Source organism: Blastococcus sp. SYSU D00820, from assembly GCF_054050695.1.
This window is the reverse complement of record NZ_JBJGZW010000019.1, coordinates 1-57671: the sequence shown is the minus strand read 5'-3', so window position 1 is coordinate 57671 and position 57671 is coordinate 1. Positions and strand designations below refer to the sequence as shown.

The following is a 57671-nucleotide window of genomic DNA, read 5'->3' as shown; positions in this document are numbered from 1 at the left end:
ACTCCGGCACCACCGCGATCTTCATCAACCAGCTGCGCGAGAAGGTCGGCGTCGTCTACGGCTCGCCGGAGGTCACCACCGGTGGCCGGGCCCTGAAGTTCTACTCGTCGGTGCGCCTCGACGTCCGGCGGATCGAGACCCTCAAGCAGGGCACCGACGCGGTCGGCAGCCGGGTGCGGGTCAAGGTCGTCAAGAACAAGGTGGCCGCGCCCTTCAAGCAGGCCGAGCTCGACCTCATCTGGGGCATCGGCTTCAGCCGCGAGGGCGGGCTGATCGACATCGGTGTCGAGCAGGGCATCGTGCGCAAGTCCGGTGCCTGGTACACGTACGAGGGCGACCAGCTCGGCCAGGGCAAGGAGAACGTCCGCAGCTTCCTGCGCGACAACCCCGACCTCGCCGACGAGATCGAGAAGAAGATCAAGGAGAAGCTGGGCATCGGCCCGCAGGTCGACGTGCCTGCCGCGGTCGACGCTCCTGACTTCTGAGCGGCCCGGTGAGCGACGGCCTCGCCGCCGAGCGAGCCGGTACCCGGCGCAGGCGCGCCGGCGCGGACCCCGACGGGGACGCGCCGGCCGCCGGCCGGCGGCGTCGGCGCACCGATCGGCTCGCCGTCACCGACGGTTCCGGTCCCGAGGTGCCGCCGGGCGACCCCGCCGACGATCCCGGTGATCCCGAGGCGGTGGCCCGCGCGATCTGCCTGCGTGCCCTCACCGGCGCGCCGAAGACCCGCCAGCAGCTCGCCGACCTGCTGGCCAAGAAGGGCGTTCCGCACGACGCCGCGGAGGCGGTCCTCGACCGGTTCGGCGAGGTCGGCCTCATCGACGACGCGGCGTTCGCCCGGGCCTGGGTGACCTCCCGGCAGTCCGGCCGCGGCCTGGCCCGCCGGGCGCTCAAGGCCGAGCTCCGCGCCAAGGGCGTCGACGGCGAGGTCGCCGAGGAGGCGGTCGCGCTCGTCGACGACCAGGACGAGTGGGACGCCGCCCGCCGGCTCGTGGCCCGCCGGGTGGGCGGGCTCCGGCGGGTCGACCGGGCCACCGCCCAGCGCCGGCTGGTCGGCATGCTCGCCCGCAAGGGCTACGGCGGTGGCCTGGCCGCCATCGTCGTGCGCGAGGCGCTGGACGCCGAATGGTCCGACGAGGCCGAGTTCCCGGTCCTGGACGACGACGGCGACGGCGGCGACGACGTGGCGCCCGAGCCGCCGGCCGGCGGTGGCATCGCGCGCCGCAGCAGCCTGGGCCGCGGCGGCGCGGCGGCCGGTCCGCACCCCGACCAGGGCCTGGACGCGTTCCTGCCCTGACCCGGCGACGACGACGAGGGCCCCGCAGCCGGGTGGCTGCGGGGCCCTCGATGTCGGGGTGGCGGCGGGTCAGACCGCCGCAGTGCGCGCGATCGCCGACCAGGCGGTCACATCGACGGCCAGGCCGTCGGGGGACTCCTCGTCCTTCACCAGCCAGGTGTCCTGACCGCTGCGGTCGCTGGCCAGCCAGCCCTGGATCTGCAGGTCGAAGGCGCGCTCGGGAGTCGCGCCGGCCCGGCTCACCGGGCCGATGAAGGTCAGGTCGACCTCCTCGGTCGACGGATAGCGCAGCACGATCCGGCAGCGGGCGCGCCGGTGCCGGGCCGGGGGCACGACCTCGCGCACGACCGCGGTGTCGGCGCCGGCCGCCGCGGCGAACGCCGGGCCGGCCGCCCGCAGTCGGCTCACGAACTCCTGCTCGACGTCGGTCTGCCCCTCGGGCAGACGCACCACCGCGGGCAGCGGTGGCACGGCAGGGCGCAGTGCGGTGTCCACGTTGCCTCTCTCGGCACCTGGGGCGCCGGACCTGACCGGATCGCGCCCCATCCGTCGCGCACGTCACCGCATCCCCAGGGGGACGGAGCGCGAGCGGGTCGCGTCCGGCCGGGGTGCACCGGCGGCGCCGTACCCTCGCTGTCGACATGGACAGCGCAGCGCAGAGCCCCGCGCGCACCTACCGGGTGCGCACCTACGGGTGCCAGATGAACGTGCACGACTCCGAGCGGCTGTCCGGGCTGCTCGAGGCCGCCGGCTACGCCCCGGCCGCGGAGGGGGACGACGCCGACGTCGTCGTCCTGAACACCTGCGCGGTCCGGGAGAACGCCGACAACCGGCTCTACGGCAACCTCGGTCACCTCCGGCCGGTGAAGGACGCCCATCCGGGCATGCAGATCGCCGTCGGCGGATGCCTGGCGCAGAAGGACCGGGGCGAGATCGTCCGGCGCGCCCCGTGGGTGGACGTCGTCTTCGGCACCCACAACGTCGGGTCGCTGCCGGCGCTGCTCGAGCGCGCCCGGCACAACGCCGAGGCGCAGGTGGAGATCGTCGAGGCGCTCGAGGTCTTCCCGTCGACGCTGCCGGCCAAGCGGGACTCCGCCTACTCCGGGTGGGTGTCGATCAGCGTCGGCTGCAACAACACCTGCACGTTCTGCATCGTCCCCGCGCTGCGCGGCAAGGAGAAGGACCGCCGGCCCGGCGAGATCCTCGCCGAGGTGCAGGCACTGGTCGACCAGGGCGTGCTCGAGGTGACCCTGCTGGGGCAGAACGTCAACGCCTACGGCGTCGAGTTCCGCGACCGCGGCGCCTTCGCCGACCTGCTGCGTGCGGCCGGCCGGATCGAGGGTCTGGAGCGGATCCGGTTCACCAGCCCGCACCCGCGCGAGTTCACCGACGACGTCATCGCCGCCATGGCCGAGACCCCCGCCGTCTGCCACCAGCTGCACATGCCCCTGCAGTCGGGCTCGGACGAGGTGCTGCGCCGGATGCGGCGCGGCTACCGGCAGGACCGCTACCTCGGGATCCTCGACCGGGTCCGCGCCGCGATGCCCGACGCGGCGATCACCACCGACATCATCGTCGGCTTCCCCGGCGAGACCGAGGAGGACTTCGAGCAGACCCTCGAGGTCGTCCGGCAGGCCCGGTTCGCCAGCGCGTTCACCTTCCAGTACTCCAAGCGGCCCGGGACGCCCGCCGCCGAGATGGAGGGGCAGCTGCCCAAGGAGGTCGTGCAGGAGCGCTACCTGCGGCTGACCGCCCTGCAGGACGAGATCAGCTGGGCGGAGAACCGCGCGCTGGTCGGCCGGCCGGTCGAGCTGCTGGTGGCCGCGGGGGAGGGCAGCAAGGACGCCGTCCGCGGCCGGATGACCGGTCGCGCGCGGGACGGCCGGCTGGTCCACTTCACCGCGACCGAGGGGGTGCGCCCCGGCGACGTCGTCGAGACCGTGCTCACCCAGGCCGCGCCGCACCACCTGGTCGCCGACGGGCCGCTGCGCTCGCACCGCCGGACCCGCGCCGGCGACGCCGCGGAGGCCGGCACCCGGCCCACCACCCCCGGCGTGCTGCTCGGCATGCCGGCGGTCGGCGCCCCGCCGCCGCTGGCTGCCACCCCCGCCGGCTGCTCATGACGAACGCCCCCGCCCCGGGATCCCGGGGCGGGGGCGTTCGTCATGTGGGGTTCAGCGGCGGCCGCTGCTGGACTTCTCCGCCTCGGCGAGCCACTCCCGGCGGGTGGCCAGGTTCGCCCGGGCCTCCTCGATCCGCTTGGGGTTCCCCGCGGCCTCGGCCTTGGCCAGCTGCTCCTCGGCCTTGGTGACCGCCTGGCGCATCGAGGTCAGCAGCGGGTTCTCCGGCGCGACCCGCGGGCGCGAGGCGTCGGCGGCACCGCGGATCCGCTGCTCGACGGCCTGCATGCGGTCCTCCAGGCTGCGCATGGCGCCGCGCGGCACGTGGCCGATGGCGTCGTACTTCTCCTGGATCTTGCGCAGCGCGTTCTGCGCGCCCCGCAGGTCGCCGGACGGGTCGAGCTTCTCCGCCTGGGCCAGCAGCTCCTCCTTGGCCTGCTGGTTGGCCAGCTGCTCGCTGTTGCGCGCCTTGTCCGACTCCGCGCGGGCGGCGAAGAAGACGTCCTGGGCGGCGCGGAACTGCTTCCACAGGTCGTCGTCGCCGTCGCGGCCGGTGCGGGGCACCGCCTTCCAGCGGTCCATGAGCGAGCGCATCGCCGCGCTCGTCGGGCCCCAGTCGGTCGAGGCTGACAGCCGCTGCGCCTCGGCGATGAGCTCCTGCTTGGCCGCGCGGGCCTCGTTGCGCTGGGCGTCCAGCGCGGCGAAGTGCGCGCCCCGCCGGCGACCGAAGGCGTCGCGGGCCGCGGCGAAGCGGGTCCACAGGGCCTCGTCGGTCTTGCGGTCGATGCCGCGGATGGTCTTCCACTCCTCGACGATGGCCTTGAGCCGGTCGCCGGCGGCCTTCCACGAGGTCGACTCCGCGGCGATCTGCTCGGCCTCGGCGGCCAGGGCCTCCTTGCGGGCGATCTGCGCCTGCCGTGCCGCGGCCTTCTCCGCGCGCGACTCGGCGGCCGCGGAATCCGCGGTCTCCACCATGGCGCGGGCGCGGGCGGCCAGCCCGTCGAGGTCGCCGACGGCGGTGGCGGTGGGGATGGAGTCGGCCAGCGCCTGCGCCTTGGCCTTGATCTCGCCGGGGTTGCCGGTGTGCGCCCGCAGCCGGGCCTCCAGCAGCGAGACCTCGGTGGCGAGGTCGTCGTACCGGCGGCCGAAGTGGGCCAGCCCGGCAGCCGGGTCGCCGGCCTGCCACGAGCCGACGGCCCGCTCGCCGTCGGCGGTGCGGACGTAGACGGTGCCCTCCTCGTCGACCCGGCCCCACTGGGTGGGGTCGGAGGCGGGGACGGCTTCGGCGGGGGTGTGGTGCGCGGGGACGTCGGCCGGCGCCGGGGTGGGCGCGGGCTCGGGGTCGACGGCGTCCGGGGCGGTGGCCTCGGCCGCCGGCGCGTCGACCGGGGCCGCGTCCGCGGGGGCCGCTTCGACCGGGATCACCTCCGCACCAGCGGCCGGCTCGGGGGCGGGTGCGTCCGGCTCCGCACCGGCGGCGGACGCCGTCGGATCGGCCAGGGCGGCATCCGCCGGGGACTCGGCGACCGGCGTGCCGGCCTCCGGGGTGACCGCCTCGGACCGCGCCTCGTCGGACGAGGGGACCTGCTGCGACCCGTTCAGGGGGGACTCCGTGCTCGACACGCACCGCAGTGTCCCACGTCGCATCGGCGACACTGCTGCGGTGACGACCGAAGGGGTCCCCGCGTGGCCCGAACCTCCGGCGCCCGGCGCCGGGCTGCCCCTGTCGGTGGCCTTCGTCCCCGGGCCGCCGCTGCTGTTCCCGGTGGTGGAGGGGAGGCCCGACGAGGCGACCGCGGCGCTGCGGGCGGCCTGCCGGGAGGCGGTGGAGGCGATGCTCGCCGCCCGTCCGGAGGTGGTCGTCGTCGTCGGTGCCGGCGCCGAGGGGCGCTACGGCCAGGGGGACGGCGGTGACCTGCGGGGCTTCGGGGTGGATGCCGTGGTGCCCTTCGACGGGTACGTCCGTCCGGGGGGACGGCGCACCCCCCTCGCGCTGACCGTCGGGGGCTGGCTGCTGGGCCAGGCCGGCTTCTCGGGGACGCGGCTGGGCGTGGGGCCCGCCGATCTCGCCGACGCGCTCGCCGGCCTGCCCGGTCCGGTGGGGGTGCTGGCCGTCGGCGACGGCTCGGCCCGCCGCAGCGTGAAGGCCCCGGGCTACCTCGACCCGGACGCGGAGCCGTTCGACGCCGCGGTGTCCGCCGCGCTCGCCGCCGGGGACGCCGCCGCGCTGGCCGCGCTCGACCCGGCGGAGGGGGAGCGGCTGCTGGCCGCGGGCGTGCCCGTGTGGCGTGCCGTCGGCGCGACGCTGGCCGGCAGCGCGGTCACCGGCGTCCGGTACGCCGACACCGCCCCGTTCGGCGTCGGCTACCTGGTGGCGTCCTGGACGGTCCGGTGAGCGCGCCGCCGGTCGTGGCCGTCGTCGGTCCGACCGCCACCGGCAAGACGGCGCTGGCCGTGGCCCTCGCCCGGCGCCTGGGCGGAGAGGTGGTCAACGCCGACTCCATGCAGCTCTACCGCGGCATGGACATCGGCACCGCCAAGCCCGACCTGGCCGAGCGGCAGGGCGTGCCGCACCACCTGCTCGACCTGTGGCACGTCCGCGAGCCGGCGTCGGTGGCCGAGTACCGGCTGCGCGCCCGCGCGGAGGTGGACCGGCTGCGGGCCGCCGGCACGGTGCCGTTCCTGGTCGGCGGGTCCGGGCTGTACGTGCGCGCCGTCCTCGACGAGCTGGACTTCCCCGGCACCGACCCGGCGGTGCGCGCCCGGCTGGAGGGCGAGCTCGCCGCCGTCGGACCGGCGCAGCTGCACGCCCGGCTGGCCGGGCTCGACCCGGCGGCCGCGGCCGCCGTCCTGCCCAGCAACGGACGGCGGATCGTGCGGGCCCTGGAGGTCATCGAGCTCACCGGCGGGCCGTTCCGGGCCTCGCTGCCCGCGCCCCGCCCGCACTACCCGGCGGTCGTCGTGGGCCTGGACCGCGAGCCGGCCGAGCTCGACGAGCGGATCGCCGCGCGCGTACACCGGATGTGGGCCGCCGGGCTCGTCGACGAGGTCGCCGCCCTGGCCGCCGACGGCCTGCGCGAGGGCCCGACCGCCTCCCGGGCGCTGGGCTACGCCCAGGTGCTGGCCCAGCTCGACGGCACGCTGACCCCGGCCGAGGCCCGGGAGCGCACCGTGACCACCACCCGCCGGTTCGTGCGCCGGCAGCGCTCCTGGTTCCGCCGCGACGCCGCCACCACCTGGTTCGACGCCGCCCGCCCCGACCTGGTCGACGCGGTCGGGGCCCTGCTCGACGCCCGTACCATCGAGGGGTGACCGAGGCCGGAGGCGACCGCGTGCTCGTGGGGCACGGCACCGAGAACGACTTCGTCGTGCTGCCCGACCCCGACGGCGCCGTGTGGCCGGAGGACCGGCTGGACGCCGCGATGGTCCGGCGGCTGTGCGAGCGCCGCGCCGGCCTCGGTGGGGACGGCGTGCTGCGCGTCGTCCGCAGCGTGCACGTGCCCGACGCCCCCGCCGTCCTCGGCGACCGGCTGGCCGACTGCGAGTGGTTCATGGACCACCGCAACGCCGACGGCTCGCACGCCGAGATGTGCGGCAACGGCATCCGGCTGTTCCTGCACGTGCTGGTCACCGAGGGGCTGCTGGACCGCGCCGCCTGCGAGGCCGGCGTGCTGGTCGGCACCCGCGGCGGGCCGCGCCGGGTGGGTGCCTCGCCCGACGGCACCTACTGGGTCGACATGGGCCCGGCCCGGCCGTTCGGCCGCGGCGAGGCGGTGCTGTCCGGGCGGGCGTTCCCCGGGCTCGCGGTCTCCATGGGCAATCCGCACCTGGCCTGCCTCACCGACGTCGACGTCGACACCCTCGACCTGACCGCGGAGCCGGTCTTCGACCGCGAGCTGTTCCCCGAGGGCGTGAACGTCGAGCTCGTCAACCGGGTGCGCGGTGCGACCGAGGGCGCCGACGCGCACGTGCGGCTGCGGGTGCACGAGCGCGGCGTGGGGGAGACCCGCTCGTGCGGCACCGGGGCCTGCGCCGTCGCCTTCGCCGCGCTGGACGACGCCGGCGCGGCCGCCGGGACCGTCGTGGTCGACGTCCCCGGTGGCCGGCTCACCGTCGACGTCACCGCGGAGACGACGGTGCTGCGCGGGCCGGCCGTGGTCGTGGCCGCCGGCGAGCTCTCCGGGGAGTGGCTCGCCGGCTGACCTCGCTCAGGGGTTGTCGGGGGTGTCCGCCCGGGTCTCCGGCACGTCGGTGGGGGATTCCGGCTTGTCGGCCGGCCCGGTGTTGCCGGTGCCTCGCGGCTCGCCGCGGCCGGTGTCCTGGTCGGCGCCGCCGAACAGGTTGCGCGGCGGGTTCAGGCCCTTCGGATCGCGGCCGGGGTCGTCGGTTCCGGCGCTGCTGCTCGTGCTCACGGGGGACCTCCTCGTCGGGGACGGACGCCGTCGCCGTCGGCCCTACCCCCCGCGCCGGTCGGGATGCATCTGCCCCGTCCGGGTGTTGTACGCGGCGATGACGACAACTCAGGTGCTCCCGAACGCGGGGCATGCCACGCTGGAGACGATGACGACCGCTCCCCTGGATTCCACGGCGCCGCTCGACACGCCCGCGATCGACGACGCCCCCCTCGACCCCCGTCCCGCCCCGGCCGGGCAGTGGGACGAGGACGACGACACCACCGGCTCCTACGCCCTCGAGGCCCGTGGCGCGCTGCGCCGCGTCGCCGGGCTCTCCACCGAGCTCACCGACGTCACCGAGGTCGAGTACCGGCAGCTGCGCCTCGAGCGCGTCGTGCTGGTCGGCGTCTGGACCGAGGGCACGCAGGCCGACGCGGACCGGTCGCTGGCCGAGCTGGCCGCGCTGGCCGAGACCGCGGGCTCCCAGGTGCTCGAGGCGGTCAGCCAGCGGCGGGACAAGCCCGACGCCGGCACCTACGTGGGCTCGGGCAAGGCCGCCGAGATCCGGGACATCGTCGCCGCCAGCGGCGCCGACACCGTGATCTGCGACGGCGAGCTGACCCCCGGCCAGCTCAACCAGCTGGAGAAGATTCTCAAGGTCAAGGTGGTCGATCGGACCGCGCTGATCCTCGACATCTTCGCCCAGCACGCCAGCAGCCGGGAGGGCAAGGCCCAGGTCGAGCTGGCCCAGATGCAGTACATGCTGCCGCGGCTGCGCGGCTGGGGTGAGTCGATGTCCCGGCAGGCCGGTGGTCGCGTGGCCGGCGGTGGCGGCATCGGTACCCGTGGCCCGGGTGAGACCAAGATCGAGACCGACCGGCGGCGGATCCGCGCGCGGGTCAGCAAGCTGCGCCGGGAGATCGCCGGCATGGCGACCGCCCGGGCGACCCAGCGGTCCAGCCGCAACCGCAACGCCGTCCCCAGCGTGGCGATCGCCGGCTACACCAACGCCGGCAAGTCCAGCCTGCTCAACCAGCTGACCGGCGCCGGTGTGCTGGTGCAGGACGCGCTGTTCGCCACCCTCGACCCGACCGTGCGCCGCGCGGAGGGCCCCGACGGCCGCGAGTACACGCTGACCGACACCGTCGGCTTCGTCCGGCACCTGCCGCACCAGCTGGTCGACGCCTTCCGCTCGACGCTCGAGGAGGTGGCCGCCGCCGACCTGCTGCTGCACGTCGTCGACGGCTCCGACCCCGATCCGCTCGGCCAGATCGACGCGGTGCGCGTGGTGCTCCGCGAGATCGACGCCGCGGCGGTGCCCGAGCTCATCGTCGTCAACAAGGTCGACGCGATGAGCGAGGAGGACGTCCTCACGCTGCGCCAGGCGCTGCCCGGTGCGATGTGGGTGTCGGCCCGCACCGGCGAGGGGATCGAGCGGCTGCGCGAGGTCGTCGCCGCCCGGCTGCCGCACCCCGACCAGGACGTCGACGTGCTCGTGCCCTACGACCGCGGCGACCTCGTGGCCCGCGTGCACCGGGACGGCGAGGTGCTCAGCGAGACGCACGAGGCCGGCGGCACCCGGCTGACCGCCCGGGTGGACGCGTCGCTGGCCTCGGCGCTCGAGGACTTCGCCGCGCCGGTCGGCTGATCGCCACGCCGCCCGGCTCCGGAGATCACGAACCGGTCACGGACCGGTACCGTGAGCCGGTGACGAGCGGCGTGGTGCGGCGCGATCCCGGCACCCCGCCGGGAGGCGGGGAGGCTCCGGCCGTCGACCAGGTGACCTCGGTCGGCCGGCCCCCGTGGTGGCTGCTGGGCCTGGCCCTGCTGGTCACCGTCGGGGTCACCGTCGACCTGCTCCGCGGCGGCGTCCTCGAGACGCTGGACGAGCGCGTCTCCGACGTGGTCGGCGGCTGGGGGCTGCGGACCTCCGACGGCTACTGGCCGGTCTGGGCGGTCACCCAGATTGGCGGACGCGGCACGATCCTCATCGTCCTGGCCGGCCTGGTGACCTGGCTGGCGGTGCGCCGCCGGTCGCTGCTGCCGCTGGTCCGCGTGGTCGTCGGGCTGGCGCTGCTGACGGTCGTGGTCTACGGCTTCAAGTGGGGGATCGGGCGGACGGCGCCGGGCTACGCCGGCCACTTCTTCCACCACCCGGACGGCGCCTCGTTCCCCTCCGGGCACGTGGCCAACGCCGTCCTCATGTGGGGCATCGCGCGCTGGCAGGTGGTGCAGTTCCGGCTGCCGCCGCGGGTGCAGCGGCTCTTCTGGCTGCTGAGCGTGGTGGGCCCGGTGCTCACCGGGATCGCGATGGTCTCGCTGGACTTCCACTGGGTCACCGACGCGGTGGTCGGCGCCAGCGTGGGCCTGCTGCTGTTGGGCGTGGTTCACGCACTCGACGCAGCCGTGCTGTCACGCTGGGTCGGTGCCCGGACAGGCCGTCCCACCGCGTAGCGGCGCCCGGGGGCGGCGTCTGGCGGCGGGCTCGGCCCTGACCGCCGTGCTCGCCCTCGGCTTTCCGCTGCCCGCGGCCGCCGAGGACCCCACCGGCGCCGCCGCGCCGCAGACGCAGTGCCAGATCACCGACCCCCGGCTGGGGGAGATCTCCGGGCTGGTCGCCGGCACCGGCGGCGCGGTCCTGGTGATGAACGACGGCGGCGGCCAGGTCGAGGTCTACGCCCTCGACGCCGGCTGCCAGGTCGTCGACGTGCACACCGCTGCCGTGGACCCCTACGACCCGGAGGACCTGGCCGTCGCCGCGGACGGGACCGTCTGGATCGCCGACACCGGCGACAACCGCGGCAACCGGTCGACCGTCGCCCTGATCGCGCTCCGCCCGGACGGCTCCGCCGGAGTGCACCGGCTGACCTATCCCGACGGGCCGCACGACGCCGAGGCGCTGCTGCTCGCCCCCGACGGGACCCCGTACGTGGTCACCAAGGAGTTCCTGGGCGCCAGCGGCGTCTACCGCCCGGTCTCCTCCCTCGTCGAGAACGGTGTCGTCGGCCTCGAGCGGGTCGGCACCGTCGAGCTGATGCTCACCGGGACGGCCGGCGGGCCGGTGGGGCGCGCCGGCCAGCTCATGGTGACCGGCGGTGCGGTCTCCGCGGACGGGCGCTGGGTGGCGCTGCGGACCTACACCGACGCCTACGTCTGGCCGCTGTCCGGCTCCGACGTCGCCGCGGCCCTGGCGACCGATCCGGTGCGGGTCGCGCTGCCGCCCTCCCCGCAGGGCGAGGCGATCTCCGTGGCCCCCGACGGCCGGCTGGTCGTGGCCAGCGAGGGGCTGCCCAGCGACCTGGTGCTCGTCCCGGTTCCCGCGGCCGACAGCCCTGCCGCGGCACCGGGGGACGACTCCCTGGCCGACGCCCTCGCCGGCAGCGAGTCCGGCGTGAACCCGCTGCCGGCCGCGCTCACGGCTGCCGCCGTGGCGGGCCTGCTCGTCTGGCTGGGCGGCAAGCTGCGCCGGCGCAAGGTGGAGTAGCCCCACCCGCCCACGACAGGGCCCCCGTCGCCGACGGCGGACGGGGGCCCTGGGCGATGCCGAGGCGGGTCAGACGCGGCGCAGCACCGTGACCACGCGACCCAGGATGGTGGCCTCGTCGCCGGGGATCGGCTCGTAGGCGGGGTTGTGCGGCAGCAGCCACACGTGCCCGTCCCGGCGCTTGTAGGTCTTCACCGTGGCCTCGCCGTCGAGCATGGCGGCGACGATCTCGCCGTTCTCGGCGGTCGGCTGCTGGCGGACGACCACCCAGTCGCCGTCGCAGATCGCGGCCTCGACCATCGAGTCGCCGGCGACCTTGAGCATGAAGAGCGTGCCCTCGCCGACCAGCTCGCGCGGCAGTGGGAAGACGTCCTCCACGGCCTGCTCGGCGAGCACCGGGCCACCGGCGGCGATCCGGCCCACCAGCGGCACGTACGTGGGTGCGGAACCGGTCTCCTCCCCGGCGGGCGCCGGTGCGGCGGCCGGGGCCGACTCGGCGGCGGCCAGCTCGCCCGGCAGCCGGACGTCGAGGGCGCGCGGGCGGTTGGGATCGCGCCGCAGCCAGCCCTTCTTCTGCAGCACCGTGAGCTGGTGGGCGACCGAGGACGCCGACGAGAGGCCGACCGCCTCGCCGATCTCGCGGACCGACGGCGGGTAGCCGCGGCGCTCGATCGAGTCACGGATGACCTCCAGCACGCGGCGCTGACGCTGCGTCAGCCCGTCGCCGGCCTCGCCCCGGTCGGGGAAGGTGCGGACCTGGGCGGACGGCGCCGCCTCGGCCACCGGCGCGCTCCCGCGGCCGCTCCGGCCGGAGCCGTCACCGCCCGCTGAACTGCTCGTGCCCGCCACGTCTCCTCCTCGCCGGCCGCACCCCGCGGCCCGTCGTCGACGCCGGCGGCTGCGCCGGCGCGGGTCCCGGTCGGACGGTAGCGCCTCGCGGCGCCGGTTTCAAACACACGTTCGAAGTCCGGCCGTGTCGGGTCGTTTCTGTCGGCGGCATGCGGTAGGACTTCGTACGGACGTTCGATCGAACGCGCGTTCGATCGAGGGAGTGCCCGGGGTGCCGGGCGGAGCGAGGAGAAGCCGTGGCGGCGAGCGTGCGTCAGCAGGTCCCCCTGGTGCCGGTGGAGGTCCCGGTGCCGGCGGCTCCCGGCCGCCCCCCGCTCCGGCTCCTGCCGCCTCCGCCGGTCGTGCGGGCGGTGCCCGCCCGGCCGGCCGGGCGGGAGGTCGACGCGGGGGCGGCCCGCCCCGCCGCCCGGCCGGGTGGCCGCCCGGTGCGCCTGGCCGGCGCGCCGCGGCCGGTGCGCGGCGGGTGCGCCGCACCCGCGGGCCCGGCACCGCTGCGGCTGACCCGGCGCGGGCGCCGCCTGGTGGCCGCGCTGGGCATCGTCGCGGGCGTGGGAGCGGCGGTCCTGGTCTCCGAGGTGGTCGGCGGCGGAGCGGGGGCCGGTCTGGAGCTCGCCGGCGGGGAGAGCGTCGTCGTCCAGCCGGGCGACACGGTGTGGTCCATCGCGACCGAGGTGTCCGGCGGTGAGGCCGACGTGCGGGCCGTCGTCGACGCGATCGAGGAGCTCAACGACCTCGAGGGCGCGGTGCTCGTGCCCGGCCAGGTCCTCCAGCTGCCGTGACCGGCCGTCGGCGGGCGTCCCGGGGTGTGGACGACCACACACCCACAATCCTCGTCGCTGATCTTCGTCAACCCTCCGCGCCCCGTCCTGCGCCGGGTCCTGGGGGTCGGCGACCTAGCGTCCTCGACGTGCGGAACACCCAGGACGGCCGAGCAGCGGCCTTCGCCCGATCGTCGTTCGACGTCGAGATCGAGGAGGCCGGCACCTGGCGGCCGGGCTCCATGCTCGGCTGGCGGCACGAGGGCGGCGTCGCCCAGGCGCAGGTGCGGTCGGTCGTCGACGGGGTGGAACGCACGTCCTGGATCGACCTGACCGCCGTCCGGCTGCCGCAGCCGCCCGCGGCCGAGACCTCGGCGACCGATGCCCGCCGGGTCGAGGCCCCGCAGGTCGAGGTCGCGCAGGTGGATGTCCCGGTGGTCGTCGCCGCGCCCGTGACCCCGTCGGCCGCTGTCCGGGCCGAGGAGCTGCACCCGGCGACCGTGGTCATGAGCCGCGCCGCCCTCCGGGAGCTGCTGGCCGCCGACGGCCGCCCGGCCGGCCGCCGGTCCGCCCCGGCGGGGTCGGAGCCCGCGCCACGCGCCGAGCGGCGGCGCCGGCACGGTGCCGACCTGACCGCGGAGTTCCCCGCCGTCCGCTGCGGCGACGACGCGGCCGGCCGTCACCGCGCCCCGGCCCACGGTGGCCGGCACCGCGCTGCCGACACCGGGGTCCTCCCCGCCGTCGCCGCGGAGCCGGCGTCGGTCGACATGCTCACCCGCCCGATCCGTCTCGGGGACACCGCTCCGTGGGGTCGTGACGAGGCCGCCGGGGTGGCCGTCGCCGGCTGACGGGTCGATCGGGGCCCCGCCCGCGACCGGCGTCCACCGGCTGCCGCGGCGGGCGCCGGAGGCTGCCCGGGGCCCGGGGGAGCGACACGCCATACGCCCGCCCGGGCCGGTTCTCCAGCGCGAGCGGGCCGGTCGCGGCGTGTCGCTGTGACGGCTGGGGTGTCGGTCACCGGTTGCGTACCGACGCGCCGGGAGGAACAGATTGCCGCGTGTCTGCGCTTGCACATCTAGTGGGGTCCGGCCTACGGTTCCCCTACATCTAGTAGTTGCACCGATGTAAGCCATCCACAGGCCATCCCCAGTCCCTCCCCCGGACGTCCACCGGTCGTCCCCAGGGAGGTCCACAGGGGGGAGCTCCCGGAGGCGCCGGCGTCCGCCGGCATCGGGTGTCCGGGGAGAGGGGGAGGACCGCCGTGCGGTGTCCCTTCTGCCACAACCCCGACAGCCGGGTCATCGACTCGCGCGAGGCCGACGAAGGGGCGACCACCCGTCGCCGCCGGTCGTGTCCCGCGTGCGGGCGCCGCTTCACCACGGTGGAGGAGGCGGTGCTCGCGGTCGTCAAGCGCAGCGGTGTCAGCGAGCCGTTCAACCGGTCCAAGGTGGTGGCCGGCGTCCGCCGGGCCTGCCAGGGCCGGCCGGTCGACGAGGACCAGCTCCAGCAGCTCGCCGCCCAGGTCGAGGACGCGATCCGCGCCACCGGGGCGGCCGAGGTGCCCAGCCACGAGGTCGGGCTGGCCATCCTGCGGCCGCTGCGGGAGCTCGACGAGGTCGCCTACCTGCGCTTCGCCAGCGTCTACCGGGCCTTCGACTCGATCGAGGACTTCGAGAAGGAGATCACCGAGCTCCGCGCCCGGCACCTCACCGGCGGCACCCCGCCGCTGCCGGGCATGACCGACGCCCTGCCGGCCGCCCGCCGGCGGGGAGGGGGCCGCAGCGCGGCGTCCCCCGACGGCAGCTGACCGACGACGACCACCTGGTCGGTCCCCGGCCACCCCAGAACTGTCAGCACCACCCCGTAGAACACACAGCAGGACCGGAACGCGGCTCTTCCCCAGCCGCCGGACCACACATCGAGGGAGAGCTCCGTGACCGAGACAGAGGACCGCTTGTCAGGCCGTACGCGTCGGGCCGCCAAGGCACCGACCCGGGGGAAGGGCCTGAAGGTCAAGCGGGTCTTCACCACCGCCGGGGTGCACCCGTACGACGAGGTGACCTGGGAGCGTCGTGACGTCGTCATGACCAACTGGCGGGACGGCTCGATCAACTTCGAGCAGCGTGGCGTCGAGTTCCCCGCCGAGTGGAGCATCAACGCCACCAACATCGTCACGACGAAGTACTTCCGTGGCGCCGTGGGCACGCCCCAGCGGGAGAGCAGCCTGCGTCAGCTCATCGACCGGGTGGTGCTCACCTACGGCGCCGCCGGCCGGGAGTACGGCTACTTCGCCACCGAGGGCGACGCCGAGGTCTTCGAGCACGAGCTGACCTGGATGCTGCTGCACCAGTACTTCAGCTTCAACAGCCCCGTGTGGTTCAACGTCGGCACCAGCGCGCCGCAGCAGGTCAGCGCCTGCTTCATCCTCGCCGTCGACGACACGATGGACTCGATCCTCAACTGGTACCGCGAGGAGGGGCTGATCTTCAAGGGCGGCTCCGGCGCCGGCCTGAACCTCTCGCGCATCCGCTCCTCCAAGGAGCTGCTGTCCTCCGGCGGCACCGCCTCGGGCCCGGTCAGCTTCATGCGCGGCGCCGACGCCTCGGCCGGCACCATCAAGTCCGGTGGGGCCACCCGGCGTGCGGCCAAGATGGTCGTCCTCGACATCGACCACCCCGACATCGAGGAGTTCATCGAGACCAAGGCGCGCGAGGAGGACAAGATCCGCGCGCTGCGCGACGCCGGGTACGACATGGACCTCGGCGGCAAGGACATCACCAGCGTCCAGTACCAGAACGCCAACAACTCCGTGCGCGTCTCCGACGAGTTCATGCGCGCGGTGGAGGACGGCACGGACTTCGGCCTGCGCGCCCGCCTCGACGGCACCGTGATCGAGACCGTCGACGCCCGTGACCTGTTCCGCAAGGTCACCCAGGCCGCCTGGGAGTGCGCCGACCCCGGCATCCAGTACGACGACACGATCAACGACTGGCACACCAACCCCGAGACAGGCCGGATCAACGCGTCCAACCCCTGCTCGGAGTACATGAGCCTGGACAACAGCTCGTGCAACCTGGCGTCGCTGAACCTCATGAAGTTCCTGAAGGACGACGGCACCTTCGACACCAAGAACTTCGTGAAGGCCGTCGAGCTGGTCATCACGGCGATGGACATCTCCATCTGCTTCGCCGACTTCCCGACCGACCCGATCGGTGAGACCACCCGCGCCTACCGCCAGCTGGGCATCGGCTACGCCAACCTGGGCGCGCTGCTCATGGCCACCGGCCACGCCTACGACTCGCGCGGCGGTCAGACCCTCGCCGCGGCGATCACCTCGCTGATGACCGGCACCGCCTACCGCCGGTCGGCCGAGCTCGCCGGCATCGTCGGCGCCTACGAGGGCTACGCCCGCAACGCCGACGCCCACGCCCGCGTCATGCGCAAGCACGCCGCCGCCAACGACGCGATCCGCCCGGTCGGTGCCGACGACGCCGACGTGCTCAAGGCCGCCACCGCCCAGTGGCAGGAGTGCCTGGAGATCGGCGCCGACAACGGCTGGCGCAACGCCCAGGCCTCGGTGCTGGCCCCCACCGGGACCATCGGCTTCATGATGGACTGCGACACGACCGGCATCGAGCCGGACTTCTCGCTGGTCAAGTACAAGAAGCTGGTCGGCGGCGGCTCGATGCAGATCGTCAACCAGACCGTTCCGCGCGCCCTGAAGAGCCTCGGCTACCAGGACGAGCAGATCGAGGCGATCGTCGAGTACATCTCCGAGCACGGCCACGTCGTCGACGCGCCGAGCCTGCGCCCGGAGCACTACGAGGTCTTCGACTGCGCCATGGGCGAGCGGGCCATCTCCCCGATGGGCCACGTGCGCATGATGGCCGCGGTGCAGCCGTTCATCTCCGGCGCGATCAGCAAGACGGTCAACATGCCGGAGACGGCGACGGTCGAGGACGTCGAGAACATCTACTTCCAGGGCTGGAAGCTCGGCCTCAAGGCGCTGGCGATCTACCGCGACAACTGCAAGGTCGGCCAGCCGCTGTCCGACGCCCACTCGTCCAAGAACGGGGCGAAGAAGGCCGAGGCCAAGACCGAGGCGGTCGCCCCGGTCGCCACGATGTCGCACCCGGTGCGCAAGCGGCTGCCGAAGAAGCGGACCAGCATGACGACGTCGTTCAGCGTCGCCGGTGCCGAGGGCTACATGACCGCCGGCATGTACGAGGACGGCAGCCTCGGCGAGGTCTTCCTCAAGCTGGGCAAGCAGGGCTCGACCCTGGCCGGTGTCATGGACGCCTTCTCGATCGGCATCTCGATCGCGCTGCAGCACGGTGTGCCGCTGGAGACCTACATCCAGAAGTTCACCAACATGCGCTTCGAGCCGGCCGGCATGACCGACGACCCGGACATCCGCATCGCCCAGTCGGTGATGGACTACATCTTCCGTCGCCTGGCGCTGGACCACCTGCCGGTGGACAAGCGGGCCAACCTCGGCATCTTCAGCGCCGAGGAGCGGGCGGCGCAGGTGTCGGGCTACGACACCCCGGCCTCCACCGCGGCCGTCACCGAGGAGGAGGAGGTCGACGTCGAGGCGCTGCGCGGCTCGGTGCCGACCGAGGCCCCGGCCAAGCCCGAGGCCCAGGAGAAGAAGTCGGTCAAGGAGGCGCACTCCTCGGCCGAGCTGCTCGAGCTGGTCACCGGTACCGCCACCGACGCGCCGCTGTGCATGACCTGCGGCACGAAGATGCGCCCGGCCGGCAGCTGCTACGTCTGCGAGGGCTGCGGCTCGACCAGCGGCTGCAGCTGATCGGAGCAGCTCCGGTCAGCAGCGCGAGCTGACCGCTGAGGTCGCCACCGGCCCGGTCCCTTCGGGGCCGGGCCGGTGGCGTCCGGCGGTCGGGGCGGGGCCAACAGCAGCACGCGTGCCGCGGGGCCGGGGCCGGCGTCACCCGCCTCGTGCGTGGGTGAGCGGGCCGGGCTACTGGCTCGGCTGCGGCACCTCGGGGCAGTCGACCTGTGGGTTGACACCGAGGTAGTTCAACGGCCCGGCCACGATCGTCACGACGGTGGTGCTGACCGCCGCGCAATTGGTGTCGGCGCTGCTGAAGTAGCCGCGCTGGTACGCCGCGAAGGCGCCGATGATCAGCCAGATGACGAGCAGGGTGCCCACGATGCTGCCGCCCCGGCGTCGGGTTCCGTCGCGCATGCCGGGGCGGTACCCGCGTCGTCGCCGGTGACGCGGCGGAGCGGTGCGTCGTCATCCGATCGTGTCCGCGCGGGGCGAGTGCCGGGCCGTCCAGGCAGTGTCCGGGCCGGAGCCGTGGCAGCACCGCGGTGCATGATCACCGCATGACCTCGGAACAGCGCCGGGTGACGCTCGCGACCTGGCCCACGCCGCTGGAACCCGCGCCGCGGCTGGCCCGCGCGGTCGGGCTGGCCGAGGGCGACCTGTGGCTCAAGCGCGACGACCTGGTGGGCCTCGGGGGCGGGGGCAACAAGGTCCGCAAGCTGGAGTGGCTCGTCGGCGCGGCTCTGGACGACGGCGCCGACGTCCTGATCACGACCGGTGCGGCGCAGAGCAACCACGCCCGCCTGAGCGCGGCCGCCGGCGCGCGGCTCGGGCTGGACGTCGTCCTCGTGCTCCGGGGTCAGGCCGGGGCGGCCTCGTCGGGCAACCTGGCGCTCGACGGGTTGCTCGGCGTCCGCGTCGTCTGGGCGGGGGAGGTCGACCCCGCCGGGCTGTCCGCCGCCGCCGAGGAGGTCGCCGCCGACCTCGTCCGCGCCGGCCGCACGCCCGCCGTCATCCCCTTCGGCGGGTCGAGCGCCGTCGGCGCCCGCGGCTACCGGGAGTGCGCGGCAGAACTGCTGGCGCAGGCGCCGGACCTGCGCACGGTGGTCACCGCGCTGGGCTCGGGCGGCACGATGGCCGGTCTGGTCGCCGGTCTGGGGACCGACCGGGTGCTGGGCGTGCACGTCGGCGCGGTCGCCGACCCCGCGCGGACCGTCGCGGACCTGGTGGGGGACCTGACCGGTGTCCCGTGCGATCCCGGCGACCTCCGGGTGCGGCTGGACCAGGTCGGGGAGGGCTACGGAACGCTGCCGGAGCCCGTCGTCGCCGCGCTGGCCACCGCCGCCCGGTGCGAGGGGGTCGTGCTCGACCCGGTCTACACCGGACGCGCCCTGGCCGGACTGGTCGACGCCGTCGCCGCCGGGGACGTACAGCCCGGCGAGCGCACGGTGTTCCTGCACTCGGGTGGCCTGCCCGGTCTCTTCGGCTCGGCGGCAGCGATCGGTCGCGCGGAGGCCATGCTCGGCTGATGCGGCGCCGCGGCGCTCGGCGGTGTCCCGGAGCCGCGTGAGGGGAGGGCCCTCCGACCCTCACCGGACGCGGAGCGCCTCCCTATCGTCGGCGCAGGGAACACCGGTCGGCCTCACCGGCCGGGGGAACCGCCGTGCTCCATCTGCCCGATGGCGCCACGACGACCGTCCCGGACGGTCCGGCTCGCGGGAGGAGGTGATCGGGATGGTGCACACGCACGCGCGCTCTGCTCGCAGGGGCCACAAGTGGGCATGACGGGTACCCCGGACCGCCGCAGGATGCCCCCGCGGTACTGCTCGGCGACGGCGGTGCTCGTCGTCGTGGGGGCCGTGTCCCCGGCCGGGTGAGCGGATCGGCCGCATAGCCTCCTCCCGATGCGACAGCTCCTGCGGTTCGGGTGGATCGAGGCGCAGTGCTGCCTGTTCGCCGTCCTGTTCTTCGCCGGCCTGGCGCTGGTGCGGGTCGTGCCGCTGCCGGTCGATCCCGCCGACGCGCTCCTGCTCTGGTGCCTGGGCGTCACGCTGGTGCTGTGGCTGCTCCGCTGGGAGACCGGCCGCGAGGTCGCCGTCGTCTTCGGCTTCCACCTCGTGGGGCTGGTGCTCGAGCTGTTCAAGGTGGCCCAGGGCTCGTGGTCCTACCCCGACACCGGCACGTTCGCCGTCGGCGGGGTGCCGCTCTACAGCGGCTTCATGTACGCCGCCGTCGGCAGCTACGTGTGCCAGGCCTGGCGGCGGCTCGACCTGCGGATCACCGGCTACCGGCCCTGGGCGACGGCGGGCGTGGCGGCGCTGGTGTACCTCAACTTCTTCACCTCCCACGTCGTGGCCGACGTCCGGCTGGTGCTCGCCGCGGCGCTGCTGGTGGTCACCCGGCGCGCCTGGGTGCACTACACCGTCGGCGCCCGCCGGTACGCGATGCCGCTGGCGCTGTCCTTCGTCCTCATCGGCTTCTTCCTCTGGGTCGCCGAGAACGCCGCCACCTTCCTGCGGGCCTGGCAGTACCCGTCGCAGGAGTCGGTCTGGACCCTCGTGCACGCCGCGAAGCTCGGCTCCTGGTCGCTGCTCGTGGTGGTGAGCATCGTGCTGGTCGCCGCGGTCAAGGCCACCGAGGGCCGGCTGTACGGCAGCTCCGCCCACCGCACCGTGCTGCGCGGGTACGACCCGGCGTCAGAGACCGCCGGGCGCCCGCACCAGGTCGCGCCGCCGGCGGCGGAACTCCTCGACCGGCCAGCAGGTCACCCCGCCCCACCGCAGTGACCTGACCCGCCCGTCGCCGTCCCGCTCGAGCTCCACCGGCTCACCGGCCGGGCCGAAGCCCGGCTGCGGGGCGGGGCGCAGCGTCGTCGCGTCCACCACCTGCAGCTCCTCGACCGTGGGCAGCGGCTCGGGCGCCGTGGGCCGCAGCATGACCAGCCGGCCGCCCAGCTCGGCGACGTCCAGCACGCCCCAGAGGCTGGCGAACCGGCCGGTGAAGGTCGACAGCGGCGGGGCGTCCACCGGTGGCGGCGGCACCTCGGCCCGCGGCGCCAGCACGACGTCGACCAGCTGCACCAGCCCCACCGCCAGCTGCTCGGCCGGCCCGTCGATCGCGTTGGTCAGCACGCTGACCACCAGCCGGCCGGCGGGGTCGACCACGGTGAGCGTGCTGTGCCCGGGGAACCCGCCGCTGTGCCCGACGAGGTGCCGGTCGCCCACCGTCCACAGCCCCATGCCGACCCCGTACCGGCCCACCTCGCGGCCGTAGGGCGCCACCACCGACTCCAGCCGCTGCATGATGCGCTTGCTGTCGTCGCTCAGCAGCCGCTCGTCGCCCAGCTGGTGCGCCGCACCGAAGACGGCGAGGTCCTCCGCGGTCGAGGAGAAGCCGGTCGCCGCGGCCAGCGCTCCGGTGGGCACCGGGGCGATCGGCTCCCGCCGGTCCTCGCCGAGCAGCAGCCCGGTGGAGCCGGTGGCGTGCTCGCGGGCGGGGTCGAGGTCGGGATCGGTCCGCGCCAGCCCGAGCGGCTCGAGCACCGCCGCGCGCAGGTGCTCGGCGTAGGTGGTGCCGGTGACCGCCTCGATCGCCATCCCGACCAGGGCGTAGCCGAGGTTGGAGTAGCCGAAGCGCTCGTTGCGCCGCGACACCGGGCCGGCCGCCAGCACCTCGGCCAGCACGGCGGCGCGGTCGGGGAAGGGCGCGGCCAGCTGCCAGTGGTCGGCGCGGCTGCCGTCGCGCGAGACCCCGCCCTGGTGGCCGAGCAGCTCGCGGATCGTGACGGGGGCGACCGGGCTGCCGGCCAGCTCGGGCACGTGCCGGCCGATCGGGTCGTCCAGCCGCAGCCGGCCGGCCTCCACCAGCTGCAGGACGGCGGTCGCGGTGAACGTCTTGGCGTGCGAGGCGACGCGGAACAGGTGGGTGGTCGTCAGCGGGGCGCCGGTGCCGACGTCGGCGACGCCGATGGCCGCCGAGAGCACCAGCTCGTCCCCGTACCGGAGCGCCACCTGCACCCCCGGCACGCGGAAGTGCGCGGCCTGCGCCTCGAGCCACGACCGCAGGTAGCCGGTGGCGGCGCGGAGGGTCTGGGTGGCGGTCACGGAGGCTCCCCGGGACGGCGGGCGCGGACCGGGGGAGCGTAGGCGCGGAGCACCCGGCGGCCGTCGGGCAGGATCGGCTGGTCCGCGCGGGAGGAGCACACATGGGGGAGCGCATCGGCGTCGTCGGCGCCGGCATCGTCGGGCTGGCCGTGGCCCGGCGGCTGGCGCAGCTGCGGCCCGACGCCCGCGTGGTCGTCGTCGACAAGGAGGACGACGTCGCCGTCCACCAGACCGGGCACAACAGCGGCGTCGTGCACGCCGGGCTCTACTACCCGCCCGGCTCGCTCAAGGCGCGGCTGTGCACCCGCGGCCGGGTGCTGCTCCAGGAGTTCTGCGCCGAGCACGGCCTGCCCTACGAGGAGTGCGGCAAGGTGGTCGTGGCCCGGCGGGACGACGAGCTGCCGGCGCTGGCCGGTATCGAGCGCCGCGCCACCGGCAACCGGGTGCCCGGGCTGCGCCGGCTGACCGCCGCCGAGCTCCGCGAGGTCGAGCCGGAGGCGGCGGGGGTGGCGGCGCTGCACTCCCCGCACACCGCGATCGTCGACTTCCGCGGCGTCGCCCGCGCGATGGCCGGGGACCTGCGCCGGCAGGGGCACGAGGTGCGGCTGGGCTTCGAGGTCACCGCCGTCCTGCGGCAGGCCGGCGGGGGAGTGGTGGTCACCGACGGGGTGGAGGCCCTGCCGTTCGACCGCCTCGTGGTCTGCGCCGGGCTGCACAGCGACCGGGTGTCCCGGCTGGCCGGCGACGAGGCGGGCCCCGCGATCGTGCCGTTCCGCGGCGAGTACCTGCGGCTGGTGCCCGGGCGGGAGTCGCTGGTCCGCGGGCTGATCTACCCGGTGCCCGATCCGCGGTACCCGTTCCTCGGCGTGCACTTCACCCGCCGGGTGGGCGGCGGGGTCGACGTCGGCCCCAACGCGGTGCTCGCCTTCGCGCGGGAGGGCTACCGGCGGCGCGACGTCCGCGTCGCCGACCTGCTGGAGATCCTGCGCTGGCCGGGCATGCGGCCGCTGGCGCGGCAGCACTGGCGGATGGGCGTGGCCGAGTTCCGCGGCTCGCTGTCCCGCCGGGTCTTCCTCGCCGCCGCCCGCGAGTTCGTGCCCGCGCTCTCCGACGACGACGTCGAGCCGGCGCCGGCCGGTGTGCGCGCGCAGGCCGTGGACCGCGACGGCTCGCTGGTCGACGACTTCCGCATCCACCGGCTCGGCCCGGTGGTGACGGTGCGGAACGCGCCGTCACCGGCGGCGACGTCGTCCCTGGCGATCGGGGAGCACGTGGCCGAGCAGGTGCTCGCGTGAGCGTTCGTGCTCACCCGGAGGTGAGCACGAACCCCCGGTAGCCGTCGGCGCCGACCTCGTCGCAGATCCGCCGGTAGGTGCCGAAGCCGCCGATGTAGGGCATGAACACCCGCTTCTTGCCCTCGATGTTGGCGCCCAGGTACCAGGAGCGGGCCTGCACGAACAGGGTCTGGTGCGCGGCGTCGTCCACGTGCCGGGTCCAGGTCTCCGCGGCGTCGCGCCGGGCCTCGACCTGGTCGATCCCGTGCGCGCGGCAGTACGTGACGAGGTCCAGCAGCCAGTCCACCTGCTGCTCCGCGGCCAGGATCATGTTGGCCAGCACCGAGGGGCTGCCCGGCCCGGTGACGGGGAACAGGTTCGGGAAGCCGGGCACGCCGACGCCGAGGTAGGTGAGCGGGCCGTCGGCCCACGTGTCGGCGATCCGGTCGCCGCGCGGCCCGACCACGTCGATGCGGGTGACCGCGCCGGTCATGGCGTCGAACCCGGTCGCGTAGACCAGCACGTCGAGGTCGTAGGTGGCCGCCGTCGTCCGCACGCCGGTGGGGGTGATCTCCACGAACGGCTCGCGGCGCAGGTTCACCAGCCGGACGTCGTCCCGGTTGAACGTCTCGAAGTAGCCGGTGTCGGTGCAGATGCGCTTGGTCCCGATGGGGTGGTCGTCCGGGATCAGGTCGTCGGCGACCCGGGGGTCGTGCACGACCGCCCGGATCCGCGCCTCGACGAACTCCCGCGCCATGTCGTTGACCACCGGGTCGACGGACTGGTCGGGGAAGGTCTTGGCGAACTGCACCCCGCCCAGCCGCCACCGCGCCTCGAAGGCGGCGGCCCGCTCGTCCTCGTCGATCTCCGTCGCCCGCTTCGGATACGGCTCGTACGGGCTGCCCGAGGAACTGGTCCTGGTGAAGGCGCGGCGCTGCGGGTACTCGGCCTGGATCCGGGCGTGGTCCTCGTCGGTCAGCGGCCGGTTCGGCGCCGGGATGCTGTAGTTGGCCGAGCGCTGGAAGACCGTGAGGCTGCGGGCGGACTCGGCGAGGATCGGGATCGACTGGATGCCCGAGGAGCCGGTGCCGATGACGCCGACCCGCTTGCCCTCGACCGACACCCCCTCCTCGGGCCACTGGGCGGTGAACACCACCTCGCCGGCGAAGGAGTCGGCGCCCGGGATGTCCGGCCGGTTCGGCGCCGAGAGGCTCCCGGTGGCCAGCAGGACGAACGGTGCGCGGTAGCGGGTGCCGCTGTCGGTCGACAGCGTCCAGGTCGAGGTGGCGTCGTCGAAGACCGCGGCGGTCACCCGCTGGCCCAGCCGCAGGTGCGGGCGCAGGCCGAAGCGGTCGGCGACGTGCCGGGCGTAGGCGTGGATCTCCGGCTGGGCGGCGTAGCGCTCGGTCCACCGCCACTCCCGCTGCAGGTCCTCGTCGAAGGAGTAGGAGTAGTCGACGCTCTCCACGTCGCACCGCGCGCCGGGGTAGCGGTTCCAGTACCAGGTGCCGCCGACGTCGTCCCCGGCCTCGACCGCGACCGCCGTCAGCCCGGCCTGCCGCGACCGGTGCAGGGCGTAGAGGCCGGCGAACCCGGCGCCGACGACGAGGACGTCGACGGTCTCGGGCGCCGGCTCAGCCATCGGCGGTGTCGGTCGACGGCGCGTGGTCCAGCGCGCTCTGCCCCAGGTAGCTGTCGATGAGGTTCTCCCGGTTGCCCATCTCCGCCGCCGTCCCCGACAGCACGACCTCGCCCTTCACCAGCACCGACGCCTGCTGGCAGACCGACAGGGCGGCCACCGAGTTCTGCTCGACCAGCAGCACCGGGGTGCGCCGGATGACCTCCTCGAGCGCGCCGAAGACGGCCTTGACGACGATCGGGGCGAGCCCGAGGGAGGGCTCGTCGAGGAGGAGCAGCCGGGGGGCGGCCACCAACCCGCGACCGAGCGCGACCATCTGCTGCTCGCCTCCGGACAGCGCCCAGCCGGCCCGCTTGCGCAGCGGCACCAGCGCCGGCAGCAGGTCGTAGACGTCGTCGAGGGAGTAGCCGCCGTCCCGTCCGCCCCGGGCGGTCATCCCGACCAGCAGGTTCTCGTGCACGGTGAGGGGCGCGAACACCCGCCGTCCCTCGGGCACGTGGACCAGCCCGGCCCGGGCGATCTTCTCGACGGTCAGCTTCGCCAGGTCGACGCCGTCGAAGCGGATCCGGCCCCGGTAGGGCACCAGGCCGGAGATCGCCTTCAGCGTCGAGGTCTTGCCGGCGCCGTTGGGCCCGAGCAGGGCGACGGCCGCTCCGGCGTCGACGGTCATGCCGACGTCGCGCACCGCCTGCGTGCCCTCGTAGGTGACGACCAGCGACTCGATCTCGAGCACCTCACACCCCCAGGTAGGCGTCGACGACGGCCGGGTCGGTGAAGACCTCGTCGGGAGCGCCCTCGGCGATCACCCGGCCGAGCTGCAGGACCGACATCCGGTCGCACAGCTCACGGAGGAAGTCGATCTTGTGGTCGACGATGAGGATGGTGATGCCGCGCGCGGCGAAGGACCGGATGAGCCGGGCCAGCGCGGCGGTCTCCACCTGGTTCAGGCCGGCGGAGGGCTCGTCCATGGCCAGGATCGAGGGCCGGTTCGCGATCGCCCGGGCGATCTCCAGGTGCCGGCTCTGCCCGTAGGCCAGCCCCTCGGCCGAGCGGGCCGCCAGGTGGGCCAGCCCCACCTCCTCGAGCGCGGCGTGCGCGTCCTCGATGCGGGTGCGCTCCTGCCGCCACATGAGCGGACGCCCGAGCACCGCCGCGCCCAGCCCGCTCCACGACTGCGGCGCGCTGAGCATGACGTTCTCGATGCAGGAGAGCTCGGTGAACACCTGCGGCGTCTGGAACGTCCGCAGCAGGCCCTCCCGCCGGACCCGCCGGGGGCTGCCCAGCCGGATCCTCCGGTCGCCGATGGTCAGCTGCCCCGTCGCGGGGGTCAGCCCGCTGAGCGCGTTGAGCAGCGTGCTCTTGCCCGAGCCGTTCGGGCCGACGATGCCGAGCACCTCGTTGCGGCGGACCTGCAGCGAGACGCCGTCGACGGCGACCACGCCGCCGTAGCGGACCGTGATGTCAGTGGCCTCGAGCACGCCGCACCGCCTTCCGGGTGAGGTCGCCGAGCGTGCCGACGATGCCCTGGGGCAGCACGACGATGGTGGCCAGCAGGAGCAGCGAGAAGATCACCGTCTGGTACTCCTGCACCGGACGGAGCAGCTCGGGCAGCCAGATCACGAAGAACGCCCCGACCACCGCGCCCCACATGGAGCGCAGCCCGCCGAGCAGGATCATCAGGTAGAGGTTGATCGCGACGCCGACGGTGAACGCGTCCGGCGTGATGGAGCCGATGGTGTGCGCGGTCAGGCTGCCGGCCACCCCGGCCAGCGCCGACCCGAATCCGAACAGCACGATCGCCACGCCGTAGATCGGCACGCCGTTGGACTCGGCCACCGCGGGGATCTGCTTGGTCGCCAGCGCGTTGCGGCGGGCGGGGGACCGCTCGACGAGCGCGCAGACGAGCAGGACCACGACCGTGACGGTCAGCGTGAACCAGAAGACCTCCTGGCCCGTGAAGAACTCGACGCCGGCCACGGAGGGCACCTCGAGGCCGTAGAGGGCGCCGGACTCGACCTCCCCGGACAGCGGCGTCCAGTTCCGGAAGAGCAGCACCATGATCTCGGCGAAGGCCATCGCCCCGACGGCGAAGTACAGGTGCCGGGCCTTGCGCAGCACCACGCCCAGGAGCAGCGCGACGACGAAGGAGACGACGACCGCGGAGACGAACCCCACGACGAAGCCGGCCTCGGCGGCCACCTGGGCGCTGACGTAGGCGCCGATCCCCATGAACGCGCCCTGCGAGAAGGCGAACAGCCCGCCGAGCGAGTAGGCGAAGTACAGCCCGACGGCGGCGACCGCGGAGATCAGCGCGGCGGTCAGCACGCCGAGCCGGTAGACGTCCTCGCTCCACATGCCGCCGAGCGCGACCAGCACCAGGGTGAAGACGACGACCTGGCTGAAGTACCGGCGCCGGTAGACCGGCGGGCCGTAGGCGGGCAGCCGGCCGGCCAGGAACCGCGCCAGCTGCCGGGGCGGCGTGCCCGCCGGGCGGGCGGCGGAGACGGGCGGGGGCGCGGTCCCGGAGGGCACCTCCGCGGTCGGCACCTCAGAGGCGGACACGGGACTCCTCCTTGAACAGGCCTTCCGGACGCAGGGCGATGATCAGCAGGATCGCGATGAACGGGAACGCCTCGCGCATGTTGTTGGAGATGTAGCCGCCGCCCAGCTGGCCGAAGAGGCCGAGCACCAGCGAGCCGGCGACGACGCCGCCGAGCCGGCCGAAGCCGCCGATGATCGCCGCCCCGAAGGCGAACAGCATCGGCGTGAAGCCCATGTTCGGGGTGAGGCTGGTGAACGGGCCGAGCATCAGGCCGGCCAGCCCGGCCATGGCGCTGGCGAGGGCGAAGGTGATCAGCGACAGCCGGTTCACGGCGATGCCCTGCAGCCGGGCGGTGTCGCGGTCGGAGGCCAGGGCGCGGACCTGCCGGCCGAACTGGGTCCGGTTGAACAGCAGCGCCAGGAGCAGCACCGCCAGGAGCGTGGTGCCGATGACGAACAGCGAGTGGTTCGGGATCGGCGCGCCGAGGATGCGCGTCGTCCCGAAGCCGAACGGGCTGGGCAGGCTGCGCGGCTCGGCGCCCTGCCACAGCACCACCAGCCCGACGAGGGCGAAGCCGCCGGCCAGCGTGGAGAGCAGGACGGTGTCCGGTGGCCGGCTGCGCAGCGGTGCGTAGGCCAGCCGCTCCATGACCAGGCCGACCACGGCCATGCCGGCCAGGGTGATCAGGTAGGCCAGCGGCATGCCGAGGCCCAGCTGGGCGAAGGCCCAGAAGCCGAGGTAGCCGCCGAGGGAGACGAGGCCGAACTGGGCGGCGTTCACCACCCCGGTGGCCTTGAACATGATCAGGATGCCCAGCGCGACCAGCGTGTAGATGGCGCCCAGGGCCAGCCCGCTGAAGGTGAGAGCGACGAATCTGTCCACGGAGATCCCTTCGGTCGGGGCCCGGGGTGGAGGGTTCCTCCACCCCGGACCCCGGAGCGGGTAGGGCAGGCGGGGGCCCGGGCCGGCTAGGGCTGGACCAGCCCGTTGCCCTCGAGGTCCTCGGCCGTGAACCGCCGCACCTGGGTCGGCACGCCGCCGGGGAAGGTCATGACCACGGCCTCGTGGCTGAGCTGCCGGCGGTCGTCGACGCTGTAGGACGTCGCGCACATCGTGTTCTCGTCGAAGGTGATCGACTCGATCGCGTCGGCGATGGCCCGGTGGTCGAGCGAGCCGGCCTCCTCGATCGCCGCCTTGAGCAGGAAGACGGCGTCGTACATCGAGGGCGAGGCGTAGTCGGGGACCTCGTCGTAGGTCTCCTGGTACCGCTGGGCCCACTCGCGGACGTGCTCGCGCTCGTCGGAGTTCGGGTCGCAGGACTGGACGCCGACCAGGTTCTGCTGCTGGTCCGGCGGCACCAGCTCACGGGAGTTCACGATCGACGACGACGGCCCGCCGATGTAGGGGATCCCGGCGAGGTCGTTCTGCACGGCGGTGCGGATGCCGAGCGCCATCTGGTTCGGGTAGCTCCAGTCCAGGATGGCGTCGGCGCCCCGCGCCGAGAGGATCTCGTTGGTGAGGTCCCGGGTGTCGAACGGGTAGAGGTTCTCCGCCACGATCTCGATGCCCGCCTCCTCGAAGAGGTCGCGGAACTGGGGCAGCGCGTTGGCGCCGTAGTCGATGCCCAGGCCCATCATGGCGATGCTCTGGGGCTGGAGCTCGTCGATCACGTACTGGCTGTTGGCGTAGATGAGCTCCGGAGCCGGGGTCATGATCCGGTAGGTCATGTCGCCGGCCAGCGCCTCGTCGGTCGCGATGGGCGTGGAGACCCCGGCGTTGAGGTAGACGATCCCCGCCCGCTGGATGATCGGCGCGGCGGCGTTGTTCTCGATGGTCGACGGCATCCCGATGACCACGTCGGCGCCCTCGGACACCGCCAGCCGGGCGGCGGACACGGACTTCTGCGCGTCCAGCCCGCTGTCGTACTCCTTGAGGATGATCTCGTGGCCGTTGATGCCGCCGTCGGCGTTGATGTCGTCGACGGCCATCCGGACCCCGTTGATGTACTGGGTGAGCACGTTCGAGCCGGTCATCGGCTCGATGGAGGCGAGCACCAGCGACCGGTCGATCCCGTCGCCCCCGCCCCCGGACGTCTCGCCCGACGCGCTGCCACAGGCGGCGACGGTGAGAGAGATGGCGGCCAGGCCCGCAGCGGTCCGGTACGTGGCCCTTCGATGTGGTGCACGTCGCATGACGTCCTCCCGAGTCCCCATTGACTGGCGCGGACCATAGGGCTCCCGGATCGCGCCGGACAAGCACTTGTTCGGGCCGTTTTCCGTCGTCCCGGGCGTGTCGCGGACCTCGCCGACATCGAAACCGCAGGTCAGCGGGCTGTTCGGGTCGTTCTGAACAAAGAATCTATCTTTTAGAAGATGCCGCTGCTAGCTTCCCCCGGCATGGGCCGACGGCCCCCGGCGCCCCGCGGCTGCACCTCGCCGCTGCCGGGGCGCGGCCCACGTCGCCGGTGCCGGCCGCCCCCGCGGGCAGGACGGCCGGCCGCGACGCCCGGTCCCAGCGGTCACCCCTGAGGAGCCCGAGATGACGATGACCAGACACGGCACCGGCACGGCCGGCCGGACGGCGCCGGCGGCGCGACCACGCGCTGCGCGGGGCCGCCGGGTACGCGTGGCCGTGGTGGGCGCCGGGCTGGGGGGCATCGCCGCGGCGGTCAAGCTGCACCAGGCGGGCTTCTCCGACGTCACCGTCTTCGAGCAGTCGGCGGGTCCGGGCGGCACGTGGTGGGACAACACCTATCCGGGCGCCGCCGTCGACGTGCCGTCGAACGTCTACTCGTTCTCCTTCATGCCCTACGACTGGTCGCGCTCCTACGGCCGGCAGCCGGAGCTGCAGCAGTACTGCGAGGACACGATCGACCACTTCGGCCTCCGCGACCGGTTCCGCTTCTCCACCCGCGTGGAGCGGGCGGTCTGGGACGAGGACCGGTCGGTCTACGTGGTGACCGCGGGCGGGGAGGAGCAGGAGTTCGAGCTGCTGGTCAGCTGCGTAGGCCTGCTCAACGTCCCGAACGAGCCGCGCTGGCCGGGGATGGACGAGTTCGAGGGCGTGCTGTTCCACAGCGCCCGGTGGCGGCACGACGTCGACCTGGCCGGCAAGCGGGTGGCCGTCATCGGCACGGGCAGCTCGTCGGCGCAGATCGTGCCGGCCCTGGCCGGGGTCGCCGGGCACCTGTACGTGTTCCAGCGGGAACCGGGCTGGATCGTCCCGAAGCCCGAGGAGGACTACACCGAGGAGCAGCGCCGGCGGAACATGCAGCTGGTCCGGCGCAAGGTCACCCGCTGGCACGGCTTCGTCAAGCACGTGCAGACCCTCGGCGACCGGCAGGTCGGCAGCCGCCGGCACCAGCGGCTGACCCGGATGTGCCTGGACCACATCGAGGCCCAGATCCCCGATTTGGAGCTGCGCCGGCTGGTCACCCCGACCTATCCGGTCGGCTGCAAGCGGCTGGTCCGGGACTCGAACTTCTACCCGGCGCTGACCCGGCCCGACGTCACGCTGGTGCCCCGGGCGGTGACCCGGCTGACGCGCACCGGCATCGTCGACGCCGACGGCGTCGAACGGGAGGTCGACGTCGTCGTGGCGGCGATCGGCTTCCGGGCCGCGGACTACCTCGCGAGCCTGGAGGTCGTCGGACCGGACGGCGTCTCGCTGCGCGAGGCGTGGGCGGGGGACCCGAAGGCCTTCCTCGGCATCACGGTGCCCGGGTTCCCCAACTTCTTCATGCTCTACGGCCCCAACACCAACGGCGGCGGCTCGATCATCGCCCAGCACGAGCGGCAGGCCGAACTCGTGGTGACCGTGGCCCGGCGGCTGCAGCGCGGTGTCACCCGGGTCGACACCCGGCCGGAGGCCATGGAGCGCTTCGTCCGGTGGGTCGACCGCGGCAACGACGCCCGCTTCTCGGCCATCCTCGGCAACTGCCACAACTACTTCCTGGCGCCGAGCGGCCGCAACGTCACCCAGTGGCCGACCGGCCAGATCTCCTACCTGACGCGCAGCAAGCTGATGCCGTGGGTCGCACTGGCCATGCAGCGGGAGTCCGGCGGCCGCCGGGGGAGCGCGTGACCACCGTGGCCGACCGGCTCCCCGGGGTGGTGGACGCCGAGGTGGCCGCCGCGCTGGCGCAGTGGCCGCGGGACCTCAGCGGCCTCAACGAGGCCGACCTGCCCACCGTGCGGGTGGCGGCGCCGGTGCCGCCGGCGGCGCCGGGCGTCGTGCGCAGCCGGCACGTGGTGCCCGGCGACCCGGACGTCGTGCTGCACGTGCACGCGCCGGCGCAGCCGCGCCCGGGCCGCGCCTGCCTCTACTGGATGCACGGCGGCGGGTACGTGATGGGCAACGCGCAGGCCAACGCCGCGGACCTGGACCGCTGGTGCGCGCTCCTCGACTGCGTCGCCGTCTCCGTCGAGTACCGGCTGGCGCCCGAGCACCCCTACCCGGCGCCGCTGGACGACTGCCTCGCCGGGCTGTCGTGGGTGGTCGCGTCCGCCGCCGAGCTCGGCGTCGACCCCGGGCGGATCGGCATCGGCGGGTCCAGCGCGGGCGCCGGCCTGGCCGCCGGCCTGGCGCTGCGGGCGCGGGACCTCGGCGGGCCGGCGATCGCCTTCCAGTACCTCCTGCACCCGATGCTCGACGACCGGCTGTGCACCCCCTCCAGCATGTGGGAGGACGCGCCGGTGTGGCCGCGGTCGGCGAACCGCTTCGGCTGGGGTGCCTACCTCGCGGGCCGGGCCGGGTACCCCGACGTCCAGCCCTACGCCGCCGCCGCGCGCGCCGTCGACCTGCGCGGCCTGCCGCCGGCCCTGGTATTGGTGGGGTCGGTCGACGGGTTCGTCGACGAGTGCGTGGAGTACGCCGGCCGGCTGCTGCACGCCGGGGTGCCGACCGATCTGCACATGTACTCGGGTGCCCCGCACGGCTTCAGCTCCCTCGCCCCGGGGTCGGCGCTGGCCCGCCGCGCCGTCCGGGACTCCGACGAGTGGCTGGCTCCGTTCCTGCGCCGCTCGCCGGGCGAGGGGCAGAGTGGCACGGGATGACCGCGCCGCACGAGCAGTTGAGACAACCGAAGGTGTCGGCCATGGTCGCCGACCTGCTGCGCAAGCGGGTCCTCGACGGCGAGCTGACCGACATGCTGCCCGGTCAGGACGTCCTCCTGGCCGAGCTGGGCGTCAGCCGGCCCGCGCTCCGGGAGGCGCTGGGCATCCTGGAGTCCGAGGGCCTGATCACCGTGCGCCGCGGCAGCCAGGGCGGGGCCTTCATCCACCGGCCGAGCGACCGGCACTCCGGCTACATGATGGCGCTGGTGCTGGAGTCCCGGTCGGTGCAGATCGAGGACGTCGCCGAGGCGCTCCAGCGGCTGGAGAGCATGTGCGCCGGGCTGTGCGCCGACCGGCCCGACCGGCTGGAGACCGTGGTGCCGGCGCTGGAGCACAGCAACGACCTGGCCGCCGCCGTGCTGGACGACCCGATCGCCTACGTGGACCAGACCGCCGACTTCCACCGGCTGCTCGCCGAGCAGTGCGGCAACCAGAGCCTGCAGGTGACCGTCGGCGCGCTGGAGGCCATCTGGCTGGCGCACGTGCAGCAGTGGGCCGAGTCGACCACCCGGGCCGGCACCTTCCCCGACCGCGAGTACCGCGAGCAGGGGCTCGCGGTGCACCGCCGGCTCACTCGGCTGATCGCCGACGGCGCGGCCGACCTCGCCGTCGCCGAGGCGGCGGCGCACTTCGACCCCAGCCAGTTCGCCGACGGGGCCAGCACGAGCGTCCCGGTCCGGGCCAGCCTGCTCCACGCGGCGAACGTCGCCCGCGCCGAGCGCCGCCGCCTCTAGCCCGCCGGCCGCGCGGCCGGTCCCTTCCACCCCCAGGAGACGACGTTGTCCGAGCCCTTCCGTTCCTCGACCGGCCTGGCGGGCCGGGTCGCCCTCGTCACCGGCGGCGCCCGCGGCCAGGGCCGGGCGCACGCGGTCACCCTGGCCGAGCGGGGGGCCGACGTCGTCGTCCTCGACATCGCCGCCCCGGTGACCTCGACGACCTACGAGATGCCCACCCCCGACGACCTGGAGACCACCCGCGAGCTGGTCGAGAAGACCGGGCGCCGGTGCCTGGCCGTGCAGGCCGACGTCCGCAGTACCGCGGAGGTCGAGGACGCGGTGGCCCGCACGCTGGCCGAGCTCGGGCGCCTCGACGTGGTGGTCGCCAACGCCGGCATCTGCAGCTTCGGGGCCTTCGCCGAGCTCACCGACGACGTCTGGGACGAGATGCTCGGCATCAACCTGACCGGCGTCTTCAAGACCCTGCGGGCCACGGTGCCGCACCTGGTGGCGCAGGGCTGGGGACGCTGCATCGCGACGGCGTCGATGTCGGGCCGGGGCGGCGCGGCGCACCTGGCGCACTACTCGGCGGCCAAGGCCGGCGTGGTGAACCTGGTGAAGTCGCTGGCGCTGGAGCTGGGCGGCAGCGGGGTGACCGCCAACGTCGTCTGCCCGACCACGGTCGACACCCCGATGGTGCACAACGAGCCGATGTACCGGCTGTTCGCCCCGGACATCGCCGACCCCACCACCGAGCAGGTCCGGCCGCGCTACGCCTCGCTCAACCCCATGGGCGTCAGCTGGCTGGACCCGCGGGAGGTCGCCGAGGCCGCGGCCTTCCTCGCCTCGGAGGAGGCCGCGCACGTCAACGGGCACGTGCTCGAGGTCTCCGCGGGCATCAGCGCGCGGCACCTGTAGCGGGGTCGCCGCTCACCGCTGCGGCGCGGCTTCCGGGACGATGCCGAGCCCGACGTCCAGCCCGGTGTCCGGCGCGGCGCCCGGTGGTACCGCGGCTGCCCGGCGGGCGAGCCGCGGCCGGGCGAGCACCCACACCAGCACGGCGCCGGTGGTGGTGGCGACGGCGAGCGTGAGCCCCATCGACAGCGCCGTCGCCCCGCCGAGGGAGACCAGTGGCGCGACCAGCGGGCCCACCGCGAAGGTGGCGGTGCCGAACAGCGCGGCCGCGGTGCCGGCGTGCGCGCCGTGGTCGCTGAGCGCCAGCGTCGAGCTGTTGGGGTTGCTGATCCCCGAGGTGAACAGGTAGAGCCCGAGGGCGGCGAGGAAGGCCGCCATCCCCAGGTCGGCGAGCACCGCGCCCAGCAGCGCCAGGGAGGAGACGGCCGCGGCGGTCGTGCCGACGACGTACATCCGCGCGGGCCCGGCCCGCCGCACCACCGCCCGGTTGAGCTGGCTGCCCAGCACCCACAGCACCGAGTTGGCCGCGAAGAAGAGGCTGAACAGCTGGGGGCTGGTGGCGAACTGCTCCTGCAGCACGAAGCTGATCGAGGCCAGGTAGGAGAAGAAGGCGACGCCGCCGAGCGAGGCGACCGCCAGCAGCACGAGGAACAGCCGGTCCCGCAGCACCGCGCCGAAGGCCGCGCGCAGCTCGGCGCGCCCGCCCGCGTGCCGCTGGTCCGGCGGGAGCGTCTCCCGCAGCAGCGTGCCCGCGACCAGCAGCAGGGCCAGCCCGATGCCGGCGAGGACGACGAAGATCCCGCGCCAGGAGGTGACCGCCGCGAGCTGGCCGCCCGCCACCGGCGCGAGGATCGGCGCCACGGCGCTGACCAGGGTCAGCAGCGACAGCAGCCGGGCGAGCTCGGCGCCGGACGCGAGGTCGCGGGCGACGGCGAGGGTGATGACGATCCCCGCCGACCCGGTCACCCCCTGGAGGAAGCGGGCCGCGACCAGCACCTCGATCGACGGCGCGGCGGCGCAGGCGAGGGACAGCACGGTGAACAGCGCGATGCCGACCATCAGCGGGCGGCGCCGGCCCAGCCGGTCGCTGAGCGGCCCGGCCACCAGCTGGCCCAGGGCCAGCCCGAGCATGCAGGCCGACATCGTGGTCTGCGCCAGGCTGTCGCTGGTGCCCAGGTCACGGGCGAGCTCGGGCAGTGCCGGCATGTACAGGTCCATCGAGATCGGCCCGAAGACCTCGAGCAGCCCCAGGACCACGAGCGCGCGCCGTGTGCTCATGGCGCGGCCCGGGGCAGCGGTCACGGGGCGGCCGGCGGGCCGAGCACCCGGCGCAGCCACGACCGGCGGGCCGCGGCCGCGGCCCGGGACACCTCCGCCTGCGGGGAGAACCCGGTGAAGCCGTGGTAGCCGCCGGCCCAGACGTGCAGCTCGGCCGAGCCGCCGGTCGCCCAGATCCGCAGCGCGTAGTCGACGGCCTCGTCGCGGAAGACCTCGGCCGCCCCCACGTCGATGAACGCCGGGGGCAGGCCGGAGAGGTCGTCCGCCCGGGCCGGCGCCGCGTACGGCGACACCCGGTCGGTGCCCCGGTCCGCGCCGAGCAGGGCGGTCCAGCCGGTGTCGTTGGTGGTGCGGTCCCAGGCGCCGAGCCCGTCGTACTGCCGGCTGGAGACGCTGTCGTTGCGGTCGTCGATCATCGGGCACAGCAGCACCTGGCCGGCCAGCGCCGGGCCACCGCGGTCGCGGGCCATCAGCGCGACGGCGGCGGACAGCCCGCCACCGGCACTGGCCCCGGTCACCACGATCCGCGACGGGTCGACCCCCAGCTCCGCGGCGTGGGCGGCGAACCAGACCAGGCCGGCGTAGCAGTCCTCGACCGCCGCGGGAGCCGGGTGCTCGGGTGCCAGCCGGTACTCGACGGTCACCCCGACCGCGCCGTGCTCCAGCACGTCCTCGACCAGCCCGTCGAGGCCGAAGAACCGGTTGCCCAGCACCATCCCGCCGCCGTGCACGGCGTACAGGCCGGGCGCCCCGCGAACCGGCCCGCGCGGGCGGACGACGGTCAGCTCGACGTCCGGCGCGCCCGGCGGACCCGGCACCGTCCGGTGCTCGACCTGCACCGGCCGGTCGCCGACGACCTGCTCCACCGGCGGCACGATCGTCGCGAAGTGGGCACGGTTGGCCAGGATCGTGTCCGCGCGCAGCGGGATGCCTTCCACCAGGTCCAGGAAGGCCGCCAGGCCCGGCTCCAGCTCCGGGTCGTAGGGGACCGGCGGGTGCTCCGGCCGGCCGCCGCTCACCGCGCGGCCTGCGTCGCGGGCACCAGCACGCGGCGCAGCCAGGAGTCGCGCGCCGCCAGCGCCGCCCGGGTGACCGCGGAGTCGGGGGCGTACATGTCGAAGCCGTGGAAGGCCCCGCTCCACACGTGCAGCTCGGCCTGGCCGCCGGTGGCCCAGATGCGCGAGGCGTACTCGGTGTCCTCGTCGCGGAAGGGCTCCGCGCTGCCCACCTCGACGAAGGCAGGCGGCAGGCCCGACAGGTCGCTCGCACGGCTGGGGGAGGCGTAGGGGGACGCCGTCCCGGTGCCGGCGACGTCCCCGAGCAGCGACCGCCAGCCGGCGAGGTTGGCCTCCCGGGTCCAGGTGCCCAGGCCGCGGTACTGGTGGCTGGCCACCGTGGTGTTGCTGTCGTCCAGCATCGGGCACAGCAGCAGCTGGCCGGCCAGCGCGGGGCCGCCCCGGTCCCGGGCCAGGAGCGCGACGGCGGCGGCCAGCCCGCCCCCCGCGCTGCCGCCCATGACGACGATCCGCCCGGGGTCGATCGACAGCTCGGCGGCGTGCCCGGCGGTCCACACCAGCCCGGCGTAGCAGTCCTCGACCGGCGCGGGGTGCGGGTGCTCGGGTGCCAGCCGGTACTCGACGTTCACCGCCACCACGCCGTGCTCGAGCACCAGCGCGAGCAGCCGGGGGACGTCCATGTCGCGGCAGCCGACCATCATGCCGCCGCCGTGGATGTTGTAGAGGGCCGGCCGCGGGGTGGACAGCCCGCGCGGCGACAGCACCGTGAGTGCCAGATCCGGCGCCCCCTCGGGGCCGGGGACGGTCAGTTCGGCGACGTCGACCGGCGCGTCCCCGACGGCGACGGCGGCCGGCGGGAACAGCGCGGCCATCTCCGCCCGCATGGCGGGGATGGTCCCGGGCGTGAACGGCGGTGCGTCCGGCCGCACCACCAGGGCCAGCGCGGGCTCGATCTCGGGGTCGAAGGGCACGGGCGGGGGAGTCATTGCCGGGAGCTCCTGCGGGGCGGCGGGACGGGGACGGGGCCGGGCGGCGGTCACGGGCCCTCGGGGTCGACGACGCCGCGGTCGACCCAGAACGGCTCGACCAGCGACCGGAGCTCCGCGGCGCCGATCCGCTCCACCAGGTCGACCGCGCCGACGGCCTGCTCGACCTGCTCCAGGCGGGTGGCGCCGAACAGGGTGGTGGCGGTGGCCGGATGGGTGAGGGTGAAGGCGATCGCCAGCTGGGCGGCGGTGGTGCCGAGGTCGGCGGCTAGCGCGACGACCCCGGGCGCGGTCTGCACGATCGCCTCGCGGATGCCGCCGGGATCGCGGCCGATCTCGCGGGAGAGCTCGGTCCGGCCGGCCAGGATGCCGCCCTCCAGCACGTCGGAGGCCTGCATGCTGAAGCCCTCGGCGAAGAGGGCGGCGAACGGCTCCCCGTCCGGGATGGCCCGGCGGGCCACGCTGTACTTCAGCTGGGCGATCTGCGGACCGTCGACGCCGCGCTCGGCGGCGATCTCACGCAGCCGGTGGACCGCCGAGGCCGACCAGTTGTTCACTCCCCATGCGCGGACCAGCCCGGCGCGCACCAGGCCGGACAGGTCGTCGACGAGCGCCTCCAGCGGGACGTCGTCGCGCCGCAGGTCGCCGAGCACCGCGAGGTCGGCGTGGTCGTACCCGGCGCGGAGGAAGGCGTTCTCCAGCTGCGGCCGGAACCCGCCCTCGCCGAAGCCCTCGATCCAGAGCTTGGCCGAGACCAGGTACCGGTCCCGGGGCAGGCCGGTCGCGCGCATGATCGCGCCCCACAGGACGTCGGTGAAGACCGGCGGGCGCCCGGGCATGCCGTAGACGCCGACGTCGAACAGGTCGATGCCGGCGTCGACGGCGTACCGGACCATGCGGACGGCGTCGGCGAAGTCCATCCGGTCGTAGGTGTGCCACGAGCCGAGGGAGAGCACGCCGGTCTCCAGCTCGGAGGTGCCGATCCGGCGGCGGGGCAGGGGAGTGGACATGCGAGGCCTCCTGGGGGTCGGGGCGGTCAGGGCAGCCGGGGGTCGACGACGGCCTTGATCTCGTCGAGGCGCTGCATGGCCTCGATCCGCTCGCCGGCCGCGGCCAGGCCGACCGGCTCGCCGAACAGGCGGTCCCACGGCATGCGGTCGGCGAAGGCCCGGAAGAAGTCGATGGCGTGCGCGTAGTCGGCGATGTCGCCGTTGAGCGAGCCGAGCACGGTCAGCTCCTTGCCCATGACCGTGCCGAGCGGCAGCTGCTGCAGCTCCGGGCCGGTGCTGCCGACCACGACCACGCGTCCGCGCTGGGCGGCCATCGCGACGGCCTCCCGGCCGACGGTCGGCGCGCCGGCGAAGTCGAGCACCAGGTCGCCGCCGGCGTCGCCGGTCAGCTCGCGGACCCGGGCGACGACCCCCTCGGAGCCGAGCGCGATGTCGACGGTGGCGTCGGCGCCGAACTCGCGGGCCAGCGCCAGCCGGGGCTCCGGCGCGCCCACGGTGACGACCTGGCCGGCGCCGGAGAGCCGGGCCACCGCGGTGGCGAAGACGCCGAGCGCCCCCGAGCCCTGCACCACCACCCGGTCGCCCGGGGTCACCCCGCCGGCCCGGCCGAAGGCGCGCAGCACCGTCTTGGCCGCGCAGCCGGCCATGGCCGCCCAGGTGTCGGGCACCTCGTCGGGCAGCAGCAGCTTCGCCGCCCGCGGGACGACGTAGGCGTACTCGGCCAGGCCCGCGGTCGCGTACGGCGGGACGTCGGAGCGCTGCAGGAAGCCGTAGCCGCGGCGCGAGCAGGCCACCGGCTCGCGCAGCACCGTGCAGCCGTGGCACTCCCCGCAGGTGGACTCCGACCAGCCGATCCGCGCGCCGACGGTCACCTCGCGGCCCAGCGCGTCGCGGGTGGCCGCGCCGACGGCGACGACCTCGCCGACCATCTCGTGGCCCAGCACCATCGGCAGCATCCCGGGGAAGGTCATCTTCCCGGCCCACAGCTCGATGTCGGTGCCGCACAGCGTCGCGCAGGTGATCCGGACCAGGGCGGCGCCCGGTTCCAGCTCGCCGGGCAGCGGCAGGTCGGTGAGCTGCAGCGGTGCGCCGTGCTCGGTGAGGACCGCCGCGCGGGTGGAGGTGGGGACCAAGGTCGGAACTCCTTCGGGAGGACGGGGAAGCGGCACCCAAGGCCGGACGGTGGTTTAGTCTACGGCTGTCGACACAAATGTCGAGAGTCGACGACCACCCGAGCCCGCCGGATCCGCCGAGCTCGACGGACCCCTGGAGACCCCGTGCCGAACCCCCTCCCGGCGACCTCGAGCGCAGCCGACCTCGTGCTCCTCGGCGGCGTCGTGCACACGATGGCCGGTGCGCTGCCCCCGGCCGGGGCGGCGCCGACCGCGCTGGCCGTGCGGGGCGGGCGCGTGGTCGGCGCGGGCACCGACGCCGAGGTGGCCGGGCTGATCGGGGCGGGCACGCAGGTCGTGCACCTGGCGGGGCGGGCCGTGCTGCCGGGCATCAACGACGCGCACCTGCACGCCACCTGGCTGGGCGCGCTGTGGCCCGACACCCTCTTCGGCGCCACCGGCGCGCCGGGTGCCGCGCCCGCGCGGCCGCTGCGCGGCCCGGAGGAGCAGCGCGCGGCGATCCTGCGCGCCGGGGACCTCCTGGCCTCCCTGGGCGTCACCAGCTACACCGAGCCCGGCCTCGGGCCGGGGGAGGACGACGGCGAGACCGGCGCCTTCGGCTCCTCGGTCGCCGAGCAGTACCGCGCGCTGGCGGCCGAGGGCCGGTTGCGGGCGCGGGTGACCGTGCTCTCCCTGTTCGGCGAGCTCGACGGCCCCAGCGACCTGACGGCCTTCCTCGCCGGGCTGGGCGACGCGCAGCACCGCGGAGCCGACCGGGAGCGGCTGCACTTCGCCGGGGTGAAGATCTTCGCCGACGGCATCCCGCCGATGGGCTCGGCCTACACGCACTCCTGCTACGCAGACGGCGGGCACGCCGCGCTGCTGGTGGCCGGCGCCGACGACGTCGACCGCGAGCAGAACCTCATGCGGATGGTGCTGGCCGCGCACCGCGCCGGGCTGCAGGTCGGCGTGCACGCCACCGGCGACCGGTCGATCGAGGTCGTCCTCGACGCGGTCGCCGCCGCGCGCGCCGAGCGCGACGTCGACCTCGGCCACTACGTCATCCACGGCGACCTGGTGCAGGAGGGGCAGCTGGCCCGCATGGGCCGGCTCGGGGTCGGGCTGTCGGTGCAGGCCGGCATCGCCGTCCGCACGTCGGGGCTGGTCGACGCCGCGCTCGGGGCCGGCCGCGGCGCGGCGGCGTGGCCGCTGCAGGCGGCGCTCGACGCCGGCGTCCCGCTCTGCCTGACCACCGACGCACCGGTGCTGTCGCCGGACTGGCGGCAGGAGGTCGCCGCGGCCGACGAGTGGATGGGCCCGGCCGCCGACCGGCGGGAGCGGCTGGCCACGCTGCTGCGCTGCTACACGGTGCACCCCGCGCGGCAGGACGGGGCGGCCGCGTGGAAGGGGACGCTGGCCCCCGGCATGGTGGCCGATCTCTGCGTGCTGGAGGCCGATCCGTTCGAGCTCCCCGTCGCCGACCTGCCCGAGGTCGCCGTCGAGCTGACCGTCCTCGGCGGCGAGGTCGTGCACGAGCGCCGGCTGACCGCCGCGGTCTGACCCGCGCGCGGTCGCCGCCCCCGTGGCGGCGACCGCGCGCCCGGCTCAGGTGAGCAGCTGCCCGCCGTCCACCGGCAGGCTGGTGCCGGTCACGTGCCGGGCGGAGTCGCCGGCCAGGAACAGCACCGCCGCCGCGACGTCCTCGACGGCGGCCAGCCGGCGCAGCGGGATCCGGCTGGTCCACGCCTCGCGGGCCGGCGAGCCCTCCGGCAGGCCGGCGGCGAGCATCTCGGTGAGCACCGGACCGGGCGCGACGGCGTTGACCCGGATGCCGTGCGGCGCCAGCTCGATCGCCGCCCACCGGGTCAGCGCGTCGACGGCGGCCTTGCTGCTCTCGTAGCCGCCCATCCCGGGCGTCGGCTGCCGTCCGCCGATGGACGACAGGTTGACCACCACGCCGCCCTGCCCCCGCGCCACCATGCGCGCGGCCACCTGCTGGGTCATGACGAAGGTGCCCAGGACGTTGGTGCGCAGGATGCGGTCCAGGTCGGCGGCGGGCAGCTCGAGCAGCGCGCCGTGCACGCTGAGCAGGCCGGCGTTGTTGACCAGCACGTCGACGGGCCCGACCCGCTCCTGCACCTCGTCCAGGACGCCGGTCACCGACCCGGGGTCGGTGATGTCGACGACGGTGCCGGGCGCGCCGAGTGCCGCCGCGGCGCCGTGGAGGCGGTCGGGGTCGACGTCGGCGAGGACGACGCGGTCGCCGGCCGCGCGGAAGGCCGCGGCGATGGCCCGGCCGATCCCCCCGGCTCCTCCGGTGACCAGGACGGTGCGGGCTGACGCCATCGGCGTTCCTCTCGTTCGTGACCGGGGTCCGGTCCGGATAGACTACAACTGTAGAAAATAAACCCCGGTCCGAGGAGGACTCATGACCGTGACCCCGTCCGTACCGCGTCGGTTGCTCGGCCCCGGAGGTCCGGAGGTGCCGGCGCTGTCGCTCGGCAGCTGGAACACCTGGGACCGCATGACCCCCGACGAGGCCGTCGCGCTGGTCGCGCGGGCCGTGGAGCTCGGCTGTGCCTTCTTCGACGTCGCGCACTACGACATGGGGCCGCACGCGGAGAACTCGCAGACCGACCGGCTGTTCGCCGCGGCGCTGCGCGAGGCCGGGGTGGCCCGCGAGCAGTGGGTGTACTGCGGCAAGCTCTGGCTCTGGGACTACCCCGCGACGACGTTCACCCGGCAGATGGAGACCTCGCTCGAGCGGGTCGGGGTCGAGCGGGCCGACGTGGTGGTCGTCGGCGACTACCTGGGCGAGCTCGACGTCGAGCGGGTCGTCGACGACGTCGCCGAGCAGATCGAGCTCGGCCGGTTCGCCGCTTGGGGCGTGAACAACTGGCGCCACGCCGACGTGCGGGCGGCCATCGACACCGCCCGGGCGCGCGGCCTGGTGCCGCCGTGCTTCGCGCAGCTGAAGTACGGGCTGGTCCGGCGGTCGATGGCCGAGGGGGCGTACTACGCCCCGCTGTTCGCCGGCGGGGAGCTGGGCCTGCAGGCCTCCGACGTCTTCGAGGGCGGCCTGCTGGTGGGCAACCTCCGGCCGGCCCGGAAGATCGGCGCCGACGTCGGTGGGATCCGGGAGCAGATCGTGGCGGCCTGGCCCCGGGTCCGGGCCCTGGCCGACGACCTGGGGGTCACGCCGGCGCGGCTGGGGATCGCCTTCTGCCTGGCCAACCCGGCGACCACCAACGTGCTGGTCGGCGTCTCCCGCCTGGCCCAGCTCGAGGACGACGTCGCGGCGTTCGGCCTGCTGGAGCGCATCGGGGCCGACCGGCTGAGGGCACTGACCGCCGACCTCTGGCTGGACCGCGAGGTCGCCGCCGACGGCACATGGGCGCCGCGCTGACCCCTTCCGCTTTCTGTCGACAACTGTAGAATAAAGGCACGGACCGGCAGCGGGCCGGCCCCTCCCCACTCCCGAGGAGCACCTCCATGACCGGACCGACGCCGGCGCCCACCCCCGACCGGATCGTCGACCTCGCCATCGGCTACATGGGCGCGAAGCAGCTGTTCGCGGCGTCCCGGATCGGGCTGTTCCGCGCGCTGGCCGACGGCGGCCGGAGCGTGCCCGAGCTGGCGGCGGCCACCGGGGTCAGCGAGCAGATGGTCCGCGTGCTCGCCGATGCCATGAACGCGCTGGGCCTGCTGGACCGCGCCGGCGGGCGGTACGTCCTGGCGCCGGACGCGGCCGAGTACCTCGCCGGGAAGGGCGCGCTGGACCTCGCGCCCTTCCTGACCTTCCTCGCCGAGATCAGCTACGGCCACTGGCTGCAGTTCGACCGCACCGTCGACACCGCCAAGCCCGGCGACCTGCAGATGGACGACGCCCGCTGGGCGACCTTCATGGCAGGGGTCATGCGGTACAACGCCCTGCACGCGGCGATGCTCGCCCGTACCTACGACTTCGGCGCGCACCGCTCGATGCTCGACCTGGGCGGGCTCTCGCCGGAGTTCGCCATCGGCGCCATGCGCGCCAACCCCGACCTGACGGTGCGCTTCGTCTTCGCGCCGTCCTCGACGCTGGGCATCAGCGACGCCCTGGCCGCGGCCGGCCTGGGCGGCCGCGCGACGGTGGCCCCCGCGCCGACCGAGACCGCCGCCCCGGAGGGCGAGCACGACGTCGTCATGGTCAACCACGTCGTCCACCGCTTCTCCGCCGAGCAGAACCGCACGATCCTGGCCAATGCCCGCGCCGCCGCGGCCCCCGGTGCCACGCTGCTGCTGCTCGACTTCTTCCTCGACGACGACGAGCGGCAGCGGCCGATCGACGCCCTGCACGCGGGCGAGTACTTCGTCATCGACGGGACCGTCGTGTACCCCGAGGCCGAGGTGCGCGGCTGGCTGGAGGGGGCCGGCTGGCGCCCTCGGGAGGTGCTCGCCCTGCCCGGCAGCCCGCGGGTGCTGGTGGCCGACGCCGCCTGACCGCCCGGCGCAGCGCTGCGCGCACCGCCTCCCGGCCGAGACCGGCCGCCGACCCGCGTCGGCGGCCGGTCTCCGTCGTTTCATATACGTTTCGCCGCTCGTAGACCATTGCGTTTTTCGCCGACAACCGTAGACTCAACGGCGCGGGGTGAGCCAGCTCTCACTCGCACCCCCCTTGCTGCGACGAGGCCGGGCCCATCGGGCGCGCCACCGCTCCAGCAGCCCCCACTCGAGAGAAGGACTCGATGCAGAGGACTCGGAGAACGGCGCTGATGACGGCCGGGTGTGCCGTCGCCGTCGCGCTGGCCGGCTGTACGAGCGCGGCCGGGACCGGCGGCGGCAGCGCCGACGGCGCGGCGATCGACGAACTGAAGGCGGGCGTCTTCCTGGACGTCACCTCGTGGGACCCGGCGAACGCCGACATCGGGTTCGACGGGCCCTACCTGTCGGCCGTGTACGACCCGCTGGTCGCGCTGGACGAGGAGTCCGAGCCGATCCCCGCGCTGGCCACCGGCTGGGAGTGGTCCGAGGACCGGCTGACCCTGACCATGGACCTGCGCGACGGGGTCACCTTCGACGACGGCGAGGCCTTCGACGCCGACGCGGCGGTGGCCAACCTGCAGCACCTCAAGGACGGCGTCCGGTCCGGGCAGGCCTACGTCAACGTCGACAGCGTCAGCGCCGTCGACGAGGACACCGTCGAGCTCCGGCTGCGCGAGCGCGACGACGCGCTCCTGTACTTCATGGGCCTGGGGCGCAGCTGGATGGCCTCCCCGGCGGCGATCGCGGCCGGCACCCTCACCGACGGCCCGGTGGGCTCGGGTCCCTACACCTACGAGCAGGACCAGTCGACGCCGGCGTCGGAGTACGTCTTCACCAAGAAGGACGAGCACTGGGACGCCGGCACCTATCCCTTCTCCTCGGTGCGGCTGTTCCCCATCACCGACCAGACGGCGAGCTTCAACGCGATGCTGTCGGGCCAGCTGAACGCCAGCTTCGCCAACGCGGAGAACCTCGAGACCGCCGAGCAGAACGGCTGGAACATCGCCCAGCGGGTCGCCTCCTGGGTCGGCGTCCAGTTCGTCGACCGGACCGGCGAGCGGCTGGCCCCGCTGGGTGACGAGCGGGTGCGGCAGGCCATCGCCCACGCCTTCGACGCCGCGGGGATCCTCCAGGCCGTCGCGAACGGCGCCGGCGTCGTGACCGACCAGCCGTGGTCGGTGGACGGCGACGTCCACGACGACTCCCTCGACGTCTACGACACCGACATGGACAAGGCCCGCCAGTTGCTGGCCGACGCCGGGTACGCCGACGGCTTCACCGTGCAGATGCCGATGTCGCCGATCTTCCAGGCCTGGCAACCGGCGGCCGACCAGACGCTGGGCGAGCTCGGCATCACGGTCGAGTGGCAGGACATGTCGATGGCCGACTACCAGGTCAACGCCCCGAGCTACCCCATGTTCCTCGCGGTGGTGGCCATGGACTCCAACGACATGGCCACGCTGGTCTCCCAGGTCACCCGACCGCAGTGGTTCAACCCCGACCCCTCGATCGAGGACTTCCCCGAGGTCGCGGCCCTGGTGGCGGAGGTCCAGGCGGCCGACCCCGCCGACCAGCCCGAGCTGCTGCGCGAGCTGGACCGCACGCTGGTCGAGCTGGCCTGGTGGGACGTCTGGTACCAGGCGGAGAACACGTACTTCAGCGTCGACGGGATCACCATCACGCCCATCACCGGGATGATGTTCCCGACCCTCCGGTTCATCCAGCGCGCCTAGCGCTCGTCCTGCGGTGGCGGGCTCCCGGCGCGGGGGCCCGCCACCGGCAAGGGGTCAGGGACATGCTCACCTTCACCGCGAAGCGACTCGCCTCCGGGGTCCTCCTCCTGCTGCTGGTCACCAGCGGCACCTTCTTCCTCGCCTACGCGGCGGTCGGCGACCCGACCGCCGGGCTGCTGGGCAACAGCGCGACGCCGGCCCAGCAGGCGGCCCTGCGCGAGCGCATCGGCTACGACCGGCCACTGCTCACCCAGTTCTGGGACTGGCTCACCGCCGCGGTCACGGGCGACTTCGGCGTCTCCTGGCGCAACTTCCAGCCCGTCGCCGACCAGGTCGCCCTGCGCGTGCCGGTCACCCTCTCGGTGGTCGTGTTCGCCATCCTGCTGACCGCGGTCATCGGGGTGGCCGTCGGCATCGCCTGCGGACTGCGCCCCGGCGGGCGGCTGGACCGGTGCCTGAAGCTGGCCTCGGTCGTGCTCTTCGCCCTGCCCGGCTTCTGGGTCAGCCTCGTGCTGGTCATGTGGTTCGCCATCCAGCTCCAGTGGTTCCCGGCGATCGGCTACGTCTCGCCCGACACCTCGGTGGGCGGCTGGCTGCGCTCGATCACCCTGCCGGCGGTGTCCCTGGCCATCGGGGCGATCGTGCTGGTGGGCGAGCAGCTGCGGAACGGCTTCATCGAGGTGGCCCGGCAGGACTTCGTGCGGACGCTGCGCGCCCGCGGGCTGTCCTCGCGGCGGGTGACCCTGCACGTGCTGCGCAACGCCTCGCCGGCGGCGCTCACCGTCCTGGCGCTGATGTTCGTCGGGCTGCTGGGCGGGGCGATCGTCGTCGAGATCGTCTTCAACCTCCCCGGGATCGGCAGCCTCACCCAGTCGGCCTCCCAGATCGGCGACATCCCGGTCCTGCTCGGCCTGACCGCCGTCACGGTGGTCTTCGTCGTCCTCGTCAACTTCCTGCTCGACCTCGTGCTCGGGTGGGTCAACCCGAAGGTGCGCGACTCGTGACCGCAGCAGCCGTCCCCGTCGACGTCGACCCCGCAGCGACCGCCCGCGCCGGCCTGTGGCGGCGGTTCCTCCGCCGGCCCGCCGGGGTGGTGGCGCTGGTCGTCGTCCTGGTCGTCGCCGTGGTCGCGGTCCTCGCCCCGTGGCTGGCGCCGTACGACCCCGGCCTCGTCGACTACACCATCGCCAAGGCCCCGCCGGGGGAGGGACACCTGCTCGGCGGGGACTCGGCCGGCCGCGACATCCTCAGCCGGCTGCTGCTGGGCACCCGCACCACGCTGTACGGCGCGGTGGTCACCTGCGTCAGCGGGATGCTGCTCGGCGTGCCGGCCGGGATCGCCGCCGGCTACTTCGGCCGCCTGACCGACCGGGTGCTGTCCTGGATCAGCGACGCCCTGCAGTCGGTCCCCGCGATGATCGTGCTGCTCGTGGTGGCCGCCGGCACCGGCCAGGACTTCACCGTGCTGATGGTGGCCATCGGGGTCTTCCTGGCGCCGGGCTACTTCCGGATCAGCCGGGCCCGGGCGCTGACCGTCCGCCGGGAGCCCTACATCGACGCCGCGCGGGTGGCCGGCGGCAGCGACGTGCGGATCCTGCGCACGCACATGCTCCGGGCGGTGTACGCGCCGGTGATCATCCAGACCGCGCTCACCGCCGGCATCGCCATCGGCATCCAGGCCGGCCTGCAGTTCCTCGGCATCGGCTCGGCGGCGGTGCCGAGCTGGGGCCAGATGATGAACGACGGCTTCCGCAACATGCTCGCCCACCCGCTGATCCTGCTGTGGCCCTCCCTGGCCCTCGGCCTGACGATCGCCGCCCTGGCCTTCATCGGGTCGGTCCTGGCCGACCTGGTCAGCGTGCGGGCCGAGGGGCCGACGCGGCGGGCCCGCGCGCGGGCCCGCCGGGCGCTCGAGCAGCCGGCCCCCCAGCTGGGCGAGCCGAGCGCCGCGGGCAGCGGCGCGCTGGTGCACCCGCCGGAGGCCGGCGCGCTGCGCGTCGAGGGGCTGCGGGTCGCCTACGCCACGCCCACCGGCGTGCGGGAGGTGGTCCGCGGCGTCTCGCTGGACGTGGCCCCCGGTGAGGTCCTGGGCATCGTGGGAGAGTCGGGCTCCGGCAAGTCGCAGACCGTCTTCGCCGCGCTCGACCTGCTGCCGGCCGGCGCCACGACGGCGGCCCAGGGCCTCTGGATCGGCGGCCGGGAGGTCGGCCGCCTGCCGCGCCGCGAGCGCACCGCGCTGCTCGGCCGGGAGATCGGCTACGTGCCGCAGGAACCGATGAGCAACCTCGACCCCTGCTACACGATCGGCGCCCAGCTGACCGAGCCGCTGCGGCGGGTGCACGGGCTGTCGAGGGAGGCGGCGTACCAGCGGGCCCGCCAGGTGCTGGAACGGGTCGGCCTGCCCGATCCGGACCGGGTGCTGCGCTCCTATCCGCACCAGGTCTCCGGCGGCATGGCGCAGCGGGTGCTGATTGCCGGCGCGGTGGCCGGCCGGCCCACCCTCCTGGTGGCCGACGAGCCCACGACCGCGCTGGACGTCACCGTCCAGGCCGAGGTGCTCGAGCTGCTGCGCGAACTGCAGCAGGAGTACGGGATGGCGATGGTGATCGTCACCCACGACTTCGGCGTCGTCGCCGACATCTGCGACCGCGTGGTCGTCATGAAGGACGGCCGGGTGGTCGAGGTCGGGCCGCTGGAGCAGATCTTCCGGCGGCCGGAGCACCCCTACACCGCCGAGCTGATCAGCGCGTCGCTGGACGACGTGGCGGGCCGGCAGGAGCTCGACACCGCCTGGGCCGGGTCCGCCGCGGTCCCGCCGGCCGGTGCGGACCTGGCGGCGGCACGACCCGGCACGGGCAGGACGGTGGACGCATGAGCGCGACGGCCCCCCACACGGCGACCCCCCGCACGGCAGCTCCCGCCGCGACGGACGCCCGCCGGGCGGACCCCGCGGCGACACCGCTGCTCGACGTCCGGGACGTCGTCGTGGACTACCGGCTGGCCCACCGCCGCACCTTCCGGGCGCTGAAGGGCGTCTCCCTCGCCATCGGCGCCGGCGAGTGCGTCGGCCTGGTGGGGGAGAGCGGCTCGGGCAAGTCGACCCTCGGCAAGGCCGTCCTGGGCCTGGCCGCGGTCTCGTCGGGGTCGATCACCTTCGACGGGGAGGACATCACGCACGCCGGCCGGGCCGACCGCCGGCGCCTGGCAAGCGACCTGCAGGTGGTCTTCCAGGACCCGTACGGCTCGCTGGACCCGACGATGAGCATCGGCGAGGTCCTCGCCGAGCCGCTGCGGGTGGGCGGCACCGACCGGGCCACCTGCCGCCGGCTGGTGGCCGAGGTGCTCGACCGCGTCCGGCTGCCGGCCGACACGGTGCACCGCTACCCGACGGAGTTCTCCGGCGGGCAGCGCCAGCGCATCGCGATCGCGCGGGCGCTGGTCCGGCGGCCGCGGCTGGTCATCTGCGACGAGCCGGTGAGCGCCCTGGACCTCACCACCCAGTCGGCCATCGTCGACCTGTTCATCGACCTGCAGCGCGAGACCGGCGTCTCCTACCTGTTCGTCTCCCACGACCTCGCGGTGGTCCGGCGGATCTGCCACCGGGTCTCGGTCATGTACGGCGGCGAGATCGTGGAGTCCGGCCCCGCCGACGTGGTCACCCAGGACCCGTCGCACCCCTACACGCAGCGGCTGCTGCTGGCCTCCCCGGTGGCCGACCCGGCCCGGCAGGCCGAGCGCCGGGCCCGGTGGCTGCAGCTGCGGGAGCCGGCCGGGGAGCGGCAGTAGGCTCCCCGGACATGCCGAAGATCATCGACCACGATCAGCGGCGGCGGGAGATCGTCGAGGTCGCGAAGAAGCTGATCGTCGAGGGTGGCTTCGAGGCCGCCACGATGCGCAGCATCGTGACCGCGGCCGGTTTCGCCAACGGGGCGCTCAAGCACTACTTCCCCAGCAAGGACAGCATCATCGCGGCGACGTTCGAGAGCGTGCTGGCCGAGACGGGCGAGCGGCTGGCCGCGCTGGACACCACGCAGAGCCCGGCGGAGCAGCTGCGCGGGTTCCTCCTGGCCACGCTGCCGATGGAGCCGCACGAGATCGCCTCGGGTCGGATCCTGCTGGCCCTGTGGGACCACTCGGTGGCCAATCCGGCGCTCGCCGACCGCTACCGCGAGCTGCTGACCGACTGGCGTGTCCAGCTGACCCAGCGGATCGCGGCGGTCCGCGACCGCGGTGAGCCGGCCGACGCGCCGGCGGTGGGGCTGCTCGCCGACGAGGTCATCTCGGTGGCGATCGGGGCCACCGTGACCAGCCTGATGTACCCGCCCGGGGAGCTGGTCGCGCGCCACCGCGCGTACGTCGACAGCTTCGTCGAGCGGGTCGCCGGCGCTGCCTGAGCACCTGGACGGCGGTCCGACGTAACGTCTACGCTCGTAGAATGACCGCTGTCACCCCCTCCGTCGCCGCCGACCGCATCCTTGCCACCGGGCCGGAGACGGGGCCGCCCGTCGTGCTGGTGCACGGCTTCGCCTCCACGGCCGCCGCGGACTGGCCGGCCGAGCGCTGGGCGGATCCGCTGGCGGCGGCCGGGCGGACGAGCCTGGTCGTCCACCTCCCCGGTCACGGCTCCGCCCCGGCCGTGACCTCGGCGGACGAGGTGACCACCGGCCGGGTGGTGCACCAGCTGGCCGAGGCCGTCGCCGGGGCCGTGGGTCCGGAGGTGGACCTGGTCGGCTACTCGCTCGGCGCCCGCCTGTGCTGGGACCTCGCCGCCGCGCCCGGGCTGCGCGTCCGCCGGCTGGTGCTCGGCGGGCTGAGCCCGATGGAGCCGTTCGGCATGGTCGACCTCGCGGCGGCGCGCGCCGCGGTGGCCGGGGGGCCCCGGCCGGCCGATCCGCTGACCGCGGTCATCGCGGGCATGGCCGGGCAGCCGGGGCGGGACGCGGCGTCGCTGCTCACCCTCGTCGAGGGGCTGGCCCGGGAGCCGTTCGACCCCGGGGTGCGGGTCCCGGCGGTGCCGACCCTGTTCCTCGCCGGTGTCGCCGACCCCATGGCGCAGGGCATCGAGACGGTCGCCGGCCGCGTGCCGGGTGCGCGGCTGGAGCAGGTGCCCGGCGACCACGGAGGCGCTCTCCAGGGGGATCCGTTCCGCGCCGCCGTCCTCGGCTTCCTGGGGATCGGCTGACGTCGTCCGCCGCCTCCCCCGTACCGGTGAGCCCGTGGCGCCCGGAGGGTGCGCGACGGCGGGGGAGGCGGCACGTGCGCCGTACGCTCGGCCGGTGAACAAGCAGGAGCGAACGTATACGATCCTGCGCGATCGCATCCACGCGGGCGACTACCAGCCGCTGGACCGGCTCAACATCGACGCGCTCGCCCGCGAGCTGGGCGTCAGCCCCATCCCGGTGCGCGAGGCGCTGCGGCGGCTGGAGGCCGAGGGCTGGGTCCAGTTCCGGCCCAACGCCGGCGCCGTCGTCGCCCCGGTCGACGCCACCTCCTGGGAGCAGGCGATGGTGGCCCTCGCCGTCCTCGAGGGTGCGGCCAGTGGCCAGGCCCAGCCGCGGCTGCGGAAGACCGACCTCACCCGGCTGCGGCGGCTGGCCGAGCAGATGGAGCAGGCCGCCGTCGCCGGCGACGCGCTGCGCTTCGGCACGCTCAACCGGCGCTTCCACGAGGCGATCGTCGGGCGGTGTGCCAACGAGGTGCTGCTCGACCTGCTGAAGCAGACCCACCGGCGGCTCGACCAGGTCCGCCGCACGATGTTCGTCTACCTGCCGGAGCGTTCGCGCGCGGCGCTCGCCGAGCACCAGCACCTGATCGGCCTGCTGGAGACCGGGGATCCGCAGCAGGTCGAGGAGTACGCGCGCTGGCACAAGCTGCAGACGGTGCAGGCCTACCAGGCCATCCACCAGGCGGCCTCGCGCGCCGACGAGCGCCCCGTGCGGCGCGCCGGGAGCCGGGCCGCCGGGCGCGGCTGATCCGCCGCGGCGGGGGGCGGGGGCGCCGCCCCGGGGACGCGTCCGGCGTGCCGTCCGGGGGGTTGTGCCGGCGGCGGGGGCGGGGCAGGATGCGGATATACTACAGTTGTAGATATACGATTCTGACCCTGCTCCCGGACGACGGAGGACCCCGTGGCCCAGCTCCACACCGTGCCGCAGGACGTCGACGCGGTGACCCGCGAGCTGGGGCACCGCCCCGGGAAGGTCGTCGCGGTCCACCTCAACTACCGCTCGCGAGCCGCCCAGCGCGGCCGGACCCCGGACACGCCGTCGTACTTCCTCAAGCCGTCGAGCTCGCTGACCGGCAGCGGTGTCGTGGCGCGGCCGGAGGGCACCGAACTGCTCGGGTTCGAGGGCGAGATCGCGCTGGTGATCGGGCGCACCGCCCGCGCCGTCCGCCCGGAGGAGGGCTGGTCGCACGTCGGCTGGGTCACCGCCGCCGACGACCTCGGCCTGTACGACCTGCGCGCCGCCGACCGCGGGTCCAACCTGCGGGCCAAGGGCGGCGACGGCTACACCCCGCTCGGCCCGCGGCTGCTGCCCGCGGCCGACCTCGACCCCGCCGGCCTGCGCGTGCGCACCTGGCTGGACGGTGAGCTGGTCCAGGACGGCACCACCGACACGCTGCTGTTCGACCTCGGCGCGCTGGTCGCCGACCTGTCGCGGCTGATGACCCTCGAGGTGGGCGACGTCGTCCTCACCGGCACGCCGGCCGGCGCCTCGGTCGCCGCGCCCGGGCAGGTGGTCGAGGTAGAGGTCTCCGACGGCGCCGGCCGCAGCACCGGGCGCCTGCGCACCGAGGTCGTCGACGGCGGCGAGCTCCCGCCCTGGGGCGCGCAGCCCCGGGTCGACGACGCGGTCCGCGCCGATGCGTGGGGCACGCCGCCGGCGGCGGCCGGCCTCGACCCCGATCTGCGGGACCGGCTCGGCCGGGTGGCGGTCGCCACGCTGTCGGTGCAGCTGCGCCGGCGCGGTTACGACGACGTCTCCGTCGACGGCGTCCACCCGCTGGTCCCCGGCCGGCGCATCGTCGGCACCGCCCGCACCCTGCGCTTCGTCCCCGCCCGCCCCGACCTCTTCGCCGCGCGCGGCGGCGGCTACAACGCGCAGAAGCGTGCCTTCGACTCGCTCGGCCCGGGCGAGGTGCTCGTCGTGGAGGCCCGCCGCGACGCCGGCGCCGGCACCCTCGGCGACATCCTCGCGCTGCGGGCGCGGGCCCGCGGCGCCGCGGGCGTGGTCACCGACGGCGCGGTCCGCGACGCCGCCGCGGTCGCGGCCGTCGGCCTGCCGGTGCACGCCGCCGGCGAGCACCCCGCCGTCCTCGGCCGCCGGCACGTGCCGTGGGAGACCGACGTGGCGGTGGCCTGCGGCGGCGCCACCGTGCAGGTCGGCGACGTGGTGGTCGCCGACGACGACGGCGTCGTCGTCATCCCGCCGGCGCTGGTCGCCGAGGTGCTCGCCGACGCCGAGCGGCAGGAGCGCGAGGAGGCCTGGATCGCCGAGCGCGTCGCCGAGGGCGCGGCCCTCGACGGCCTCTACCCGCTCGCCGGCGAGTGGCGGCGGCGCTACGACGCCGGCGCCTCCGACTGACCCCCCCGTTCCCCGCCCCCTCCCGAGAGGCCCCCATGAGGTACCGCTCCGACCCGGCGCAGATCCGGGGCTCGATCGCCCCCCTCGTCACCCCGTTCACCCCCACCGGCGCCGTCGACTCCGACGGCCTGCGCACCCTCGTGCGCTGGCAGCTGGCCTCCGGCACGCACGGCATCTCGCTGGGCGGGTCGACCGGGGAGCCCTCGGCGCAGTCGATCGCCGAGCGGGCCGAGGCGATCCGCACCGTCGCCGACGAGATCGGTGACCGGGTGCCGTTCGTGCCCGGCACCGGGTCGGCCAAGCTCGACGAGACCCTCGAGCTGACCGCCGCGGCGCGCGACGCCGGGGCCGACGCCGTCCTGGTCATCACCCCCTACTACGCCCGCCCCACCCAGGAGGCGCTCTACCGCTGGTACTCCACGGTGGCCCGGGAATTCCCCGACCTGCCGGTGGTGGCCTACAACGTCCCGTCGCGGACGGCGGTGGAGATCGCCCCGGAGACCATCGGCCGGCTGTTCCGCGACCACGACAACTTCGTCGGGGTCAAGGAGACGACCAAGGACTTCGAGCACTTCTCCCGGGTGCTCGCCGAGTGCGGGCCGGACCTGCTGGTCTGGTCGGGCATCGAGCTGCTGTGCCTGCCGGTGCTGTCGCTCGGCGGCGTCGGCTTCGTCTCGGCCCTGGCCAACATCGCCCCCGCCGCCGTCGCCGAGATGTACGAGGCGGCCGTGGCCGGCGACGACCGGCGGGCCCGCGAGCTGCACTACGGCGTCCACCCGCTGGTGGACCTGCTGTTCGTCGAGACCAACCCGGCGCCGGCCAAGTGGCTGCTCGCCCAGCGGGGCCTGCTGGTCAGCGACGCCGTGCGGCCGCCGCTGGTCCCGCTCACGACCGCCGGGCAGGAGCGGGTGCGCGGCCTCGCCGCCGCCGGCGAGCAGTACCTGACCCCCGCCGACGTCACCCCCGCCGACGTCACCCCCGCCGACGTCCCAGCCCCCGAGGGAACCCGATGACCGGCCAGCCGACCCCTGTCGCCGCCCCCCGCCGGCACGTGCCCGAGGGCCTGCCGAGCCACCTGCGGCACCACATCGACGGCGAGGCGCGCGACTCCGCCGGCGGCGAGGTGTTCGAGGTCCTGGACCCGGTGTCCAACACCACCTACGCCACCGCGGCGGCCGGCCAGGCGGCCGACGTCGACGCCGCGGTCCGGGCGGCCGGCCGCGCGTTCACCGACGGGCCGTGGCCGACGATGCTGCCCCGCGCCCGGGCCCGCGTGCTCAACCGGATCGCCGACCTGGTGGAGGCGCAGGACCGCCGGCTGGCCGAGCTGGAGACCTTCGACACCGGGCTGCCGATCACCCAGGCCCTGGGGCAGGCGCAGCGGGCGGCCGAGAACTTCCGCTTCTTCGCCGACGTCGTCGTCGCCCAGTCCGACGACGCCTACAAGGTGCCCGGCCGCCAGCTCAACTACGTCAACCGCAAGCCGGTCGGCGTCGCCGGGCTGATCACCCCCTGGAACACGCCGTTCATGCTCGAGTCCTGGAAGCTGGCCCCCGCGCTGGCCTCCGGCTGCACCGTGGTGCTCAAGCCCGCGGAGTTCACCCCGCTGTCGGCGAGCCTGTGGGCGGAGATCTTCACCGAGGCCGGCCTCCCGCGCGGGGTGTTCAACCTGGTCAACGGGATCGGCGAGGAGGCCGGCGCCGCGCTCGTCGAGCACCCGGGCACCCGGCTGATCTCCTTCACGGGGGAGACCACCACCGGGCAGACGATCTTCCGGTCGGCGGCCACGCACCTCAAGGGCCTGTCGATGGAGCTCGGCGGGAAGTCGCCGGTCGTCGTCTTCGACGACGCCGACCTCGCCGCCGCGCTGGACTCCTCGCTGTTCGGCGTCTTCTCGCTCAACGGCGAGCGGTGCACCGCCGGCTCGCGGATCCTCGTCCAGCGCACCGTCTACGACGAGTTCGTCGACCGGTACGCCGAGCGGGCCGCGCGGATCGTCGTCGGCGACCCGCACGACCCGGCCACCGAGGTCGGCGCGCTGGTGCACCCCGAGCACTACGAGCGGGTGCTCGGCTACGTGGCGGTCGGCAAGGAGGAGGGGCGCCTGGTGGCCGGTGGCGGCCGGCCGGCGCACCTGCCGGTGGGCAACTACCTCGCCCCCACCGTCTTCGCCGACGTGCCGCCCACCGCCCGGATCTTCCAGGAGGAGATCTTCGGCCCCGTCGTCGCGCTGACCCCCTTCGACGACGAGGCCGAGGCGATCGCCCTGGCCAACGACGTCCGGTACGGGCTGGCGGCCTACGTGTGGACCTCCGACCTGACCCGCGCGCACCGCGTGGCCCAGTCCATCGAGGCCGGGATGGTCTGGCTCAACTCGCACAACGTCCGGGACCTGCGCACGCCCTTCGGCGGCGTCAAGGCCTCCGGGCTGGGCCACGAGGGCGGCCACCGGTCCATCGACTTCTACACCGAGGAGCAGGCCGTCCACATCACCCTCGGCGACGTCCACACCACGCGCTTCGGTGCCCAGGCTGCGGCCCAGATCGACTACTGACCCCCGGAGGAGAGCACCGATGAGCGACCCGACCGCCACCCCCACCCCGCCCGACGTCATCCGCTGCGCCTACGCCGAGCTCGTCGTCACCGACCTGGCGAGGGCCCGGTGGTTCTACGTCGACGTCCTGGGCCTGGTCGTCACCGCCGAGACCGAGGACGCCCTCTACCTGCGCGCGTTCGAGGAGTACCTGCACCACTCGCTGGTGCTGCGCCGCGGGGACGTCGCCGCCTGCGCGCGGCTGGCCTACCGCGTCCGCTCGCCGCGCGAGCTCGACGCCGCGGAGGCCTACCACCGCGGCCTCGGCGTCCGCGTCGAGCGGGTGCCGGCCGGCACCTGCCGCGGCATCGGCGAGGCGGTGCGCGTGGAGGACCCGCTGGGCTTCCCGATCGAGTACTTCCACGACGCCGAGCACGTGGAGCGGTTCACCCAGCGCTACGACCTGCACGGGGCCGGTGCCATCAGCCGGCTGGACCACTTCAACATCGTCGTCCCCGACGTCCCGGCCGCCCAGCGGCACTACGAGGGGCTGGGGTTCCGGGTCTCGGAGGACATCGAGGACGCCGAGGGCACGGTCTACGCGGCGTGGATGTACCGCAAGTCCACCGTGCACGACATCGCCCTCACCGGCGGCGACGGGCCGCGGATGCACCACATCGCCTTCGCCACCCACGAGCGCAGCCAGATCCTGCACATCTGCGACAAGCTGGGCGCGCTGCGCCACTCCGACCGCATCGAGCGCGGGCCGGGGCGGCACGGGGTCTCCAACGCCTTCTACCTCTACCTGCGCGACCCCGACGGGCACCGGATCGAGATCTACACGCACGACTACTACACCGGTGACCCCGACAACCCGGTGATCACCTGGGACGTGCACGACAACCAGCGCCGTGACTGGTGGGGCAACCCCGTCGTGCCCTCCTGGTACGCCGAGGCCTCCACCGTGCTCGATCTCGACGGCGCCCCGCAGCCGCTGCAGGAGCGCACCGACGCGCGGGAGTCCGACGTGACGATCGGCGCCGACGGCTTCTCCTACACCCGGCCGGACGAGGCCGGCGGCGAGGCCCGCGGCTTCAAGGTCGGGCACCAGGTGTGACCGGCGGCGGCCGCCGCCCGGGGGCCGGGAGGTCGCCGTGGGCGGGGTGACCCTGGCCGGCCGGCCGGGGACCCGCCGCCCGGGGAGCGCGACCCTGCTGCTGCTCGGCCCCGCGCTCGTGGCGTCAGCCGCCTACGTCGACCCGGGCAACGTCGCGACCAACACCGCGGCCGGGGCCACGTACGGACACCTGCTGGTGTGGGTGGTCGTCGGGGCCAACGTCATGGCCGGGCTGGTGCAGTACCTCGCGGCCAAGCTCGGGGTCGTCACCGGCGCCTCGCTGCCCGAGGTGCTCCGCGACCGGATGTCGCGGCCGGTGCGGTGGGCCTACTGGGCGCAGGCCGAGGTGGTCACGATGGCCACCGACCTCGCCGAGGTGCTCGGCGGGGCGATCGCGCTGCACCTGCTGTTCGACCTCCCGCTGCTGTGGGGCGGGGTGATCACCGCGGGCGTGTCGATGCTGATCCTGCGCCTGGGCGGCCAGGGGCGGCCGCAGGGCCTGCAGACCGCCGTCCTCGCGATGCTCGCGGTGGTCTGCGTCGGCTTCGTGGCCGGCGTGGTGGTGGACCCGCCGGCGGCCGGCGACGTCGCCGGCGGGCTGGTGCCGCGCCTGGACGGCGCCGGCAGCCTGCTGCTGGTCGCCGGCATGCTGGGCGCGACGGTCATGCCGCACGCGGTCTACGCCCACTCGGCCCTGGCCGCCGAGGGGGGCGGGCGGGGCGGGGGGGGGCGGGGGGGGGGCGGCGGGGGGGGGGGGGCGCCCCCCGCGCGCGGCGGCGCCC

53 protein-coding genes (1 of these 53 running past the window's edge) are annotated in these 57671 nt (G+C 74.7%); 35 read left to right on the top strand and 18 right to left on the bottom strand.

The window, feature by feature from the left end; translation table 11 throughout:
- Together recA and ACI79R_RS18045 are read left to right on the top strand one after the other, a co-directional pair.
- Positions 1-485, top strand: the end of a protein-coding gene (gene recA / locus ACI79R_RS18050; RefSeq protein ID WP_456575039.1) for a recombinase RecA. The gene continues 553 nt to the left of window position 1, outside the view; only the last 485 of its 1038 coding nucleotides appear in the window; the start codon falls outside the window, past its left edge; it ends in the stop codon at positions 483-485.
- Between the two features lie 8 nt (positions 486-493).
- Positions 494-1297, top strand: a complete 804-nt coding sequence (locus tag ACI79R_RS18045) for a regulatory protein RecX (protein WP_456575038.1) — start codon at positions 494-496, stop codon at positions 1295-1297.
- Positions 1298-1366: 69 nt separating this feature from the next.
- Here ACI79R_RS18045 and ACI79R_RS18040 read toward each other — a convergent pair whose 3' ends face one another.
- Positions 1367-1792, bottom strand: coding sequence for a hypothetical protein (locus ACI79R_RS18040; protein ID WP_456575037.1), 426 nt, complete (start codon positions 1790-1792; stop codon positions 1367-1369).
- A gap of 146 nt (positions 1793-1938) precedes the next feature.
- Here ACI79R_RS18040 and miaB point away from each other — a divergent pair, with 146 nt between their 5' ends.
- Entirely contained in the window at positions 1939-3420 is a 1482-nt protein-coding gene (gene miaB, locus ACI79R_RS18035) for a tRNA (N6-isopentenyl adenosine(37)-C2)-methylthiotransferase MiaB (protein WP_456575036.1), read from the top strand.
- A 51-nt stretch (positions 3421-3471) separates the two neighbouring features.
- On the opposite strand, the gene ACI79R_RS18030 is transcribed toward miaB, so the two are convergent.
- The gene (locus ACI79R_RS18030) at positions 3472-5040 is read right to left on the bottom strand and encodes a DUF349 domain-containing protein (RefSeq protein WP_456575035.1); all 1569 of its coding nucleotides are present in this window, start codon (positions 5038-5040) and stop codon (positions 3472-3474) included.
- Positions 5041-5080: 40 nt separating this feature from the next.
- Between ACI79R_RS18030 and ACI79R_RS18025 the strand changes: the two genes are divergently transcribed.
- Genes ACI79R_RS18025 through dapF form a run of 3 tightly spaced genes read left to right on the top strand, consistent with a single transcriptional unit; the run spans position 5081 to position 7619 of the window.
- Positions 5081-5812 carry a hypothetical protein gene (locus ACI79R_RS18025; protein WP_456575034.1) on the top strand — a complete coding sequence of 244 codons (732 nt, stop codon included), beginning with the start codon at positions 5081-5083 and terminating at the stop codon, positions 5810-5812.
- Positions 5809-6729, top strand: a complete 921-nt coding sequence (gene miaA / locus ACI79R_RS18020) for a tRNA (adenosine(37)-N6)-dimethylallyltransferase MiaA (protein ID WP_456575033.1) — start codon at positions 5809-5811, stop codon at positions 6727-6729. Before ACI79R_RS18025 ends, miaA begins: the two co-directional genes overlap by 4 nt.
- Positions 6726-7619: a diaminopimelate epimerase gene (dapF, locus tag ACI79R_RS18015; RefSeq protein ID WP_456575032.1), complete on the top strand. Its 894-nt coding sequence runs from the start codon at positions 6726-6728 to the stop codon at positions 7617-7619. Before miaA ends, dapF begins: the two co-directional genes overlap by 4 nt.
- Before the next feature lie 6 nt (positions 7620-7625).
- On the opposite strand, the gene ACI79R_RS18010 is transcribed toward dapF, so the two are convergent.
- Positions 7626-7829, bottom strand: coding sequence for a hypothetical protein (locus tag ACI79R_RS18010; protein ID WP_456575031.1), 204 nt, complete (start codon positions 7827-7829; stop codon positions 7626-7628).
- Positions 7830-7977: 148 nt separating this feature from the next.
- Here ACI79R_RS18010 and hflX point away from each other — a divergent pair, with 148 nt between their 5' ends.
- The 3 genes from hflX to ACI79R_RS17995 are packed head-to-tail and all read left to right on the top strand — an operon-like array spanning position 7978 to position 11295.
- Complete coding sequence (gene hflX / locus ACI79R_RS18005) at positions 7978-9459, top strand: GTPase HflX (protein ID WP_456575030.1); 1482 nt, start codon at positions 7978-7980, stop codon at positions 9457-9459.
- A 59-nt stretch (positions 9460-9518) separates the two neighbouring features.
- The gene (locus tag ACI79R_RS18000; RefSeq protein WP_456575029.1) at positions 9519-10265 is read left to right on the top strand and encodes a phosphatase PAP2 family protein; all 747 of its coding nucleotides are present in this window, start codon (positions 9519-9521) and stop codon (positions 10263-10265) included.
- Positions 10237-11295, top strand: a complete 1059-nt coding sequence (locus ACI79R_RS17995) for a hypothetical protein (RefSeq protein ID WP_456575028.1) — start codon at positions 10237-10239, stop codon at positions 11293-11295. Before ACI79R_RS18000 ends, ACI79R_RS17995 begins: the two co-directional genes overlap by 29 nt.
- Positions 11296-11364: 69 nt before the next feature.
- Here the strand turns inward: ACI79R_RS17995 and lexA are convergent, their stop codons facing one another.
- The gene (gene lexA, locus ACI79R_RS17990) at positions 11365-12144 is read right to left on the bottom strand and encodes a transcriptional repressor LexA (RefSeq protein ID WP_456575027.1); all 780 of its coding nucleotides are present in this window, start codon (positions 12142-12144) and stop codon (positions 11365-11367) included.
- A gap of 236 nt (positions 12145-12380) precedes the next feature.
- On the opposite strand from lexA, the gene ACI79R_RS17985 reads away from it, so the two are divergent.
- The 4 genes from ACI79R_RS17985 (at position 12381) to ACI79R_RS17970 (ending at position 17712) form a co-directional block, all read left to right on the top strand.
- A complete protein-coding gene (locus tag ACI79R_RS17985; RefSeq protein ID WP_456575026.1) occupies positions 12381-12923 on the top strand; it encodes a LysM peptidoglycan-binding domain-containing protein in 543 nt (180 codons plus the stop codon).
- A gap of 128 nt (positions 12924-13051) precedes the next feature.
- Entirely contained in the window at positions 13052-13750 is a 699-nt protein-coding gene (locus ACI79R_RS17980) for a hypothetical protein (protein WP_456575025.1), read from the top strand.
- A gap of 413 nt (positions 13751-14163) precedes the next feature.
- Complete coding sequence (gene nrdR / locus ACI79R_RS17975) at positions 14164-14709, top strand: transcriptional regulator NrdR (RefSeq protein WP_456575024.1); 546 nt, start codon at positions 14164-14166, stop codon at positions 14707-14709.
- A 126-nt stretch (positions 14710-14835) separates the two neighbouring features.
- Positions 14836-17712 (top strand): vitamin B12-dependent ribonucleotide reductase, encoded by a 2877-nt coding sequence (locus ACI79R_RS17970; protein WP_456575023.1) that lies wholly within the window; start codon positions 14836-14838, stop codon positions 17710-17712.
- A 171-nt stretch (positions 17713-17883) separates the two neighbouring features.
- On the opposite strand, the gene ACI79R_RS17965 is transcribed toward ACI79R_RS17970, so the two are convergent.
- Complete coding sequence (locus ACI79R_RS17965) at positions 17884-18111, bottom strand: hypothetical protein (RefSeq protein WP_456575022.1); 228 nt, start codon at positions 18109-18111, stop codon at positions 17884-17886.
- A 143-nt stretch (positions 18112-18254) separates the two neighbouring features.
- Between ACI79R_RS17965 and ACI79R_RS17960 the strand changes: the two genes are divergently transcribed.
- The gene (locus tag ACI79R_RS17960; protein WP_456575021.1) at positions 18255-19223 is read left to right on the top strand and encodes a D-cysteine desulfhydrase family protein; all 969 of its coding nucleotides are present in this window, start codon (positions 18255-18257) and stop codon (positions 19221-19223) included.
- A gap of 375 nt (positions 19224-19598) precedes the next feature.
- Complete coding sequence (locus ACI79R_RS17955; protein WP_456575020.1) at positions 19599-20480, top strand: DUF817 domain-containing protein; 882 nt, start codon at positions 19599-19601, stop codon at positions 20478-20480.
- On the opposite strand, the gene ACI79R_RS17950 is transcribed toward ACI79R_RS17955, so the two are convergent.
- The gene (locus ACI79R_RS17950; RefSeq protein ID WP_456575019.1) at positions 20391-21797 is read right to left on the bottom strand and encodes a serine hydrolase domain-containing protein; all 1407 of its coding nucleotides are present in this window, start codon (positions 21795-21797) and stop codon (positions 20391-20393) included. The two genes, ACI79R_RS17955 and ACI79R_RS17950, sit on opposite strands and share 90 nt — an antisense overlap.
- Positions 21798-21898: 101 nt before the next feature.
- On the opposite strand from ACI79R_RS17950, the gene lhgO reads away from it, so the two are divergent.
- Positions 21899-23092, top strand: coding sequence for an L-2-hydroxyglutarate oxidase (lhgO, locus tag ACI79R_RS17945; protein WP_456575018.1), 1194 nt, complete (start codon positions 21899-21901; stop codon positions 23090-23092).
- Positions 23093-23102: 10 nt separating this feature from the next.
- Here the strand turns inward: lhgO and ACI79R_RS17940 are convergent, their stop codons facing one another.
- The 6 genes from ACI79R_RS17940 to ACI79R_RS17915 form a co-directional block, all read right to left on the bottom strand.
- Entirely contained in the window at positions 23103-24713 is a 1611-nt protein-coding gene (locus ACI79R_RS17940) for a flavin-containing monooxygenase (RefSeq protein WP_456575017.1), read from the bottom strand.
- Entirely contained in the window at positions 24706-25443 is a 738-nt protein-coding gene (locus tag ACI79R_RS17935; protein ID WP_456575016.1) for an ABC transporter ATP-binding protein, read from the bottom strand. Before ACI79R_RS17935 ends, ACI79R_RS17940 begins: the two co-directional genes overlap by 8 nt.
- 1 nt (position 25444) lies before the next feature.
- A complete protein-coding gene (locus ACI79R_RS17930) occupies positions 25445-26188 on the bottom strand; it encodes an ABC transporter ATP-binding protein (RefSeq protein ID WP_456575015.1) in 744 nt (247 codons plus the stop codon).
- Positions 26172-27272: a branched-chain amino acid ABC transporter permease gene (locus tag ACI79R_RS17925; protein WP_456575014.1), complete on the bottom strand. Its 1101-nt coding sequence runs from the start codon at positions 27270-27272 to the stop codon at positions 26172-26174. Before ACI79R_RS17925 ends, ACI79R_RS17930 begins: the two co-directional genes overlap by 17 nt.
- Positions 27259-28134 (bottom strand): branched-chain amino acid ABC transporter permease, encoded by an 876-nt coding sequence (locus ACI79R_RS17920; protein WP_456575013.1) that lies wholly within the window; start codon positions 28132-28134, stop codon positions 27259-27261. The genes ACI79R_RS17925 and ACI79R_RS17920 overlap by 14 nt, the downstream gene beginning before the upstream one ends.
- An 86-nt stretch (positions 28135-28220) precedes the next feature.
- Positions 28221-29306 (bottom strand): ABC transporter substrate-binding protein, encoded by a 1086-nt coding sequence (locus ACI79R_RS17915; RefSeq protein WP_456575012.1) that lies wholly within the window; start codon positions 29304-29306, stop codon positions 28221-28223.
- Between the two features lie 484 nt (positions 29307-29790).
- Between ACI79R_RS17915 and ACI79R_RS17910 the strand changes: the two genes are divergently transcribed.
- Genes ACI79R_RS17910 through ACI79R_RS17895 form a run of 4 tightly spaced genes read left to right on the top strand, consistent with a single transcriptional unit; the run spans position 29791 to position 34000 of the window.
- Positions 29791-31335, top strand: a complete 1545-nt coding sequence (locus tag ACI79R_RS17910; protein WP_456575011.1) for a flavin-containing monooxygenase — start codon at positions 29791-29793, stop codon at positions 31333-31335.
- The gene (locus tag ACI79R_RS17905; protein WP_456575010.1) at positions 31332-32306 is read left to right on the top strand and encodes an alpha/beta hydrolase; all 975 of its coding nucleotides are present in this window, start codon (positions 31332-31334) and stop codon (positions 32304-32306) included. Before ACI79R_RS17910 ends, ACI79R_RS17905 begins: the two co-directional genes overlap by 4 nt.
- Positions 32303-33100, top strand: a complete 798-nt coding sequence (locus ACI79R_RS17900) for a FadR/GntR family transcriptional regulator (RefSeq protein ID WP_456575009.1) — start codon at positions 32303-32305, stop codon at positions 33098-33100. Before ACI79R_RS17905 ends, ACI79R_RS17900 begins: the two co-directional genes overlap by 4 nt.
- 45 nt (positions 33101-33145) lie before the next feature.
- Positions 33146-34000 carry a mycofactocin-coupled SDR family oxidoreductase gene (locus ACI79R_RS17895; RefSeq protein ID WP_456575008.1) on the top strand — a complete coding sequence of 285 codons (855 nt, stop codon included), beginning with the start codon at positions 33146-33148 and terminating at the stop codon, positions 33998-34000.
- 12 nt (positions 34001-34012) lie between these two features.
- On the opposite strand, the gene ACI79R_RS17890 is transcribed toward ACI79R_RS17895, so the two are convergent.
- Genes ACI79R_RS17890 through ACI79R_RS17870 form a run of 5 tightly spaced genes read right to left on the bottom strand, consistent with a single transcriptional unit; the run spans position 34013 to position 39420 of the window.
- The gene (locus tag ACI79R_RS17890; protein ID WP_456575007.1) at positions 34013-35275 is read right to left on the bottom strand and encodes a multidrug effflux MFS transporter; all 1263 of its coding nucleotides are present in this window, start codon (positions 35273-35275) and stop codon (positions 34013-34015) included.
- Between the two features lie 20 nt (positions 35276-35295).
- Positions 35296-36294 carry an alpha/beta hydrolase gene (locus tag ACI79R_RS17885; protein WP_456575006.1) on the bottom strand — a complete coding sequence of 333 codons (999 nt, stop codon included), beginning with the start codon at positions 36292-36294 and terminating at the stop codon, positions 35296-35298.
- Complete coding sequence (locus tag ACI79R_RS17880) at positions 36291-37277, bottom strand: alpha/beta hydrolase (RefSeq protein ID WP_456575005.1); 987 nt, start codon at positions 37275-37277, stop codon at positions 36291-36293. The genes ACI79R_RS17885 and ACI79R_RS17880 overlap by 4 nt, the downstream gene beginning before the upstream one ends.
- A gap of 50 nt (positions 37278-37327) precedes the next feature.
- The gene (locus ACI79R_RS17875) at positions 37328-38287 is read right to left on the bottom strand and encodes an aldo/keto reductase (RefSeq protein ID WP_456575004.1); all 960 of its coding nucleotides are present in this window, start codon (positions 38285-38287) and stop codon (positions 37328-37330) included.
- A 26-nt stretch (positions 38288-38313) separates the two neighbouring features.
- Complete coding sequence (locus tag ACI79R_RS17870) at positions 38314-39420, bottom strand: zinc-binding dehydrogenase (RefSeq protein ID WP_456575003.1); 1107 nt, start codon at positions 39418-39420, stop codon at positions 38314-38316.
- 144 nt (positions 39421-39564) lie between these two features.
- Between ACI79R_RS17870 and ACI79R_RS17865 the strand changes: the two genes are divergently transcribed.
- A complete protein-coding gene (locus ACI79R_RS17865; RefSeq protein WP_456575002.1) occupies positions 39565-40959 on the top strand; it encodes an amidohydrolase in 1395 nt (464 codons plus the stop codon).
- Positions 40960-41004: 45 nt separating this feature from the next.
- On the opposite strand, the gene ACI79R_RS17860 is transcribed toward ACI79R_RS17865, so the two are convergent.
- Positions 41005-41745 (bottom strand): SDR family NAD(P)-dependent oxidoreductase, encoded by a 741-nt coding sequence (locus tag ACI79R_RS17860; RefSeq protein WP_456575001.1) that lies wholly within the window; start codon positions 41743-41745, stop codon positions 41005-41007.
- A gap of 82 nt (positions 41746-41827) precedes the next feature.
- Here ACI79R_RS17860 and ACI79R_RS17855 point away from each other — a divergent pair, with 82 nt between their 5' ends.
- The 14 genes from ACI79R_RS17855 to ACI79R_RS17790 form a co-directional block, all read left to right on the top strand.
- Positions 41828-42805: an aldo/keto reductase gene (locus ACI79R_RS17855; RefSeq protein WP_456575000.1), complete on the top strand. Its 978-nt coding sequence runs from the start codon at positions 41828-41830 to the stop codon at positions 42803-42805.
- A gap of 86 nt (positions 42806-42891) precedes the next feature.
- The gene (locus ACI79R_RS17850; protein ID WP_456574999.1) at positions 42892-43881 is read left to right on the top strand and encodes a methyltransferase family protein; all 990 of its coding nucleotides are present in this window, start codon (positions 42892-42894) and stop codon (positions 43879-43881) included.
- 272 nt (positions 43882-44153) lie between these two features.
- Entirely contained in the window at positions 44154-45656 is a 1503-nt protein-coding gene (locus ACI79R_RS17845; RefSeq protein ID WP_456574998.1) for an ABC transporter substrate-binding protein, read from the top strand.
- A gap of 62 nt (positions 45657-45718) precedes the next feature.
- Positions 45719-46660 carry an ABC transporter permease gene (locus ACI79R_RS17840; protein ID WP_456574997.1) on the top strand — a complete coding sequence of 314 codons (942 nt, stop codon included), beginning with the start codon at positions 45719-45721 and terminating at the stop codon, positions 46658-46660.
- A complete protein-coding gene (locus tag ACI79R_RS17835; RefSeq protein WP_456574996.1) occupies positions 46657-48531 on the top strand; it encodes a dipeptide/oligopeptide/nickel ABC transporter permease/ATP-binding protein in 1875 nt (624 codons plus the stop codon). The genes ACI79R_RS17840 and ACI79R_RS17835 overlap by 4 nt, the downstream gene beginning before the upstream one ends.
- Entirely contained in the window at positions 48528-49442 is a 915-nt protein-coding gene (locus ACI79R_RS17830) for an ATP-binding cassette domain-containing protein (protein WP_456574995.1), read from the top strand. The genes ACI79R_RS17835 and ACI79R_RS17830 overlap by 4 nt, the downstream gene beginning before the upstream one ends.
- Positions 49443-49453: 11 nt before the next feature.
- The gene (locus tag ACI79R_RS17825; RefSeq protein ID WP_456574994.1) at positions 49454-50050 is read left to right on the top strand and encodes a TetR/AcrR family transcriptional regulator; all 597 of its coding nucleotides are present in this window, start codon (positions 49454-49456) and stop codon (positions 50048-50050) included.
- A gap of 41 nt (positions 50051-50091) precedes the next feature.
- Positions 50092-50838: an alpha/beta fold hydrolase gene (locus ACI79R_RS17820; RefSeq protein ID WP_456574993.1), complete on the top strand. Its 747-nt coding sequence runs from the start codon at positions 50092-50094 to the stop codon at positions 50836-50838.
- A 94-nt stretch (positions 50839-50932) separates the two neighbouring features.
- Positions 50933-51628, top strand: coding sequence for a GntR family transcriptional regulator (locus ACI79R_RS17815; RefSeq protein ID WP_456574992.1), 696 nt, complete (start codon positions 50933-50935; stop codon positions 51626-51628).
- 153 nt (positions 51629-51781) lie between these two features.
- Positions 51782-53239, top strand: coding sequence for a fumarylacetoacetate hydrolase family protein (locus ACI79R_RS17810; RefSeq protein WP_456574991.1), 1458 nt, complete (start codon positions 51782-51784; stop codon positions 53237-53239).
- Positions 53240-53274: 35 nt separating this feature from the next.
- A complete protein-coding gene (dapA, locus tag ACI79R_RS17805) occupies positions 53275-54252 on the top strand; it encodes a 4-hydroxy-tetrahydrodipicolinate synthase (RefSeq protein WP_456574990.1) in 978 nt (325 codons plus the stop codon).
- On the top strand, positions 54249-55793 hold the full coding sequence (hpaE, locus tag ACI79R_RS17800) for a 5-carboxymethyl-2-hydroxymuconate semialdehyde dehydrogenase (RefSeq protein WP_456574989.1): 1545 nt from the start codon (positions 54249-54251) through the stop codon (positions 55791-55793). Before dapA ends, hpaE begins: the two co-directional genes overlap by 4 nt.
- Before the next feature lie 19 nt (positions 55794-55812).
- Positions 55813-56889, top strand: a complete 1077-nt coding sequence (gene hpaD, locus ACI79R_RS17795; protein WP_456574988.1) for a 3,4-dihydroxyphenylacetate 2,3-dioxygenase — start codon at positions 55813-55815, stop codon at positions 56887-56889.
- Positions 56890-56926: 37 nt separating this feature from the next.
- On the top strand, positions 56927-57671 hold a 745-nt coding region (locus tag ACI79R_RS17790), incomplete at its 3' end, for an Nramp family divalent metal transporter (RefSeq protein WP_456574987.1).

Bases quoted from the DNA above. Each gene is read 5' to 3' on its own strand.
- miaB (WP_456575036.1), top strand. From the start codon at position 1,939: ATGGACAGCGCAGCGCAGAGCCCCGCGCGCACCTACCGGGTGCGCACC.
- hflX (WP_456575030.1), top strand. From the start codon at position 7,978: ATGACGACCGCTCCCCTGGATTCCACGGCGCCGCTCGACACGCCCGCG.
- ACI79R_RS17965 (WP_456575022.1), bottom strand. From the start codon at position 18,111: ATGCGCGACGGAACCCGACGCCGGGGCGGCAGCATCGTGGGCACCCTG.
- ACI79R_RS17960 (WP_456575021.1), top strand. From the start codon at position 18,255: ATGACCTCGGAACAGCGCCGGGTGACGCTCGCGACCTGGCCCACGCCG.
- ACI79R_RS17955 (WP_456575020.1), top strand. From the start codon at position 19,599: ATGCGACAGCTCCTGCGGTTCGGGTGGATCGAGGCGCAGTGCTGCCTG.
- lhgO (WP_456575018.1), top strand. From the start codon at position 21,899: ATGGGGGAGCGCATCGGCGTCGTCGGCGCCGGCATCGTCGGGCTGGCC.
- ACI79R_RS17940 (WP_456575017.1), bottom strand. From the start codon at position 24,713: ATGGCTGAGCCGGCGCCCGAGACCGTCGACGTCCTCGTCGTCGGCGCC.
- ACI79R_RS17910 (WP_456575011.1), top strand. From the start codon at position 29,791: ATGACGATGACCAGACACGGCACCGGCACGGCCGGCCGGACGGCGCCG.
- ACI79R_RS17900 (WP_456575009.1), top strand. From the start codon at position 32,303: ATGACCGCGCCGCACGAGCAGTTGAGACAACCGAAGGTGTCGGCCATG.
- ACI79R_RS17890 (WP_456575007.1), bottom strand. From the start codon at position 35,275: ATGAGCACACGGCGCGCGCTCGTGGTCCTGGGGCTGCTCGAGGTCTTC.
- ACI79R_RS17880 (WP_456575005.1), bottom strand. From the start codon at position 37,277: ATGACTCCCCCGCCCGTGCCCTTCGACCCCGAGATCGAGCCCGCGCTG.
- ACI79R_RS17875 (WP_456575004.1), bottom strand. From the start codon at position 38,287: ATGTCCACTCCCCTGCCCCGCCGCCGGATCGGCACCTCCGAGCTGGAG.
- ACI79R_RS17860 (WP_456575001.1), bottom strand. From the start codon at position 41,745: ATGGCGTCAGCCCGCACCGTCCTGGTCACCGGAGGAGCCGGGGGGATC.
- ACI79R_RS17855 (WP_456575000.1), top strand. From the start codon at position 41,828: ATGACCGTGACCCCGTCCGTACCGCGTCGGTTGCTCGGCCCCGGAGGT.
- ACI79R_RS17850 (WP_456574999.1), top strand. From the start codon at position 42,892: ATGACCGGACCGACGCCGGCGCCCACCCCCGACCGGATCGTCGACCTC.
- ACI79R_RS17845 (WP_456574998.1), top strand. From the start codon at position 44,154: ATGACGGCCGGGTGTGCCGTCGCCGTCGCGCTGGCCGGCTGTACGAGC.
- ACI79R_RS17840 (WP_456574997.1), top strand. From the start codon at position 45,719: ATGCTCACCTTCACCGCGAAGCGACTCGCCTCCGGGGTCCTCCTCCTG.
- ACI79R_RS17830 (WP_456574995.1), top strand. From the start codon at position 48,528: ATGAGCGCGACGGCCCCCCACACGGCGACCCCCCGCACGGCAGCTCCC.
- ACI79R_RS17825 (WP_456574994.1), top strand. From the start codon at position 49,454: ATGCCGAAGATCATCGACCACGATCAGCGGCGGCGGGAGATCGTCGAG.
- ACI79R_RS17820 (WP_456574993.1), top strand. From the start codon at position 50,092: ATGACCGCTGTCACCCCCTCCGTCGCCGCCGACCGCATCCTTGCCACC.
- dapA (WP_456574990.1), top strand. From the start codon at position 53,275: ATGAGGTACCGCTCCGACCCGGCGCAGATCCGGGGCTCGATCGCCCCC.
- hpaE (WP_456574989.1), top strand. From the start codon at position 54,249: ATGACCGGCCAGCCGACCCCTGTCGCCGCCCCCCGCCGGCACGTGCCC.
- hpaD (WP_456574988.1), top strand. From the start codon at position 55,813: ATGAGCGACCCGACCGCCACCCCCACCCCGCCCGACGTCATCCGCTGC.